The organism is Melghirimyces thermohalophilus, assembly GCF_900102685.1.
Classification (GTDB): domain Bacteria; phylum Bacillota; class Bacilli; order Thermoactinomycetales; family DSM-45169; genus Melghirimyces; species Melghirimyces thermohalophilus.
The window spans coordinates 114,805-171,932 of sequence record NZ_FMZA01000005.1 but is presented as its reverse complement, the minus strand read 5'-3'; the positions used below and the strand labels follow the sequence as shown (position 1 = coordinate 171,932).

General features: G+C 54.0%; 61 protein-coding genes and 1 pseudogene (2 of these 62 only partly in view). 16 read left to right on the top strand and 46 right to left on the bottom strand.

What is annotated here, in order from left to right; translation table 11 throughout:
* Positions 1–759, bottom strand: partial view of a peptide ABC transporter substrate-binding protein gene (locus tag BLP91_RS05265; protein WP_091567372.1) — the beginning only. The gene continues 876 nt to the left of window position 1, outside the view; 759 of the gene's 1,635 nt are visible here — the first part of the coding sequence; it begins with the start codon at positions 757–759; the stop codon falls past the left edge of the window.
* A 249-nt stretch (positions 760–1,008) separates the two neighbouring features.
* Between BLP91_RS05265 and dapD the strand changes: the two genes are divergently transcribed.
* From dapD to BLP91_RS05250, 3 genes are all read left to right on the top strand, one after another.
* A complete protein-coding gene (dapD, locus tag BLP91_RS05260; RefSeq protein ID WP_091567369.1) occupies positions 1,009–1,719 on the top strand; it encodes a 2,3,4,5-tetrahydropyridine-2,6-dicarboxylate N-acetyltransferase in 711 nt (236 codons plus the stop codon).
* Positions 1,720–1,785: 66 nt separating this feature from the next.
* Entirely contained in the window at positions 1,786–2,991 is a 1,206-nt protein-coding gene (locus BLP91_RS05255) for an aspartate aminotransferase family protein (protein WP_091567367.1), read from the top strand.
* 14 nt (positions 2,992–3,005) lie between these two features.
* The gene (locus BLP91_RS05250) at positions 3,006–4,139 is read left to right on the top strand and encodes an N-acetyldiaminopimelate deacetylase (protein WP_091567365.1); all 1,134 of its coding nucleotides are present in this window, start codon (positions 3,006–3,008) and stop codon (positions 4,137–4,139) included.
* Between the two features lie 218 nt (positions 4,140–4,357).
* Here the strand turns inward: BLP91_RS05250 and BLP91_RS05245 are convergent, their stop codons facing one another.
* The 10 genes from BLP91_RS05245 to sufC all read right to left on the bottom strand — a co-directional run bounded on the left by BLP91_RS05245 (position 4,358) and on the right by sufC (position 15,840).
* Positions 4,358–6,946 (bottom strand): penicillin acylase family protein, encoded by a 2,589-nt coding sequence (locus tag BLP91_RS05245; protein ID WP_176757828.1) that lies wholly within the window; start codon positions 6,944–6,946, stop codon positions 4,358–4,360.
* 659 nt (positions 6,947–7,605) lie between these two features.
* Positions 7,606–7,845, bottom strand: a complete 240-nt coding sequence (locus tag BLP91_RS05240; protein ID WP_091567361.1) for a hypothetical protein — start codon at positions 7,843–7,845, stop codon at positions 7,606–7,608.
* Positions 7,842–8,102, bottom strand: coding sequence for a hypothetical protein (locus tag BLP91_RS05235; RefSeq protein WP_091567359.1), 261 nt, complete (start codon positions 8,100–8,102; stop codon positions 7,842–7,844). Before BLP91_RS05235 ends, BLP91_RS05240 begins: the two co-directional genes overlap by 4 nt.
* Before the next feature lie 33 nt (positions 8,103–8,135).
* Positions 8,136–9,449 carry a Na+/H+ antiporter family protein gene (locus BLP91_RS05230; protein ID WP_091567357.1) on the bottom strand — a complete coding sequence of 438 codons (1,314 nt, stop codon included), beginning with the start codon at positions 9,447–9,449 and terminating at the stop codon, positions 8,136–8,138.
* A gap of 167 nt (positions 9,450–9,616) precedes the next feature.
* A complete protein-coding gene (locus tag BLP91_RS05225) occupies positions 9,617–10,465 on the bottom strand; it encodes a CPBP family intramembrane glutamic endopeptidase (RefSeq protein WP_091567355.1) in 849 nt (282 codons plus the stop codon).
* Positions 10,466–10,633: 168 nt separating this feature from the next.
* The gene (gene sufB / locus BLP91_RS05220; RefSeq protein ID WP_091567353.1) at positions 10,634–12,061 is read right to left on the bottom strand and encodes a Fe-S cluster assembly protein SufB; all 1,428 of its coding nucleotides are present in this window, start codon (positions 12,059–12,061) and stop codon (positions 10,634–10,636) included.
* Between the two features lie 25 nt (positions 12,062–12,086).
* Positions 12,087–12,524, bottom strand: coding sequence for a Fe-S cluster assembly sulfur transfer protein SufU (sufU, locus tag BLP91_RS05215; protein WP_091567351.1), 438 nt, complete (start codon positions 12,522–12,524; stop codon positions 12,087–12,089).
* Entirely contained in the window at positions 12,511–13,731 is a 1,221-nt protein-coding gene (locus BLP91_RS05210) for a cysteine desulfurase (RefSeq protein WP_091567349.1), read from the bottom strand. Before BLP91_RS05210 ends, sufU begins: the two co-directional genes overlap by 14 nt.
* Complete coding sequence (gene sufD / locus BLP91_RS05205) at positions 13,731–15,032, bottom strand: Fe-S cluster assembly protein SufD (protein ID WP_091567347.1); 1,302 nt, start codon at positions 15,030–15,032, stop codon at positions 13,731–13,733. Before sufD ends, BLP91_RS05210 begins: the two co-directional genes overlap by 1 nt.
* A gap of 19 nt (positions 15,033–15,051) precedes the next feature.
* Positions 15,052–15,840 (bottom strand): Fe-S cluster assembly ATPase SufC, encoded by a 789-nt coding sequence (gene sufC, locus BLP91_RS05200; protein ID WP_091567345.1) that lies wholly within the window; start codon positions 15,838–15,840, stop codon positions 15,052–15,054.
* Positions 15,841–16,097: 257 nt separating this feature from the next.
* Between sufC and BLP91_RS05195 the strand changes: the two genes are divergently transcribed.
* Positions 16,098–16,622: a type 1 glutamine amidotransferase domain-containing protein gene (locus BLP91_RS05195; protein WP_091567344.1), complete on the top strand. Its 525-nt coding sequence runs from the start codon at positions 16,098–16,100 to the stop codon at positions 16,620–16,622.
* A gap of 387 nt (positions 16,623–17,009) precedes the next feature.
* On the opposite strand, the gene BLP91_RS05185 is transcribed toward BLP91_RS05195, so the two are convergent.
* A complete protein-coding gene (locus tag BLP91_RS05185; protein ID WP_091567340.1) occupies positions 17,010–17,351 on the bottom strand; it encodes an Mpo1-like protein in 342 nt (113 codons plus the stop codon).
* A 165-nt stretch (positions 17,352–17,516) separates the two neighbouring features.
* Here BLP91_RS05185 and BLP91_RS05180 point away from each other — a divergent pair, with 165 nt between their 5' ends.
* Complete coding sequence (locus tag BLP91_RS05180) at positions 17,517–18,047, top strand: histidine phosphatase family protein (RefSeq protein WP_176757827.1); 531 nt, start codon at positions 17,517–17,519, stop codon at positions 18,045–18,047.
* A gap of 328 nt (positions 18,048–18,375) precedes the next feature.
* Here the strand turns inward: BLP91_RS05180 and BLP91_RS17355 are convergent, their stop codons facing one another.
* The 10 genes from BLP91_RS17355 to BLP91_RS05140 form a co-directional block, all read right to left on the bottom strand.
* Positions 18,376–18,621 (bottom strand): GNAT family N-acetyltransferase, encoded by a 246-nt coding sequence (locus tag BLP91_RS17355; RefSeq protein ID WP_342670272.1) that lies wholly within the window; start codon positions 18,619–18,621, stop codon positions 18,376–18,378.
* Between the two features lie 25 nt (positions 18,622–18,646).
* On the bottom strand, positions 18,647–18,811 hold the full coding sequence (locus tag BLP91_RS17350; protein WP_342670271.1) for a hypothetical protein: 165 nt from the start codon (positions 18,809–18,811) through the stop codon (positions 18,647–18,649).
* Entirely contained in the window at positions 18,760–18,990 is a 231-nt protein-coding gene (locus BLP91_RS17345; protein ID WP_342670270.1) for a hypothetical protein, read from the bottom strand. The genes BLP91_RS17350 and BLP91_RS17345 overlap by 52 nt, the downstream gene beginning before the upstream one ends.
* 102 nt (positions 18,991–19,092) lie before the next feature.
* Entirely contained in the window at positions 19,093–20,874 is a 1,782-nt protein-coding gene (locus tag BLP91_RS05170) for a M3 family oligoendopeptidase (RefSeq protein WP_091567452.1), read from the bottom strand.
* A gap of 116 nt (positions 20,875–20,990) precedes the next feature.
* A complete protein-coding gene (locus tag BLP91_RS05165; RefSeq protein ID WP_091567336.1) occupies positions 20,991–21,188 on the bottom strand; it encodes a YuzK family famiily protein in 198 nt (65 codons plus the stop codon).
* Positions 21,189–21,286: 98 nt separating this feature from the next.
* Entirely contained in the window at positions 21,287–21,937 is a 651-nt protein-coding gene (locus BLP91_RS05160) for a nitroreductase family protein (protein ID WP_091567334.1), read from the bottom strand.
* A 281-nt stretch (positions 21,938–22,218) separates the two neighbouring features.
* A complete protein-coding gene (locus BLP91_RS05155) occupies positions 22,219–22,605 on the bottom strand; it encodes a carboxymuconolactone decarboxylase family protein (RefSeq protein WP_091567332.1) in 387 nt (128 codons plus the stop codon).
* A gap of 128 nt (positions 22,606–22,733) precedes the next feature.
* Positions 22,734–23,717, bottom strand: a complete 984-nt coding sequence (locus tag BLP91_RS05150; protein ID WP_091567330.1) for an NAD(P)H-quinone oxidoreductase — start codon at positions 23,715–23,717, stop codon at positions 22,734–22,736.
* A 69-nt stretch (positions 23,718–23,786) separates the two neighbouring features.
* A complete protein-coding gene (locus tag BLP91_RS05145) occupies positions 23,787–24,479 on the bottom strand; it encodes a tetratricopeptide repeat protein (RefSeq protein WP_091567328.1) in 693 nt (230 codons plus the stop codon).
* A 109-nt stretch (positions 24,480–24,588) separates the two neighbouring features.
* A complete protein-coding gene (locus tag BLP91_RS05140) occupies positions 24,589–24,774 on the bottom strand; it encodes a hypothetical protein (RefSeq protein WP_091567326.1) in 186 nt (61 codons plus the stop codon).
* A 204-nt stretch (positions 24,775–24,978) separates the two neighbouring features.
* Here BLP91_RS05140 and BLP91_RS05135 point away from each other — a divergent pair, with 204 nt between their 5' ends.
* From BLP91_RS05135 to BLP91_RS05120, 4 genes are all read left to right on the top strand, one after another.
* Positions 24,979–25,827: a DMT family transporter gene (locus BLP91_RS05135; protein WP_091567324.1), complete on the top strand. Its 849-nt coding sequence runs from the start codon at positions 24,979–24,981 to the stop codon at positions 25,825–25,827.
* 30 nt (positions 25,828–25,857) lie between these two features.
* Positions 25,858–26,751: a phosphotransferase family protein gene (locus tag BLP91_RS05130; protein ID WP_091567322.1), complete on the top strand. Its 894-nt coding sequence runs from the start codon at positions 25,858–25,860 to the stop codon at positions 26,749–26,751.
* Between the two features lie 94 nt (positions 26,752–26,845).
* Positions 26,846–27,274, top strand: a complete 429-nt coding sequence (locus BLP91_RS05125) for a TlpA family protein disulfide reductase (protein WP_091567321.1) — start codon at positions 26,846–26,848, stop codon at positions 27,272–27,274.
* Between the two features lie 41 nt (positions 27,275–27,315).
* Positions 27,316–28,098: an undecaprenyl-diphosphate phosphatase gene (locus BLP91_RS05120; RefSeq protein ID WP_091567319.1), complete on the top strand. Its 783-nt coding sequence runs from the start codon at positions 27,316–27,318 to the stop codon at positions 28,096–28,098.
* A 52-nt stretch (positions 28,099–28,150) separates the two neighbouring features.
* On the opposite strand, the gene BLP91_RS05115 is transcribed toward BLP91_RS05120, so the two are convergent.
* The 9 genes from BLP91_RS05115 to BLP91_RS05075 form a co-directional block, all read right to left on the bottom strand.
* Complete coding sequence (locus BLP91_RS05115; protein WP_091567318.1) at positions 28,151–28,564, bottom strand: hypothetical protein; 414 nt, start codon at positions 28,562–28,564, stop codon at positions 28,151–28,153.
* Positions 28,565–28,685: 121 nt separating this feature from the next.
* Positions 28,686–29,003, bottom strand: a complete 318-nt coding sequence (locus BLP91_RS05110; RefSeq protein ID WP_091567316.1) for a cytochrome C oxidase subunit IV family protein — start codon at positions 29,001–29,003, stop codon at positions 28,686–28,688.
* A gap of 138 nt (positions 29,004–29,141) precedes the next feature.
* Complete coding sequence (locus tag BLP91_RS05105; RefSeq protein WP_091567315.1) at positions 29,142–30,734, bottom strand: DHA2 family efflux MFS transporter permease subunit; 1,593 nt, start codon at positions 30,732–30,734, stop codon at positions 29,142–29,144.
* Between the two features lie 39 nt (positions 30,735–30,773).
* Positions 30,774–31,412: a biotin/lipoyl-containing protein gene (locus BLP91_RS05100; protein WP_091567314.1), complete on the bottom strand. Its 639-nt coding sequence runs from the start codon at positions 31,410–31,412 to the stop codon at positions 30,774–30,776.
* Positions 31,413–31,445: 33 nt separating this feature from the next.
* Positions 31,446–32,066, bottom strand: coding sequence for an HlyD family efflux transporter periplasmic adaptor subunit (locus BLP91_RS05095; RefSeq protein ID WP_176757826.1), 621 nt, complete (start codon positions 32,064–32,066; stop codon positions 31,446–31,448).
* A complete protein-coding gene (locus tag BLP91_RS05090; RefSeq protein ID WP_091567312.1) occupies positions 32,063–32,518 on the bottom strand; it encodes a MarR family winged helix-turn-helix transcriptional regulator in 456 nt (151 codons plus the stop codon). The genes BLP91_RS05095 and BLP91_RS05090 overlap by 4 nt, the downstream gene beginning before the upstream one ends.
* A gap of 443 nt (positions 32,519–32,961) precedes the next feature.
* Positions 32,962–33,777: an MBL fold metallo-hydrolase gene (locus BLP91_RS05085; protein WP_176757825.1), complete on the bottom strand. Its 816-nt coding sequence runs from the start codon at positions 33,775–33,777 to the stop codon at positions 32,962–32,964.
* 118 nt (positions 33,778–33,895) lie between these two features.
* Positions 33,896–34,096 (bottom strand): hypothetical protein, encoded by a 201-nt coding sequence (locus tag BLP91_RS05080; RefSeq protein ID WP_091567309.1) that lies wholly within the window; start codon positions 34,094–34,096, stop codon positions 33,896–33,898.
* Positions 34,097–34,099: 3 nt separating this feature from the next.
* Complete coding sequence (locus tag BLP91_RS05075; protein ID WP_091567308.1) at positions 34,100–34,969, bottom strand: hypothetical protein; 870 nt, start codon at positions 34,967–34,969, stop codon at positions 34,100–34,102.
* A gap of 177 nt (positions 34,970–35,146) precedes the next feature.
* Between BLP91_RS05075 and BLP91_RS05070 the strand changes: the two genes are divergently transcribed.
* Positions 35,147–36,016, top strand: a complete 870-nt coding sequence (locus BLP91_RS05070; protein WP_176757824.1) for a sporulation protein — start codon at positions 35,147–35,149, stop codon at positions 36,014–36,016.
* A gap of 576 nt (positions 36,017–36,592) precedes the next feature.
* On the opposite strand, the gene BLP91_RS05065 is transcribed toward BLP91_RS05070, so the two are convergent.
* The 7 genes from BLP91_RS05065 to BLP91_RS05035 all read right to left on the bottom strand — a co-directional run bounded on the left by BLP91_RS05065 (position 36,593) and on the right by BLP91_RS05035 (position 43,810).
* Complete coding sequence (locus tag BLP91_RS05065) at positions 36,593–37,879, bottom strand: dihydrolipoamide acetyltransferase family protein (protein ID WP_091567305.1); 1,287 nt, start codon at positions 37,877–37,879, stop codon at positions 36,593–36,595.
* Positions 37,880–37,894: 15 nt separating this feature from the next.
* On the bottom strand, positions 37,895–38,872 hold the full coding sequence (locus BLP91_RS05060) for an alpha-ketoacid dehydrogenase subunit beta (protein ID WP_091567303.1): 978 nt from the start codon (positions 38,870–38,872) through the stop codon (positions 37,895–37,897).
* 15 nt (positions 38,873–38,887) lie between these two features.
* Positions 38,888–39,943, bottom strand: coding sequence for a pyruvate dehydrogenase (acetyl-transferring) E1 component subunit alpha (gene pdhA / locus BLP91_RS05055; RefSeq protein ID WP_245662121.1), 1,056 nt, complete (start codon positions 39,941–39,943; stop codon positions 38,888–38,890).
* Positions 39,944–39,959: 16 nt separating this feature from the next.
* Positions 39,960–41,126, bottom strand: a complete 1,167-nt coding sequence (locus tag BLP91_RS05050; RefSeq protein ID WP_091567302.1) for a Leu/Phe/Val dehydrogenase — start codon at positions 41,124–41,126, stop codon at positions 39,960–39,962.
* A gap of 339 nt (positions 41,127–41,465) precedes the next feature.
* Entirely contained in the window at positions 41,466–41,714 is a 249-nt protein-coding gene (locus BLP91_RS05045) for an AbrB/MazE/SpoVT family DNA-binding domain-containing protein (RefSeq protein WP_091567301.1), read from the bottom strand.
* 126 nt (positions 41,715–41,840) lie between these two features.
* Complete coding sequence (locus BLP91_RS05040) at positions 41,841–43,049, bottom strand: anti-sigma factor domain-containing protein (protein WP_091567299.1); 1,209 nt, start codon at positions 43,047–43,049, stop codon at positions 41,841–41,843.
* Positions 43,046–43,810, bottom strand: coding sequence for a sigma-70 family RNA polymerase sigma factor (locus BLP91_RS05035; protein WP_091567298.1), 765 nt, complete (start codon positions 43,808–43,810; stop codon positions 43,046–43,048). Before BLP91_RS05035 ends, BLP91_RS05040 begins: the two co-directional genes overlap by 4 nt.
* 491 nt (positions 43,811–44,301) lie before the next feature.
* Here BLP91_RS05035 and BLP91_RS05030 point away from each other — a divergent pair, with 491 nt between their 5' ends.
* Entirely contained in the window at positions 44,302–45,048 is a 747-nt protein-coding gene (locus BLP91_RS05030; RefSeq protein WP_245662120.1) for an alpha/beta hydrolase, read from the top strand.
* 59 nt (positions 45,049–45,107) lie between these two features.
* On the opposite strand, the gene BLP91_RS05025 is transcribed toward BLP91_RS05030, so the two are convergent.
* The 3 genes from BLP91_RS05025 to BLP91_RS05015 all read right to left on the bottom strand — a co-directional run bounded on the left by BLP91_RS05025 (position 45,108) and on the right by BLP91_RS05015 (position 46,962).
* Positions 45,108–45,758, bottom strand: coding sequence for an HAD family hydrolase (locus tag BLP91_RS05025; protein WP_091567297.1), 651 nt, complete (start codon positions 45,756–45,758; stop codon positions 45,108–45,110).
* Between the two features lie 5 nt (positions 45,759–45,763).
* Entirely contained in the window at positions 45,764–46,426 is a 663-nt protein-coding gene (locus tag BLP91_RS05020; protein ID WP_091567296.1) for an AIM24 family protein, read from the bottom strand.
* Positions 46,427–46,518: 92 nt separating this feature from the next.
* The gene (locus tag BLP91_RS05015) at positions 46,519–46,962 is read right to left on the bottom strand and encodes a BrxA/BrxB family bacilliredoxin (protein WP_091567294.1); all 444 of its coding nucleotides are present in this window, start codon (positions 46,960–46,962) and stop codon (positions 46,519–46,521) included.
* 108 nt (positions 46,963–47,070) lie between these two features.
* Here BLP91_RS05015 and BLP91_RS05010 point away from each other — a divergent pair, with 108 nt between their 5' ends.
* The 4 genes from BLP91_RS05010 (at position 47,071) to BLP91_RS16615 (ending at position 49,828) form a co-directional block, all read left to right on the top strand.
* Entirely contained in the window at positions 47,071–47,835 is a 765-nt protein-coding gene (locus BLP91_RS05010) for an arylamine N-acetyltransferase family protein (protein WP_091567293.1), read from the top strand.
* A 67-nt stretch (positions 47,836–47,902) separates the two neighbouring features.
* A complete protein-coding gene (locus BLP91_RS05005; RefSeq protein WP_091567292.1) occupies positions 47,903–48,202 on the top strand; it encodes a cytochrome C oxidase subunit IV family protein in 300 nt (99 codons plus the stop codon).
* Between the two features lie 155 nt (positions 48,203–48,357).
* Complete coding sequence (locus BLP91_RS05000) at positions 48,358–49,692, top strand: helix-turn-helix domain-containing protein (RefSeq protein ID WP_091567290.1); 1,335 nt, start codon at positions 48,358–48,360, stop codon at positions 49,690–49,692.
* Positions 49,673–49,828 (top strand): hypothetical protein, encoded by a 156-nt coding sequence (locus BLP91_RS16615; protein ID WP_176757823.1) that lies wholly within the window; start codon positions 49,673–49,675, stop codon positions 49,826–49,828. The genes BLP91_RS05000 and BLP91_RS16615 overlap by 20 nt, the downstream gene beginning before the upstream one ends.
* A 67-nt stretch (positions 49,829–49,895) precedes the next feature.
* On the opposite strand, the pseudogene BLP91_RS04995 reads toward BLP91_RS16615, so the two are convergent.
* A pseudogene (locus BLP91_RS04995) lies at positions 49,896–50,421 on the bottom strand (beta-class carbonic anhydrase).
* Between the two features lie 192 nt (positions 50,422–50,613).
* On the opposite strand from BLP91_RS04995, the gene ptsG reads away from it, so the two are divergent.
* Positions 50,614–52,557 carry a glucose-specific PTS transporter subunit IIBC gene (ptsG, locus tag BLP91_RS04990; RefSeq protein ID WP_091567289.1) on the top strand — a complete coding sequence of 648 codons (1,944 nt, stop codon included), beginning with the start codon at positions 50,614–50,616 and terminating at the stop codon, positions 52,555–52,557.
* Positions 52,558–53,189: 632 nt separating this feature from the next.
* On the opposite strand, the gene BLP91_RS04980 is transcribed toward ptsG, so the two are convergent.
* The 4 genes from BLP91_RS04980 to hutU form a co-directional block, all read right to left on the bottom strand.
* On the bottom strand, positions 53,190–54,503 hold the full coding sequence (locus BLP91_RS04980) for a YjiH family protein (protein WP_091567444.1): 1,314 nt from the start codon (positions 54,501–54,503) through the stop codon (positions 53,190–53,192).
* A gap of 69 nt (positions 54,504–54,572) precedes the next feature.
* A complete protein-coding gene (locus BLP91_RS04975; protein WP_091567286.1) occupies positions 54,573–55,577 on the bottom strand; it encodes an agmatinase family protein in 1,005 nt (334 codons plus the stop codon).
* Positions 55,578–55,609: 32 nt separating this feature from the next.
* A complete protein-coding gene (gene hutI / locus BLP91_RS04970) occupies positions 55,610–56,875 on the bottom strand; it encodes an imidazolonepropionase (RefSeq protein WP_091567284.1) in 1,266 nt (421 codons plus the stop codon).
* Positions 56,872–57,128, bottom strand: the final stretch of a protein-coding gene (gene hutU / locus BLP91_RS04965) for a urocanate hydratase (RefSeq protein WP_091567283.1). Its footprint extends 1,447 nt past the window's final position; 257 of the gene's 1,704 nt are visible here — the last part of the coding sequence; the start codon falls outside the window, past its right edge; the stop codon is at positions 56,872–56,874. The genes hutI and hutU overlap by 4 nt, the downstream gene beginning before the upstream one ends.

Below are 57,128 nucleotides of genomic sequence, written 5' to 3'. Positions count from 1 at the left end.
ATCTGTGACGATCCGCACCTGGACCTCATCCAACTTTACATTCTCCTCATCCCAGTATTCCGGGTTTTTGACAAAACGGTAACTTTGATCGTGTTTCCAATCTTTCAACACAAAGGGGCCGTTATAAAGCAACCGGTTATCATCTTTGGCATACATCCGGCCCTGTTTTTCAATAAAATCCTTCCGCTGAGGAAAATAGGCGGCGGATGCTGTCAGAGTCAGGAAATAAGGAACCGGCTCCTCCAACTTCACACGGAGCGTCCGTTCATCGATAGCCTTCACCCCGACGGTGTCTACCGTGGTTTTTCCGGCAAAATAAGCCCGTGCGTTTTTTAAAGGAAACAGTATATAGGCGGACTCTAACTGTTTTTTCGGATCCAGCGCCCGCTTCCAGGCATACTCGAAATCCTGGGCGGTGACGGGTTCACCGTCACTCCAACGAGCATTGTCCCTGATTTTAAAGATGTATGTCTTCCGGTCATCACTTACTTGAACATCCTCGGCCATCGCCGGCTGCGGCTGTTGGTCTTTATCCAGCCGCATCAGGCCTTCCATCACGTTGTTCAACACGGTGATCGATTGCGCGTCAATCGCTTCCGCGCTGTCCAGGTTGGGAGGCTCGGCTTCGGCCGTCAGGCGTAAAACCTCTCCTCCTTCAGCGGAACCTTCTCCCCCGAGTATCCAGGGCTGGCTGCATCCGGCCAAAAGGATACCGAACACGGTTAACCATATAACGGCCAATCGAGTTAGACGTCCCAACGGTCTACCTCCTAACAATCCGTATTTTAAAAATTAACTGGAATAGGAATTTTGATTATTGGGACGGACTTATTATAAAAGACTCTTTTCGGTTTGGGAAGCGTTTTTTGCCAGAGAGGAAAATCTCCGGGAGAAACTTCCCGTCGCCATCGCTTTCGGCACAGCGACGGCTTATGCTATACTCAATTTTAGATAAATGTCGACTCCCCCATGAGATTCGATTTTTCATATAGAAAGGGTGCACTTTCAATGGAAATGATGGACGCCAATCAAATCATTAACTTCATCCGAGACAGCGAAAAGAAAACCCCAGTCAAAGTACATATCAAAGGCGATCTGGAAGGGATCGATTTCGGAAAGGAAGTCCACTCCTTCATCACCGGGAACGTCGGCGTGTTGTTCGGGGATTGGAAAGAAGTGAAACCAGTCCTGGATGCGAACCGGGATAAAATCGAAGACCTGGTGGTGGAAAATGACCGCCGCAACTCCGCTATCCCTCTCCTCGACCTGAAGGAGACGGAAGCCCGAATCGAACCTGGGGCCATCATCCGCGACCAGGTGGAAATCGGAAAAGGCGCTGTCATCATGATGGGAGCCTCTATCAATATCGGCTCGGTGATCGGAGAAGGCACGATGATCGATATGAACGTCACCGTCGGCGGTCGTGGCACTATCGGCAAGAACTGCCACATCGGAGCTGGAGCCGTCATCGCCGGTGTGATTGAACCGCCGTCAGCTAATCCGGTCATCATCGAAGATGAAGTGGTCGTTGGCGCCAATGCCGTCATCCTGGAAGGCGTCCGCATCGGCAAAGGCTCCGTCGTCGCTGCAGGGGCTGTCGTCGTAGAAGATGTACCGGAAAACAGCGTCGTGGCAGGAACCCCTGCACGAGTGATCAAGAAAAACGACGAACAGACCCGCTCCAAAACAGAAATCAAACAGGAACTCCGCCAACTCTGAATTTCAAGGGGGCCGTCCTCAGGCGGCCCTCCTTTTCTATACAAGAACAAGTGTAAAGGGGGGAGCATGTTGACCCAATGGCATGCACGGGACCAACAATACCTGATGAATACCTACAATAGGCTACCCATCGCCATCTCCCACGCCCGGGGGAACACCCTGTATGATACCGAAGGGAATGAATATCTCGATCTGTTTACAGGACTGGCCGTCAATGTGCTGGGCCACACCCATCCGGCGGTAATGGAGGAGCTGAATCGACAGGGGGGCTCGTTTCTTCATATCTCCAACAAATTTCTCAACCCCCCCGCCATCCGGTTGGCGGAACGGTTAGTCAAGCACAGCATCGACGGCAAAGTCTTTTTCGGAAACTCCGGAGCCGAAGCGACAGAGTCGGCGATCAAACTGGTGCATAAGTGGACCCAGGAGCAGGGGGAAGGGAAACGCGGGTTTGTGGTGATGAAAAAAAGCTTTCACGGCCGTACGCTGGGAGCCGTCCGCCTCACCCGCCAGCCCGGCGTCTACCAGGATTATCCTCAACCCGATCTGCCGGTTTTTGAAGTGGAACCCAATCAGCCCGAGGAGCTTCGGCGGGTGTGTGAGCAGGAGAATCCGGCGGCTATACTGGCGGAACCGATCCTGGGTTCCGGCGGTGTCCAGCCCCTCGATACTTCTTATCTGCAGGAGATGGCCCGGCTGTGCCGGGAACAGGGGCGGCTCCTCCTGATGGACGAGATTCAGACGGGAATTGGCCGGACCGGTACCCTGTTCGCTTACCAGCACGCCGGTCTGCAGCCTGATCTGATTCTGTTCGCCAAGGGCGTCGGCGGCGGTCTCCCCTTAGGCGGCATCATCGCCGGTCGCAAATTGGCCGATCTGTTCCACCCCGGTGATCACGGAACCACTTTCGCTCCCTCCCCTCTGAGTGCCGCTCTGGGGAACGCGGTGTTGGATGTGTTGTTGGAACAGGGCGGACTGGAGGAAGGACAGAAAAACGCGGACTACCTGTGGAATCACCTGCGGCGGCTTCAGAAATACCTGCCCGATGCCATCGGGGAGATACGAGGACGAGGCATGATGATCGGCATCGATACCTTCCTCACACCCGCTCAGGCCAAACAGTTGCAGCTGGATCTCTTACAGGATGGCGTGCTGGTGGATATCGCCCAACAGACCGTGATCCGGCTGTTGCCACCGCTCACCCTCACCCCTGATGAATCGGACCGGTTTGCCGACCGGCTGGAGAGGCGTTTAAAGCAGACTTTTAGTTGAAGGAGCGTAGATCCATGGGCTCATCCCTCTCATCTTATGTGGACATCCGCCGGGACCTCCACCGGATCCCGGAGCTTGGCTTCGCCGAGTTTAAAACCCAGAAATACCTTTTGGACTACCTGTCCCGCCTGCCGCAGGATCGGTTGGAGATCAAAACGTGGCGAACCGGGGTGTTGGTGAAGGTGAAGGGAACCCAACCCACCCGGATCCTCGGCTACCGGACGGATATCGACGGCTTGCCCATTCATGAGGAGACGGAATACGAATTCCGCTCGGAGCACCCTGGACAGATGCACGCCTGCGGCCATGATTTCCATATGGCGATCGCCCTGGGCATCCTCACCCACTTTGTGAACCACCCCGTCCGGGATGATCTCCTCTTTATCTTTCAGCCGGCAGAGGAGGGGCCGGGAGGAGCCTTGCCGATGCTGAAGAGCGAGGAATTCCAACAGTGGCGGCCGGAGGTTTTGTTCGGTCTGCATATCGGGCCGGATTACCCGGTGGGGACGATCGCCACCCGTCCCGGCATCCTGTTCGCCAATACATCGGAGCTGTACATCGACCTGGTCGGCACCGACGGCCACGCCTCCTTACCCCACCGGGCCAACGACATGGTAATCGCTGCCTCCCAGCTGGCGATGCAGCTGCAGACAATTATCTCCCGCAACATCGATCCCTTGGACTCGGCCATCCTCACCTTGGGGAAAGTCACCATCGGAACGAAACAAAACATCATCCCCGGCAATGCCCGTCTGGAGGGGACGATCCGCACCCTGTCCATGGAATCGATGGAACGGATCAAAAAACGCATCCGCGCCCTCGTCCGAGGCATCGAAGAAGGGTTTGCCTGCGAAGCTCACATCGACTGGGGGGCCAACTACTGCCAGGTGGAAAACGAAAAGAACCTCACCCGGGAATTCATCGATTGGGCCCGCCGGGAAACCGACGTTCAGGTGGTGGAATGCCGGGAAGCGATGGCTGGAGAAGATTTCGGCTACTTCCTGCGGGAGATCCCCGGCTGGATGTTCTGGCTGGGCGTCGACTCTCCCCACGGCCTGCACCACCCCCAAATCGATCCCAAAGAAGAAGCGATCCCAGTGGCCATCGATCTGATGATCCGCTGGCTCACCTGGAAGGCGAATCCATAAGCAGACAGCAGCAGGGTAAAACCTGCTGCCTTTTCTTTTTCGCACCTTTCGCCACTTTCTGGATCTTCGGCCTATTGTAACTGTAGAATAGTCGTGCCATTTTTACTAGCTTGGACCGTTTTGATTTGGAGATGTGTTTGAGGGTTTACCAAGATTTTTTATTGGCAACCAAAAACCCAACCCCCCCGTTTCTGGGGGGTTGGGCCAATTGAATCTTTTTATTCTTTCAGGGGCACCCCTACCTGGACGACTTGCTGGAAGGTAGGGCGGTTGACCCAGTCCATGTCGGGGGTGGTCATCACCCCGAGGGATTGTGATTGGATGCGGTCCCGGGATTTGTCGTAGACCCAGTCCTTAACCTCCGCGGAACCATACTCCTCCTGTAAATCATCCGCCGCCTGATCCAGGGCGTGCCAGAGAGCGCTGCGGCACTTTTCCAGATCTCCCTTTCCGCAGTAGGTTTGGTGCCAAGGGTCCTGCACCGGTTCATCCAACACTTGTCGCAAATCCTTGTTCAGGTGAGAGTATGCGCCTCCGATAAAGGCGGACCCCACTTTCTGGCGCGGCGAATCTTCTAAGGAGAAGGGAAGTTTCGCACCCCCCAGGGCGTCACCGAAGGCAACATCCACCAGGTGAGGAAAGGCTGCGTCGGCGATGGCCACGGCGACGGCATGATCATACTGACCGTCCCGGGGCTTCCAATCTCGTCGATGACCACCGCTTTTCACCCATTCCGCCAACCGGTCACGCATCGCCTGCAGGGTGGGGTCGCCTTCAGGGGCTTTTTCTCCCAGCACCTGCAACACCCAAGGGTACACCTCCTGTCCCTTCAGATCGACGGTAGCCGCGTCCATCATCAAGTTGACCACATCGGCCCGGGTCAGCTTCTCTCCGGAAGTGATCGCCTGTTTCACCCTTTTTTCGAGCAAGTCCGAACGGTGGGCAGACCCATAGCTAAACTCCGCATCGTTGGCCCGAAATTCGGGAGCCTGTTTGTTGTTCCAGTTGACGAGATAGCCCTTCTCCGGGTTGATCACATGGGGCTGCTGACTCGGTTGCAAAAATTTCCCCGTCCAGTCGTATTCCCCTGTCCCCCAGGTGGGCAGGTCGGGGTGAGTGCGGGGATCCCGAATCGGGGCGAGACCGGAATGCTTGTAGGCGATGTCCTCATCATCCACGTAAAACCAGTTGAAGGTGTACTCCACCCCTCGGAAGGCTTTCATAAAGGAACGGGCCCCATCCTTCATAAACGTCGGATCGTTGATCCGTTTAAAGCCCAAGGCACTGTTCAGTTCCTGGCCATAGGTGGAGCGCTGGGTGGTGATAGCCACCGGCTCTCCGTCCACTGTTCCCCGGGCGTTGACTGGGCCGTAGATCGTCCGTTCCACTTTGGTATTAAAAAAGATGTTCTTCAAACCGGGTTTGGGAATGCCAGCTGCGGAAGGTTTGGCGATCTGACGATGGGTGTAGACATCCATCGATCGACACTCGCCTTTGTACCAATACCCTTGGGACTTCTCGGTGGGCTGGCCCCCGTCGGGCTCACACAGTTTTACCACCCACTGGTCCACGTTGTCCGCGCCGGAGGAGGTGGCGGACCAGGCGAAGTCCTGACCCCGGCCCATCTGGACATAGAGATTGACCCCGGCAAAGCCGACCCCCCGGGCCTTGATCCCCGGACCGCTGACATCCGTCTCCATCAGAAGCTGCGGGCTGAAGTAACCGGTTTGCGGGCCGAACACGGCGATGGGACGTCCGTCTTGGGTATGTTTTCCACTGATTAAAATGGCGTTGCTGGTCTCCTCCGGCAGCTTCAGCGGAATCTTGCCGAAGGGCCCGTCCGCCACCATTTCCGGCTTCTCCATCTGTTTGAGGGTCTGATCCACTGTCTTCAAATCCAACAGAGCCGTCGACTGCGAATCCACTTTTTTCGGCTGGTTGTAAGGGAAAGGCTTGTCCGTGGTCACCGGCGCTTCAGCATCTTCCCCGTTGCGGAAATCTTCCCAGATGGCCCGTCCCTTCTCCTTGCCGTGCTGTTGCTGGAGTTGGGAGAGCAGACGGCCACTGGCCACTTCGTTGCCGCCACCTTTACCGAAGATGCCTCCCACCAGGCTGGCGATGGCGACCGTATCTTCCGGTTTCCACTTCTTCGGCATCTGTTGCAGGGCCGGGTATTCTGCCGGCAACAGCTTTGGATGGAGGCTCGCTTTGCGGATGTAGGCGTTAACCCCTTTCGTATACGCCTTTAGATCTTCACAAGCCTCGGCTTCCTCCTCCCCCCGATCACAGACCGACTTCCATTGCCGGGTTAATTCCTCCTCTTTGTAGGGGGCTACTTTTAGCTGAGCCCGGTCCATCTCCTTATTGGCCTCACTGGCACCTAGAAACTGGCTCAGTCGGGCCCTGCCCAGATGGCGCAACACATCCATCAGAAACAGCCGATCTTCCGCCGTGACATAACCGATGGCAAACATCGTCGCTTCTCGGGTTTTTCCTTCAATATGGGGAACACCCAATCGGTCCCGATGCACGGCCACCCCCTCTGTCGGAGAATAGGAGCGCTCCGCCTCCCCCTTCAGTCCGAGGGAGGCTTCTTTGAAATACTGGGGCAGCTCTCCCTCCTTCACGCCAGGAGCAGCCTCAGCCAAAGAATCGTACATCTCGGTCTGGTCATTCACGTGTTTCGGATATTTCCCGGTCAGCTGAAACCGACCCCACTCCAGGGTATTGACTGTCCCATCCTGTCCAGGGGGCAAAATATTGAGAAAGCCTCCGGGATCAGCCGCTTGAGCTTGGGTCGATTCCATCGGACCCTCCAGCGGCAGCAGGAGCATCCCCACCCCTAGCAGCAGGCAGAGGGAAATCTTAAGGAGCGAACCGGATCTTCTCCCCCCATCACCTGAAGGGATGAACCGCTTGTAAAGGAACTCCCAACCTGTCATAGTCCTCTCCCTTTCCAGCTGAATATTTTATATTTTCAGATATAATACCATAACGAGACTTAATTGCCAATTAAAAGGAATCCCCTTTTTAACAGACCGATCGTCACCGGAAAGAGAGACAAATAGACATGTTTAAGATTAATAAAATCCAGGGGTGGGAGTGATTCAGTCCGGCTTTCGTTTTTTCGTTTAAATCTGTCAAGCCGTTCCCTTATCCCGCATCAACCTCTTCGGCTCCCGTTCCAACAGCCTGCAAATATAAAATGTTGACCACGAACAGTAACAGCTTACCGATGGCTAGGATTGTATACCGATTGAGAGCAACAAAACCCGCAGACGACTTCGATGATCTTCTCAGTCAAGAGGATATACTGGAACTGAAACAAAGCAAACGCTTTCGGACTCGTCAACCGAAACAGACGATCAACCCGTCACCTCAATACCCGCGACTCACAGCCAGCAATGGTAGCACCCCTTCCATTGATAAATCCCCGTGCGAATCACACACGGGGTCCATTGCTCTCTTAATTGGAGAAAGCCTCCCCATTTTTGTAGGTCATCTGTTCCGGATACCGAAGATCAGTGACATCATCCTGGATCTCTTGAGAAGGGGCAGACGTTGCTTTGGAGACGAAATAAACCACCAGGGCGTTGACGATGACACCAAAGATACCAACCCCGATATTGATGATCCCGAACAGGGTCCAGCCGGTGGCTTTGGAGATCAGGATGTAACCGAGGGTGACGGCCAATCCCGATATCATGCCGGCAATAGCCCCAGCGGCATTGACCCGTTTCCACCAGACCCGAGGACCAGCACGGGAAAAAAGCTGGCCGCAGCCAGGGAAAAAGCCCAGGGTACGATTTGGGTGATCACTCCAGGAGGATCCAAGGCCACCAGACCGGCGGCAATGGTGGCGACAGCGATGGAGATCCGAGCCACCTTCAACCGCTTCTGATCATCCGCTTTCTTATTGATCAATCGGAAAGTGACACACAGACAGGCGATAGTGATCGCCAAAAATCGGCCGCAAATAGCCGAGGTTTGCTTTGATTAAAGGACCACCGCTGCGAGGACACCAAAGATAAACAAGGGGATGTTGTAATGAAGGAAAGTCGGTACACAGGTGTCCCAAATGTGATGGTGCTTTCCATCTGCATTGAGTCCGGAAGTGGGACCGAGGGTGCTGTCGGAAGCGGGGGAGCCCGCATCTCCCAGTGCTCCTGCAGTGCCGATCAAGGCTGCAGTAGCCAAAGGCGAAAAACCGACCTCGGCACAGAGAGGAACATAGAGTGCGGCGATAATCGGAATGGTTCCAAAGGAAGAGCCGATACCTATGGTAACCAACAGGCCGACAAGCAGCATGACCGCAGCGATGACCAGATGACTCTCACCCAACATATTGGATGCGGAAGTAACCAGCGCCTTCACCGAGCCCGTCTCCGTCAATACATGGGCATAACCGGAAGCGATCAGCATGACAAAGGCGATCATGCCCATCATGGTAATCCCTTTGTTTACGAAATGATCACCACTTTGAAAGGGGACCACCTGGAACAAGAACATACAAATAATTCCCGTAAGAGCTCCTAATACCAAAGAGTCGGTACCCAACTGAACACCAAGAGCCGCGAGGATCGATACCAGGGTAAAAAAATGTCCTTTTGAAAAGACCAGCTGTTCATGACCATCGACTGCGTCAATCTCTGTCGCCGCCCCATCCTTCACCTGTTTCGGTTGCCTGTCTTTGCGGTAACTGATCAGTACAGCGACAAGCAATCCAAAAACCATGCCGATTCCCGGCAAGATCATCGCCTGGGTGACCGTAGAAAGGGAGACATCCATCCCGTTGGCCGTCATCTCACCTGCGATAATCTCTTGAAAAATCAAGCCAAACCCGACTGGAATCGTCATATAGGGAGCTTTCAAGCCGAAGGTTAAGGCGCTCGCCACCCCGCGTCGATCCACTTTCATCTGGTCAAACCAACGCAACAGCGGGGGAATCAGAATGGGAATAAAGGCGATATGGACCGGAATCACGTTTTGGGAGAGACAGGCCACCCCTGCAATCACAAACAGCAGTACCGATCGCTTTCCTTTCATCCGCTTTTCCAGACTGTTAACCAGGAAGCCCACAATCCCGGAATAGCCGATCATGACGGCAAAGATCCCCAACAAGATATAACTTAACGCGGTGTTGGCTTGGCCGCCCATTCCGGAAATCAACAGTTCAGTAGTTTCCGATAAGGAGCGACCCGACATCACTCCTGCCGCTTCGGCGGCGACAATCATCGCCAACAACACATGAACCCGCGATAAACTTAAACATACAAGAATCAGGACTGACACAACGACGACCCAGTCCATCAAAATCCCCCTTCGCTTGACCTACTCGATCTTAAATATATAACCACTCTATACACTTTACTATGATAAAGAACAAAAGAAAAGGGGGGATCAGCAGAAAAATGATGGAATCTGCGCACCAAAAAACCGCTGAGCCAAGATCAGCGGTTTTCATTCACCGATAAATCTTACGGTCTTTTCCGTATAACCCGCTTCGCACCTAATATAAGGAGTGACACAATGATGCCACCAATCACAATCATACTGAAAGAGATAAACATTTCACCGAGTCCAGGCACTGTTTCGTTATAGGCTATGATGGAGGGTCCATTATGTTGCATGACTACAAACCTGGTGATTTCTAAATAGGCCAAATGGAAACCAATAGCAGCCCAAAGGCTCCGCGTCCATAGACGAACCAATTGCAAGCATATCCCAAAGCATAAAATCAAAATGATATAAGGGATATTCATAATGTTTCCGGGTGCAAGTCCAACGAGCACTTGAAGCTGAGTGGCTACCAAAGGAACACATAAAAATAACAGTGTTTGAAACAGTATAGCTAACCAAGCGGAGAAACGATAACGCAAGACATCATAAAGCATTCCACGCAAAGCCAGTTCTTCCGGCAAGGCTTCATACAAAAAGGCTATTAAAACGTTTATAAGTAACGCAACAAACCAATGATCAGGGTGATACCACTGTTCAATGACGATCCAACCTTGAGAAATGGCTATGATGAAACCCAACGAAGCCAGTATAATTGCTAGAAGGAACCCAGTGATAAAGTGATATGCCCCTTTCCACAAATACACCGACTTTTTCGGTTTCATCCCAGCCATTCGATCAACATGCCTGTACAAATACAAAATTATAGGAACAACCAGTCCACTCATCACAAGACCCTGAATCAATAATTGAGGATTTCTGGATAAGCCAAACTGTTCAGCAACCGTACCAGAAAGAGAACTCAGGAACAAACTTCCGGTTATGGTTATCCAACCGGCGAAAATAAGAAGTATCCATATCCGCTTCATGTATGATTTTCCTCCTGTGAAACATTCTCGGTCTTTAGTTACCAGAATGATGTTTATATGGCTATATAAAATCCCTTTAGATGATACATCCAAAGGGGGAGGACAAACACATCAAACAAAAATCAAACCCTTGTCACAAGGAGTATTTGTGACAAGGGTTTTGAGGTTTTAACCGATTGAACCTTCCATTTCTAACTTGATCAGACGGTTCATCTCCACGGCATATTCCATCGGCAACTCTTTGGTGAAGGGTTCGATAAAGCCCATCACGATCATCTGAGTTGCTTCCTCTTCGCTAAGGCCGCGGCTCATCAGATAGAAGAGCTGCTCTTCACTCACCTTGGAAACCGTCGCTTCATGTTCCAGAGTGACATCATCGGTCTTGATTTCGTTATAAGGAATGGTGTCGGAGGTGGAGATGTCATCCAGAATCAAGGTGTCACATTCCACCTTAGCTTTAGCACCATGAGCTTTTTTACCGAAGCTGGACAATCCCCGGTAGGTAACCTTGCCGCCATGTTTACTGATCGACTTGGAAACAATCGTCGATGTGCAGTTGGGTGCGAGCGCCGTCACCTTGGCACCGGCGTCCTGGTGCTGACCCTTGCCGGCTACTGCGATGGAGAGGACATCCGCTTTGGCGCCTTCTCCTTTCATAATCACAGCGGGATACTTCATGGTCAGTTTGGAACCGATGTTGCCGTCCACCCATTCCATATGGGCGCCTTTTTCGGCGACAGCCCGCTTGGTCACCAAGTTATAAACGTTAGGCGCCCAGTTTTGGATGGTGGTATAGCGGGTACGGGCGTGATCCTTGACGATAATTTCCACCACGGCACTGTGCAGGGAGTCCGTGCTGTAAATCGGCGCCGTGCAGCCTTCGACGTAGTGAACGAAGGATTCCTCATCAGCGATGATCAGGGTCCGCTCAAACTGCCCCATATTTTGGGAGTTGATGCGGAAGTAGGCCTGCAGCGGTACTTCGCACTTGACGCCTTTAGGCACGTAGATGAAGCTGCCTCCGCTCCAGACCGCGCTGTTGAGGGCGGCGAACTTGTTATCGCTAGGCGGCACCACCGTGCCGAAGTATTCTTTCACCAGCTCGGGGTACTCTCTCACTGCCGTATCGGTATCGCAGAAGATGACCCCTTGGTCTTCCAACTCTTTCTGCATGTTTTGATAAACCACTTCTGACTCATACTGGGCAGACACACCAGCGAGAAATTTCTGCTCCGCCTCGGGAATCCCCAACCGGTCAAAGGTGCGTTTGATCTCCTCGGGTACCTCTTCCCAAGTGCGCCCTTGCCGTTCCGACGGTTTGACGTAATAGGTAATATCGTCGAAGTCCAAGTCATCCAGCTTTCCAGGAAGGATAGAGAACCACTTGGAGTTTTTGGAGCTGGGCATCGGCATCTTGAAAAACTGCTCCAGGGATTTCAACCGGAAATCCAGCATCCATTGGGGCTCATCTTTCATCCGGGAGATCTCTTCGACGACTTCCCGACTCAACCCCCGCTTCGAGCGAAAAACCGAGACGTCTTTATCATGAAATCCGTACTGATATTCCGTAGAAATATCCGGTATTTCTTTTGCCATTTGAATCCCCTCCTTTGAGGTAGGATCAGTCTTGATCCGCTGACTCCTTCGCCCCTTGTTCAAGGGCTTTCCAAGCCAAGGTGGCGCATTTGATACGGGCTGGGAACTTGGCGACACCCTGCAGGGCTTCTATATCTTCTAAGGGGAATTCCTCCGGATCGATCTCTTCCCCTTGCACCATCTCAGAAAAACGGTCCACCAGCTGCAGAGCTTTCTCGACGCTCAATCCTTTAACAGCTTCCGTCATCATCGAAGCGGAGGCCAAGCTAATCGAGCAGCCCTCACCGATAAACTTGGCTTCTTCGATCTTTCCGTCTTCGATGCGCATCTGAACAGAAATTTTATCTCCGCAGGTGGGATTGTTTAAATCGACGGTGACCGCTCCATCCTCGATCCGGCCCCGGTTTCTCGGCTTCTGATAGTGATCCATAATCACTCGTCGATACAGATCATCCAAGGACATTGCCAAAATACTCCTTCGTCTTTTGTAACCCCTGCACCAGACGGTCAATGTCCGCTTCATCATTGTAGAGGTAGAAGCTGGCCCGGGCTGTAGCCGACACATCCAACCAGCGCATCAGCGGTTGACAACAGTGATGACCGGCTCGAATCGCGATCCCTTCCGCGTCTAAGACCGTTGCCACATCGTGGGGATGCACACCATCCACGTTAAAGGTGATCAGTCCGGTCCGGTTTGTGCTCGGTCCGTAGATGGTGACACCTTCCACTTCACCCATCTTCTCCAAAGCGTAAGCGGCCAAGTGACGGTCATGGGCATCCACCTCATCCATACCGACGGTCTCCAAATAGTCGATCGCAGCTCCGAGACCGACAGCGCCGGCAATATTGGGTGTTCCTCCTTCAAATTTCCACGGGAGCTCTTTCCACGTCGATTCGTACAGATCGACGGTATCGATCATCTCGCCGCCATATTCAAAGGGTTCCATCTCGTCGAGGAGGGACTCTTTTCCATAGAGGACCCCGATTCCCGTCGGTCCTGCCATCTTGTGACCGGAAAAGGCCAAGAAGTCGCAGTCCAACTCCTGGACGTCCACTTTCATGTGGGGAACGCTCTGTGCACCATCCACCACCAGGACGCCGTTGTAGCGGTGAACCATCTCAGCCAATTCCTTCACGGGAAAGATGGTACCCAATACATTGGAGACCTGGGCGACGGACACCAGCTTTGTTCGCTCGTTGATCATCGCTTTTGCCTTATCCAGATCCAGAGTACCGTCCGGTTCCAGGGTGAAATATTTTAACTCCGCACCGGTCGCCCGAGCCGCCTGTTGCCAGGGGATCAGATTGCTGTGGTGCTCCGAGGGAGAGATCAGGATTTCGTCTCCCTCCTGCAAACGGGCCCGAGCGTAACAGGCAGCCACAATATTAAGCGCAGTGGTCGTTCCACGGGTGTAGATGATTTCCTTCACCGAACCCGCGTTGATAAAGCGGCGAATCTTTTCCCGCGCTCCTTCATAACCGTCGGTCGCCCGTGTGCCAAGGGTATGCACTCCCCGATGCACGTTGGAGTTGTTTTCTTTGTAGTATTGTTCCACCGCTTCGATCACCTGAAACGGTTTTTGCGACGTAGCGGAGCTGTCAAGATATACTAACGGGTTTCCGTTTACTTCTTGTTTCAAAATTGGAAAGTCCTTGGCGTAGCGGTTCATCAGCCCAATTTCCTTTCAATGACGTGAGTGATCTGCTCACGCAAAGATTCAAAGGGAATCGTGTCCAGCACCGGGCTGACAAAGCCGAAGATCACCAGTCGCTCCGCTTCCCGCAGGGAGAGTCCTCGGGACATCAGATAAAAGATCTGAATCGGATCGACCCGACCGACGCTGGCGGCGTGACCTGCCTGAACGTCATTTTCATCGATCAGCAAAATCGGGTTGGCATCGCCACGAGCTTCTTTGCTCAGCATCAAAACCTTTTCAGCCTGAACGCCATTGGCCTGACTGGCGCCTTTTTCGATCTTGGTAATTCCGTTCAGGATCGTCTGCGCCTGATCCTTCATCACCCCGCGGATCACCAAGTCGCTCTCTGTCGCCTTACCGTGGTGGTGAACGGCGGAGGTGATATTGGACCGTTCTTCACCGGAGCCGACAGTAATCCCTTTGATCCGGGCATTACTGCCGCTCCCCTTCATGTGCGTGGTGTTATCGGAAATGGTTCGCCCAAAGTTGAGATCGCCTACGATCCATTCCAGATCCGCATCCCGGCCAACCACCGTCCGGCGGTAAGCCACTTCCGTCGTCTGTTCTCCATGGGTGTGCAGAGAGGCGATGCGGACCCGTGCCTGATCTCCGACAAAGACTTCCACTGCCCCGTTAATCACCGCATCACTTTCTGAGTCGGAGACAAAGTTGGCAACCACGTTGAGTTCGCTCTCGTTATCCGCCACGATCAACAGGTACGGGAAGGTGCCAATTCCCTTTCCGCTGGCCCAAAACAGCGCCTGGAAGGGAAGGTCGACGGTCACATTTCGGGGAACATACAGGAATGCCCCACCGCTGACTAGCGCCGTGTGAAGCGCCGCCAGCTTATGCTCATCTGCTTTACCGCCCGCTGTCATCCAATATTTTTTCACCAGATCCTCATGTTCACGGACAGCCGTAGAGATATCGGTGAAAATAACCCCTTGAGATGCGAGGGTATCAGGTAAGGACTGGAACACCGGGCTGGCGTTTTTTTGCACGAAGACGGCGTCTCCCGCATCTGTGGAGATCAACCGACTGATTTCTTCCGGCAACTCCCTAGAGGAAGAGATTGCCGGTTCCTTCCGGATCGGATCAAATTGAGTGAAGTTCCAATGATCGATCCGCGTTTTTTGCAATTTGGGAAGGCTGAGCTGACTGGCTGCTTCCAAAGCTTTCAACCGGTGCTCCAACATCCATTTCGGTTCTTGCTGAGACTGGGAGAGTTTGGTGACGGCCTGGCGATCAAACAATTGTTCCATATCGATGCTCATCAGGACACCCCCCCTCTCGTTAAGCCTGACTCTCGACAGTTTCGTCTTCGATTCCCAGCTCTTCTTTTACCCAGTCGTAACCTTCTGCTTCCAGCCGTTCCGCCAGCTCGGGGCCGCCAGATTTGACAACCCGTCCCTGCATCACCACATGTACATAGTCCGGTTTGATATAGTTGAGCAAGCGCTGATAGTGCGTGATGATCAAAAACCCGGTGTCGGGGTTGCGCATGGAGTTGACACCGTTAGCCACCACTTTGAGCGCATCAATATCCAGCCCGGAGTCGACTTCGTCCAGGATGGCGATCCGCGGTTCCAACATCAAGAGTTGCAAGATCTCGTTCCGCTTCTTCTCCCCTCCGGAGAAGCCCTCGTTCAGATAACGGTTGGCAAAGGATTCATCCATCCCCAACTGATCCATCTTTTTATCCAGCTGTTTCATAAACTTCATGATAGAGACTTCGTTGCCCTCTCCCCGCTTAGCGTTGATCGCACTGCGCAGGAAATCGGAGTTGGTCACCCCGTTGATCTCGCTGGGATACTGCATCGCGAGGAAGAGCCCCTTCCGGGCTCGCTCATCCACTTCCATCTCCAACACATCTTCTCCATCCAGGTGGACCTGGCCTCCGGTCACCTCATACCGGGGGTGCCCCATCAACGCTTGGGCCAGGGTGCTTTTCCCGGTCCCGTTGGGACCCATGATGGCGTGGATTTCCCCGCCATTAATCTCCAAATCGATTCCTTTGAGGATTTCCTTCTCCTCAATGGATACGTGCAGATCGTTTATCGTCAGTTTGGGTGATGTCGCCATTCTGCATTCCTCCATCATCTTCAATTCACCATATATCATAAACAAACCGGGCCGAGAAGCCCCGTTTGCAGGTGGCAATAGATATGGTACGATAGGAGCGTTGAGAACCATTAGTGTTTAAACTCATTCTCAACTAATGATTATTCTATATTAGATACTTGAGGGATTCAAGGCTTGCATTCCTTTCTACATTATATGCTAAAAAGACAAATCCGTCTCGCCACCACGGGAGGATCCCGCTTTAGGAGGTTGATTGGATGCGATTGAAAGGAAAGAAGGTTGTCTGCTTTGTCGATCGGGAATTTGAAGACTTGGAACTCTGGTATCCGGTCATCCGACTCCGAGAGGAAGGGGCGAAGGTCGATCTCGCCGGCGATGAAGCCGGCAAAGTATACAATGGTAAATACGGCGTTCCAGCCACTTCCGACAAAGCTTATGCGGAACTGGACCCGAGAGACTATGACGGTGTTCTGGTCCCTGGGGGATGGGCTCCGGACAAAATCCGCCGTTTCCCCGAGGTACACTCCTTCATTCAGGAGATGGACCGGGCCGGAAAACCGATCGGTCAGATTTGCCACGCCGGCTGGGTACTGATTTCCGCGGGGATTTTGCAGAATCGAACAGTCACCTCCACACCGGGGATCAAAGATGATATGATCAACGCCGGCGCCACCTGGGTGGATGAACCGGTTGTGGTCGACGGAAACCTGGTATCCAGCCGCCGCCCACCGGACCTGGCGCCCTACGCCAAGGCCTACTGTGATCTATTAGCCAAAAAATGAACGGAAAACCGATCCGCTGTATCCGTTGCTATCGACACCGTCCCGGCGGAAGGTGTGATTTTTGTCCTCTTCACCAAGACAACCGCCACCTATACCGCCCGGTGGGAAACGGATGGTATCTCAAGCGGGAATCCGACGATTCCACTCGCCCTCCGACATCACTGGACAAAGAAAAAGGGGACTAACCGTTTGCCGCCTCCGAAGGAGGGGGCTTTTTTATTTCTTTCACAAGATCGAAGATGAGATTTCTTCTCAGTTTGAGCCGGAACTCCTCCTTCCATGCGTTTTTTCACAGCAAAAAAATAGACTTCCTTTATAGGAAGTCCGACATCTTTGCTTTCCCCGGAAAAAAGACGTATGATTCTTGTTGAGATCAAAGGTCTTTGCTTATGCCTGCAGCTGTTCCGAATCCTTTCCTCGGGCTTTTTTGATTTCCTCATCGATCTGTCCGGTCAGGATCAAAAAGAACATCCGGAAATCAGCGCGCAAGGACCAGAATGGATGACCGAAGGTGGCGGGTTTATTGCCTTCTACATAGAAATGACTGTACCAGGCCAATCCGTAGGCGAGCACCGGTGCCAGCAGGACAAACCACCATTTTACCACCAAAGCCAGCACCAAACAGACGAACACCAGTGACGTACCGACAAAATGCCAGCGACGTGTTTCCGGCTTGCTGTGCTGGGAAAGATAAAAGGGCCAAAACTCCTCATAACTTTTAAATTCCATTTCCTCTCCCCCTGGCAAAAGAATTGGATGAATACGAACCGATCTCTACCTTATTTATAATTACTGATCCGAAGGTGACTTTCTGTCCGTCACTTCGGTAAGCGTCTCCCTCAAGTCGAATGGCCAGCCTCTCATCATTGTTTCATCCTGAAGGAGGGACTGCTCTTGACACGATTTTACCTAGTGAGACACGGTGAACCCGATTGGAAAATCACAGAAGAACGGGTTATGGTCGGGGTGCAGCGCGATCTCGTTCCCTTATCGACACGGGGTATCCGACAGGCGGAAGCCACTGCCGCAGATCCGCGGCTCGCCGCCGGCGAATTTATTCTGTCTTCTCCCTATACCCGAGCCATGCAGACGGCAGCTATCCTCAGCCGCGTTCAGGATTTGCCGCTCTTTGTGGAGTATGATCTGCATGAGTGGCTGCCGGACAAATCCCTTTCCTATGACACCTATGAACAGTTAAAGACGCTCCGGGCCGACTTCCGCCGCCACAGAGGCCGTTACCCCGACGGGGAAGAGCGGCCCTGGGAGACGATGGAGAGCGTACGAAACCGGAGCCAGGGGGTGTTGTCCCGCTACCGGAATCACCACTGTGTCATTGTCGTCTGCCACGAAACGGTTATCCAAGCGGTGACGGGATACGAAAATGCTATCGACCCGGCGGGGCTGGTGGAATGGGAGTTGTCTTAGAAGAGCGTTGTGAAAGCCAGTGGCGGGATATACCCGAAGCTGCACCGCCGGAACCATAAGGCTCGCCGACTCACTCCGTTTCCGGTCGGTCTCGGTATAAAGTTTTGCAGATCCTCATGAGGCAGAGGCAAAGCTGTCTTGAATTGCCCCTAAGAGACCTTGCTTCCTTTATGCTCCACCGCCATTTTTTCCTGTGGTGCAACCTCTATTTTAAAGGGCGCCAGCCCTCCTACTTTGTATTGCCCGTGGGTGCAACCTCGATTAAAGGGCGCCAGCCCTTTTGTTCCGGGGTCCTTTTCCAAATCAACCGCCATGAATCACAACGCTTCTAGCCCTCGGCACTAGGCTTCAGCATAGGAATCGAAGAACGGCTTCCCTGTTCCCACTCCTCCCGCAGGATCCCCAGCTTGACCGAATCGTAGGGCTTCCCCTCGACAATGCGGGCTTGGCGGATCCGGCCTTCCTCCACCATCCCGCAGCGGGGGTCAGGCGGGTCATCCGTCGGTTGCCTGACCAGGTGGAGATGCCGAGGCGACGGATCGCTTTCATCTGAGTGAAGAGGTAGTCGATCCACATCTGATAGGCTTCGGTCCCATACCTCACGACCAGCAGCGGGAGTCGTAGATCACCAGCCCGATCTCCAGCCCGTCGGTCACCCGATCCACCCAGTACCGGCTAACCGTCCCCTTCACTTTGCCATCGATTTCGATGATCAGCCGGCGGCGAACCGCCGCTGTACCGACTCTCTTGAGCTCCCTTCCCACGAACGGTCAAAATCTTCCCGGGATGGAACCTCCACAGGGGCGTAAGGCCCATTCCAACGCTGGTGTTCCCGGTCTTCCGCCTCCACTTGCCAATACCAGAAATCCTCCAAATCATCCGCCCGCACATCCCGCAGGATCACCCGAGGGCCTTGGAGTTGAATCAGCTCTCCCTCTTTCATATCGATCACCTCCCATCACTGATTATTTCGTCAAAAACTTTATCCCCCCTTCACGAAAAAAGCCCTCCCAGTAAGGAGGACTATGGTCTGCTGTTGATTGGATTAGCTTTCGTCTGTCAACTCCAGGAACCGGTGGATGTCTGCCTGAACCAGGTCGACGGCTTCCTGCCAGAAATCCGGTTGGGTCAGGTCGACCCCCAAATGTTTCTGGGCCAGCTCTTCCACGGTCATACGGCCGGTATCCCGCAACAGGGCCACATATTTGTCGGCAAAAGCGGACCCTTCCTTGAGAGCACGGCTGTACAAGCCGGTGCTGAACAGATAACCGAAGGTATAGGGGAAATTGTAAAAGGGCACTTCCGTGATATAAAAATGAAGTTTGGAGGCCCAGAAATAGGGATGATACTCCTCCAACGCTCCGCAGAAGGCTTCCTTTTCCGCCTCCAGGATGAGTTCCTTCATCCGATCCGCGCTGACCAACCCTTTTTTCCGTTCTTCGTAAAAGCGGGTTTCAAAGAGGAAACGGGCGTGGATATCCATAAAAAAGGCGGCGGCACGCTGAATTTTTCCCTCGAGGAGGGCGATCTCCTGTTCTTTGCTCGGGGCGTTCCGAATCGACGCATCGGCGACGATGGATTCGGCAAAAGTGGAGGCCGTCTCCGCCACATTCATGGCGTAATCCTGCACCATCAGCGGCAGATCTTCCATCACATGCTGATGGTAGGCATGCCCCAGTTCGTGGGCCAAGGTGGCCACATTGTCCGCCGAACCGGAGAAGGTCATAAAAATGCGGGATTGTTTGCTCAGCGGAAAACTGGTGCAAAATCCCCCTGGCCGTTTTCCAGGACGGTCCTCTGCCTCGATCCAGCGCTCGCTAAAGGCGCGTTGGGCAAAATCGGCCATGGCCGGATGGAAGCGACGGAAATGGTCCATGATAAATTGGGCGGCTTCATCGTAGGAAACATGGGATTCCTCTCTCGACAGCGGTGCGTACACATCATACCAGCTCAGCTTATGTAAACCGAGCAGGGAGGCTTTCCGCTCAAAGAAGCGAAGGAGAAGATCTTTGTTGCGACGGATCACTTCCCACATCGTGGTCAGCGTTTCTTCAGTCATCCGGTTGATTTCCAGGGGTTCTTTTAATACGGACTCCCAACCCCTGTGACGGTAGAGATTGAGCCGGTAGCCGGAAAGGTGGTTCAACGTGGAGACCAAAAGGTCTTCCTCCCGCGCCCAGGCTTTATTCAGTTCATGGAAGACCTTCCGCCGGATCTCCCGGTCGCTGCTGGACAATTTGTTGGCCGCCTGTCCAACAGAGAGTTCTTCACCCTCGAAGGGAATCGTCATCCGGCCAACCACCGTGTTATAAAGCTCCCCCCAGGCATGGTAACCGTCCACCGCAAGATCCCCCGCCAGGCTTTCCATATCCGCAGGCAGCTTCTCCGCGGCACGCTGACGTCGTTCAGCCAAGGGAAAGGCGATCGGCTGGATCTCCGGGTGCTGCAACAAGGCCTCCCATTGGGAGTTAGGCATCTCCAAAAAAAGGCGATCCAACTGTGTCATCGTCGAGCGGAAGGCAGCGCCGGTTTGGGACAACCGCCCTTGAAGGATTTTCGCCTGTTCGTCTTTCACATTTTGTGAGGCGAGGCAGACGGTAAAGGCACCCGCTTCACCGAGACGAGCGCTCAAATCTTGGACAGTTTCCAAGACCTGACGCCAAGGTTCCAAATCTTGCGATCCCTCTCGGGACAAGCGATCGATCCACTCGTCAAAGGCCTTCATGTCTGTCTCCAACTGATCGAGAAAATCTTGAAAGGAGGAAGAAGCGCTCCCGCCGGGGAAAAACGTCTCCATATCCCAGGTCAAACGGTATGTTGCTGTCATCGACTCACCCTTTTTTCCTTTTTGATCCACAGCCATTATATCACTTCCGAAAAGTGCGCAGACAAAAGCCGGCGGTTTTCACCGCCGGCTTCTTGCACGCTCAAACTCTTATGGGGTCATGCCGTTTCCGCCACCAGTCGTTTGGCTTTTTTGTATTCCCGCTCCCGCTTCTGCTCCACCTCCAGCCGTTTTTCCAGATTGTTGGCATATTCGGCATAGGTGATGTGGTGGGAGGAGAACATGGCTTTTCGGATACTGGCGGAAACTTTTTGGTTTAAGATAAGAACCTCTCCCTTCTCGAAGTACGGTGCCATGATATCACGTCTCCAAATCCTTACCAAATCGGCTATCACCAGATTTGAGGACCTGAACCGTCCTTGACGGGGCACGCTAAAAGGGAGAACCCAATCTTTTACGATTGAGGGGAGAATGCTTTCCCATACCCGTCGATATGCACCACTTCCTCGAGAGGAAGGCGAGCACACCGGGACAGGTTGAAATTTCCTTTATAACCGACGGCGATCAACATCACCGGGAACAGATGGTCGGGCAAGTGGACCGCTTCCCGCACCTGATCGGGAGAAAAGCCGCTCATCGGACAGGTGGCCAGTCCCATGTCCTCGGCTGCCACCATCAGGCTCATTGCGGCGAGGGAGGCGGCACGCATCGCTTCATCCCGGGCCTTTTCCGGGTTATTGGCGTAAGCGTCACGCATCATATCGGCCTGCTTCTCCACCTTCTCCTGTCCATCGGGACCGTAAAATCCCTTGTCGGCAAATTCCTCCGCCACCCGGCGAGCCCGCTTATATGCATGGAGATCACCGCAGACCACCACGGTCCCTGAAGCCTGTTCCACCTTTTCCTGACCCATAGCCGCTTGTCTGAGTCGTTTCTTCGCCTCGGGTCCTTGGACCAAGATCAACTGGTAATGTTGAAAGTTCCAGGCGGAAGGTGCCAGGGTGGTCAATTCAAACAGCTCAGTCCACTGTTCGTCGGTCACCCGGCGATCCGGGTCAAAATCTTTGACCGAACGTCGTTGGCGCAGTACATCTTTGGTTTCCATGGAGGACCTCCTAAAAAATGTTGTTGGTCGGTTCCCAACAACATCGTAACACGATTTCCAGCCCTCGGTGCACTACGGGGACAACCAAACTGCACCTATAGACACAACTCCCTCTTCCCGCAGAGGCATCCGGCGACGGCAGGGGCACCAATCATCTAAACACCCTTGTCCGCAGCAGGACAGCCCCTTCGCTTCGGCTGGAGGCTCATCAGTTCGTGGTATCTGTAGCTGATATTTCTATCTTACGGGAAACTTAAGCAGGTACAGCCATTCATCTAATTCTAGTGTTTCATCGACTGGCCGGGGTCGGTTCCGTGTCCGTTTTGAAACTCTTTTAAGGCCTCCTGCAGCATCGTCACCGCCTGGGACATAGCCATTCCACCCCCGAAAGCTCCGGCGACGGCCGCCGCTTCTAACACCTCTTTTTCTGTAGCCCCATGGTCGACGGATCCTTTGGTGTGATAAATGATGCAGTACTCATCGTTGGTCATCACTCCCAGGGCAACTCCAATCAGATGCTTATTTTTGACGGAAAGATCCCCTTCGGCAAAGCATGCTTCCGTAAACCGCCGGTACTGCCGGGCCACTTCAGGCAGGTGACGCTCAAAGATGCCGATACCTTCTTTGTATTGTTGCAGGGCTTCCTGCATCACTGATTCTTGTTCCATATGGTAAAACCTCCATTTCCTGGGTTCGCTTTGTATCATGCGTCAACCCGTTCACAAACATGCAACAGCCGCCTCCGCCATATAAAAAACCTGGAACCGATGGGACCTTCGGTTCCAGGAAAAGGGGGTTAATCTACGGTCAGGACGATCTTGCCGATGTTTCGGTTGTCTTCCATCCAACGGTGGGCATCGGCCACCTCGGTCCAGGGAAAGACTCGGTCGATCACCGGCCGCAGTCGCCCGTCGGCAAACAGGGGAAGCGCATCGCGGACGAAATCCTGAGTCAGCTCCTTTTTATAAGAGAGACTGCGGCTGCGCAGGGTGGTTCCCTTTACTTGCAACCGCTTGGCCAATATCATGCCCAGATTCAGTTTGTCCACTTTGGTGCCGCCGAGGGCGCTGATCAGAATCAGTTTGCCGTCCAACCCCAGGACGTTCAGGTTCTGCTCCCAGTAGGGCGCGCCCACGAAATCCAGAACCAACTGAACGCCTTGCCTGCCCGCAGCTTCTTTGATGTGGGGTTCAAAGGGGCCTTCTTTGTAATTGACCGCCACCTCGGCTCCCATGGCACGGCAGGCTTCCAGCTTTTCCGGGGAACCGGCGGTGGTATAGACCTGGGCTCCGGAAGCTTTGGCCAACTGGGTAGCCGCCGTTCCTACGCCGCTAGCGCCAGCATGGATCAAAACCCGATCCCCTGCGGCCAGTTCACCGAGCCAGTACAAGGCTTGGTAGGCGGTGAGAAACACCTCGGGAATCGCCGCCGCCTCTTCAAACCCGAGTCTGTCGGGAATGGGCAGGGCGAGAGCTGCCGGTATAACGGCGTATTCGGCATAGCCGCCTCCGGGAAGCAGTCCGAAAACTCGATCCCCGGGCGTCCACCCCTCGCACGCCACTCCCACTTCTTCCACCACACCGGCCATCTCCAGTCCTAAAATCGGGCTGGCCCCTTCCGGCGGCGGATAATGTCCTTTCCGTTGCAGAATATCGGCCCGGTTGAGGGCTGTCGCCTTCACCCGGACCAACAGTTCATCCGCCCCGGGACGGGGGGTGGGATGTTCCCCCAATTCCAGCTGCTCCGGACCGCCCGCTTCGTTCACAATCACTGCCCGCATCCTGTCCGCCTCCTTTTTTACTCCCAGCGTGGCCTTTCCCTCTACTTGGCCCCTATAAAGATGAAGGAATTATCCCGCATGATAGGTAACCGATTCTTCCATCTGGTGAAAAGCTTCTTCAAACTGTCCTTCTTCCGCCAGTTTCAAGGCTTGATCCCACTGTGAGCGGTCGACGGACATGGCGTAGGTTTCCATCGGGCGGAAGGTATCCACCGCTTTCTCCCACTCTCCTTCTTCGGCGTGAAACAGGGCGAGCTGGTGCACGGCATAGCAGAGACCGGGGCCCACCAGGTTACGCCCGTGCTCCAGTTCATGGCTTTGGAATCGATCCGCCTCCCGCTGGACAATCGCCTCCAGCTCCCGGTACGCCTGTTCTCTTTTGCCTAAGCGGAACCGGTAATAGCAGAGATATACCTCTTGGTGGGTACGGCTCATCATGTATTCCATCGATGAAGGAAATTGGGCCAGGGCGGTCGCCATCTTTTCCTCCGCTTCGGCGAAGTCTCCCTGTTCTGCATCCATCTCCGCCATTTCTGCCAAACTGCGCACATAGGCGAAATGGCGGTTTTCATTTTCGTCCGGGCCGTTTGCGGCAATGGTCTCAAAGAGCTGGTAAGCCAGCTCCTTCATCCCCCGCTGCAACAGGGTGACTGCAATCAGCAAGCGGGAGTTCAACTGGTCAAACTCAGCAAAGATATCATTGGGTAACAGGTGGGCCACCTGCTCCCGGGCCGCCTCCTTCAATTGATCCAGGTGTTCCATTCCTCTTCCCTCCACAGCAAAACCCCTATAAGGGGGATTCTATGGTTTATTCTATCAAATAGAAAAGGAACCAAACAGGAGGAGAAGTGTCGGTCCAAAGAACCTTGGATTACAGGCGCTTTAACTGGTCGCTGTAGGAGAGGGACTCAGGATCCCGGACCTCTGGCTCATGGTCCAGTCTCGTTTGATCCTCCGAATCTTCTTTAATGTGTTTCGGTGCCGGAGGCCGAGATTCGGTTGCCTGTTCCAGGGGATCCAAATGCCCGCGCCCTCGCTGTCTGTCTTTCCGTTCCATCGTCGACTCCCTCCGATACAGTGATTTCGTCGCCATCTTAGTGTTTATCAGGAGGCGGACTTTATGCGGAGTCATGTTTGTCCCTCATCGGCAATAAGATGGAGCAAGGAGGTTACTTCCTCCCTTTCGTGGACGGAGTCAGCCGCTTATGATACGGTGTTTTTCGGGACTCTATGAATGCAGAGAAAGGAACGAAAAACACCTATGTGGTTTCTTTGGGCCCTACTCAGCCCCCTCACCTTCGGGGTGTCGGGCTTTCTGATGAAGGCCAGCAGCGCCCGTCTGGGGTCCGTTCCCCACACCCTGTGGGGACTCTACCTGTCGGGAACCCTGGGATTTGCGGTCTGGCTCGCCTTCAGCGGGGCATTTCGGCTGGACGCCGCTGTCCTCCTCGGAGGGGTGGCTGTCAGTCTCGGTTCGGCCGCCGGAAACTGGCTGTTTATGCTGGCGCTGCAACGGGGGCCGGCCAGCCTTACATCGCCCCTGGTCAATACCAATATCCTACTGGTTATCGCAATTTCGGTCGCTTTTTACGGGGAAAGGCTGTCCGCGATGGAATGGACCGGTGTGGCTCTGCTGGTGCTGGCCGTGTTCCTGATCCCGATCGATCCAGACGAGAACCTGTCGATCCGGGACCGGACCTGGTACGGATTGGTGGTGACGGCCACTATATTGTTCACCTTCCGCAACGGCGGGCTGAAAGTGACCGATGAATGGGGATTGGCCGGGGAGTCCGTTCTCTTTTACGGGTATCTGTTCAGCCTGGGATGGATGACGGTGGAACTGGTGCGAAAACATCCCCGTACACCGGCCGCCTCGGCTCGCAACGGCTTGCAATGGGGACTGGCTGCCGGCATCTTCTCCTTTGCCGGCATGCAACTGTACGCCATCGCCTTGATCGAAGGGCCGGCCAGCATTGTGGCTCCCCTGTTCGCCACCAACAGCCTGGTGGTGGCGCTCTTATCCATCCACTTCTTCCGTGAGCGGCTGTCCAAGTTGCAAGCAGCTTCCCTCGCCCTGCTCATCGTGGGGCTGGCCCTCAGCCGGATGTAAAAACCACGAGGTTCACAGGGAGATGAGAGAATGTATCCACCTCTTAAAAGAGAGCGATTGGAACGGTGGATTCAGCAAATCCATCCAAACAGCCGCTTATTGCGCACATGGCGGTTACGAGGTGGTGTCTCCGCGCGGGTGATCGCGTTGGAGATACGACTCGCCGACGGCCGTACGACAAAGATGGTCCTACGCCAACACGGGGAAGCGGATCGTAACCGAAACCCGCAAATCGCCGCAGATGAGTATCAACTCCTGCGACTCTTGCGTGAAGCAGAAATCCCCATTCCATCTCCTTTCGATGTCGATCCGTCGACCTCTTCCATCCTGATGGAATTTGTGGAGGGGGAATCGGGAAAGGCTTCCACTCATCCGGCTGATTTTTTATGGCAGCTAGCCAACCACCTGGCCCGCATTCATCGTGTGGATATCGCCAAATGGGGACTATCCTTTTTACCGGCGCAAGAAAAGCGAGTGGCCAACACGCAACCAAAGGAGGCGGGCACCAGCGAGGAGGAACGTATTCGAAGGCGGCTAGAGAAAATAGGCCCCCTGCCTTCACGAAACCCACCTCGATTGCTGCACGGGGATTATTGGCCCGGCAATACCCTGTGGAAAGACGGACGGCTCATCGCCATCATCGATTGGGAGGATGCGGCGCAGGGAGACCCTCTCGCCGATGTGGCCAATTGCCGGTTGGAGCTCTTGTGGGCCTTGGGAACCGATGCGATGGTGGCGTTCACCCATCATTATCGATCGATCATGGCGGAGATCGATTTCACACACCTCCCGTATTGGGAGCTGTGCGCCGCTTTGCCACCAATCTCCAAGATCTCCACGTGGAAGCTCGATCCCGCCACCGAACAAACCATGCGCAAACGGCTCAAGCAGTTTGTCGACCGAGCCCTTATCAAAACCATCTGAAATTTGATGTCGTCTGAGGATAGGGAAATGAGTTGAAAGGGAAAATGGGAATGATCATCCCCAGAAGGATCTGAGTTGGAAGGAGGTTGAAGCCATGTCGCGGGAACAAGCGCCCGATTTTTGCCTGCCGACATTGAACAAAGATCAGACGGTCTGCCTTCACGACCTGCGGGGAAAAGCAGTCCTGCTCTCCTTTTGGGTCACCTGGTGTCCCTCCTGTCAGGCGGACCTGCCGAAAAAAGAAGTGTTTGCCCGCTCCCTGGACGCTTCCCGCTTCGCCTTTTACACGATTAATGTGACCGGACGGGAGGCTGATCCCGACCGGGTGGAACCCTTTATCCGGGAACACGGCTACCGGTTCCCCGTACTTCTTGACCATGGACGATCCACCTATGACGCCTACGAGATCTCCTCCGTCCCCACCTCCGTCCTGATCAACCCCGAGGGGCGGATCGTCGGCCGTTACGGAGAGGAGACCCCCTTCACTGACGTGATTCAAGACCTCGGCCGCTTGCTCGGTTAACACCAACTCGCCTATCCCGGGATGGGCAAGGGGGGATGGTATTGGACTGGTTGGAAGCGATGGTGCTGGGTATCATTCAGGGATTGACGGAATTTCTCCCCATCAGCAGCACCGGCCACCTCTACCTGGGGCGCCATCTGTTTGGATTGGACGATGGCGGACTCTTCCTGGACACCGTCCTCCATCTGGGCACCCTGATCGCCGTACTGATGGTTTACCGGCGGGAAGTGGCAGCGGTGATCCGGGAACCCTTCAGTCGGATGGCCAAACTGTTGGTGGTGGGCACCATTCCGACGGTGATCATCGGCCTCAGCTTCAAAGACGTCTTTGAAGAGATTTCCGAAACCGGTGTTACCATCGGCTGGGAGTTTCTCGTCACCGGAGCCGTGCTGTGGATGGCCGATCGTTGGAAGCAGCGTGGTCACAAAAGCTTGGAGAAGATCTCCTATACCGATGCTATTGTTGTCGGCACTTTTCAGGGAACGGCCATTTTGCCCGCCGTCTCCCGTTCAGGCATGACCATCGCCGCCGCCCTCTACCGCCGCATTGATAAGGAGACTGCCGCCTATTTTTCCTTTTTCCTATCCATTCCCGCGATTGCCGGGGCTCTCCTGTTTCAATTGGTCGACCTGGCCACCGGTCGCACCTATACCTTGCCCCTGTCTTCCCTGATGATGGCCACCGTGATGTCCACCCTCTTTGGCTACTTGGCGGTGCGCTGGATGATCCGACTGCTGCAGCGGGGCTCCTTGAGACCTTTTGCCGTCTATGTGTGGGGACTGGGCCTGCTCGTCCTCCTGTTCCAATGGAGCGGCCAATTTTAAAGCCCTCTTCCGCATAGAGGAAGAGGGTAAACGTTTTGACAGCGAAAGAATATCAGGCCACCAATACTCCCAGGATGAAGAGAACCAACAACATCGCGTAGGCCGAAATCCCGATCAAGAGCGGAACTCCCACACCTGCTTTGTCTCCTCCCCGGCCCACATGCAAATCGTATAATTTTTTCTGATCCTGTCGAAAGTAGAGAATCATGGCCAGGTTAAATACAGTAAACAAAGGGCTCAACCCATCGGGCGTAACCATGGCCAGAAACAAAAAAGCGATAAATCCGGGAATGACGATCAGTAACCGCTTGTTTCTCTTATTCGCGAATCCAACCCGTCCATAACTGATGGCGTTCATTAACCCCGCAGCTAAAAAGGTGAAAAAGAAACAAAAAAGTGCAACCGCTGTTGGACTCCAAATGGCTTGTGATCGGACAGACTGTGCCGTTTTTTGACTGACTTCCATCATTCTCCTCCTTCCTTTCGATAAATTTATAACTTTTTCACGACCATTGTCAACTGATGCGGTCATCACACAAACAAGCCCCCTTCCACGTGGGGGAAGAGGGCATTTTCCATTTTCCGTTTTACACCCAGTACAACATGGCGATGATCGCGGTGGCAGCCACGATGCAACCGCTGCACATAAAGATGGTAACGATCCGATACCATCCGAAGTCGAGGTGCATAAAGGTGAACAGCTGCAACAACACCTGCAGGGCCGCCAAACCCAAAATAACGAGAATCAGGAGATTTTCCGGCAACAATTGAAGTCCCACCAACACGAATGCGATCACCGTCACCAAGAGCATCCAAGCAAAGGACATCAGATATTTTCCCGTGGTTTCCTCCCGCGTCTGCGGAGATGTCTGACCTTTCCCCGACGTTTGCTCAGGTTGTGCCATGGTGACCCTCCTGTCGCTTGTTCACAGAATTGTAACATTATTATGACCGACTTTTCCCGGTTTTGTCAATCCTGTGAACAGAAACCGGTGACAAAACAAGATCAAAAAAAGCCCGCCTGAAAGGCGGGACCTAATCGGTCAGGAAGCGACAACTTCCTTCGTTGGTTCTTCCATGTCTGGTTTCTTGTCTTTGCGCACGTCCCGAAGGAACAGGCACAAAAAGAGACTGATGACGGTAAAGGCGGTCGCCCAGAAAAAGGCGTCATTGATGCCCATCACCGCCGCTTGTGTTGCCATATCGCCGATCAATTGAGAAGTGAAAAGTTCCCGAGCCTGTTCCACGGGAAGGCCGACGGATTGGGCGAAATTGCGAACACCTTCCGAGAAAGACTGGTAGAAGCCGGTGTCAAAGGGGTTCATCCCCTCCGAGAGTTTCTCCGTATGCAGGCTCATCCGATTGGTATACACGGTGGTCAACAGTGCCGTCCCGATAGAACCGGCAACCTGACGCATGGTGTTGGCCATGGCGTTTCCGTAGCTGTTGGCCTCCTCCGGCAGCTGGTTCAACCCGGCGGTCATGATCGGCATCATCAGCAGGGACATGCCGAAGGCGCGTATCGTATAGATCAGGATCACGGTCCAATAGCTGGTTTCCAGCGTGATCTCTGTAAACTCCCAAGTACAGACCGTCGTCACTATCAACCCGACGATGGCCAGAGGACGGGGGCCAAATCGGTCAAACAACGCACCGGAGATTGGGGACATCAGCCCCATCACAATCGCCCCTGGAAGCAGGAGCAACCCTGATTCCAAAGGAGTGAAGCCCCGCAGATTTTGCAGGTAGATGGGAAGCAGAAACATCCCTGCGTAGAGGGCCATGGTGACGATCCCGTTGATCACCGTGGACAGGGTGAACATATCATATTTGAACACCCGAAAATCCAACAGAGGGGTTTCCACACTCAGTTGGCGAAGGATGAACAACACCAATGTAAAACCGCCAACGACCAGAGCGATGACCACTTCCAGACTGCTCCAGCCGCTGTTTCCAGCTTCGCTGAAAGCGTATAGCAATCCGCCAAATCCCACTATACTCAGGATCATGCCCCAGAGGTCGAAGGGAATTTCCCGGCGGGTACCGACATCTTTCATAAAGAGCCAACCAAACCCGATGGCCAACAGGGCCAATACTACCATCCCGTCAAACATCAAGCGCCAGGAAAACTCCTCGATCACCCAGCCGGAGAGCGTCGGGCCGATGGCGGGAGCAAACACCATCCCGATACCCATCAACCCCATCCCCTTGCCCCGTATATGCGGCGGGAAGATGAACAGAATCACATTTAATACCAGAGGCATCATCACTCCGGCACCAACCGCTTGCACCAGACGTCCGATAAGAATGGTGGCGAAATTGGGTGCGATCCCGCACAAGAGGGAGCCTACCATAAAACAGATCAATGCACTCATAAACAGCTTGCGAGTACCAAAGGTTTCAATCAGGTAGGCGGAAATGGGAATGAGCACCCCGTTTACCAGCATGTATCCGGTCATCAACCATTGGGCTGTATTGGCGGAAACACTGAAATCGTTCATCAACTGTGGAATCGCCACATTGAGCACGGTCTGGTTGAGAATGGCCAAAAACATCCCCAACATACAAACCAACAACAGGGGAACGTAGGAAGCAGCTCCCTGTTGTTCGGTTCGGGTATCAGCCGTATCCGACATCTCAACGCCTCCTTTCTGACGAAGTTAAAAAATCTCCCGTTACTTGGAGATGCGTACTGTGGCGTTCAGACCGGGGATCAGTTCCGGGGCATCGGAATCGATCTTGATCTTCACTGGAATCCGTTGCACCGTCTTGGTGTAATCCCCGCTAGCGTTTTGTTCCGGCATGAGGGAGAAGGTGGATGCCGTCGCCAGTCCGATTTGCTCCACTTCACCGTCAAAAGTGGTATCCGACTGGGCATCGACGGTCACTTCCACACTGGCCCCTTCCTTCACATCCTTCAGGTCGGTCTCCTCAATGTTGGCTTCAATATACAGTTGATCCATATCTACCAGGTTGACCAGGGGTTGACCCGGCGTGATCGTCTGCCCCTCATGGACCTGGTTTTGGAGCAAAGTTCCATCCATCGGTGCCTGGATCTCCACCTTTTTCCCTTTGGCTCCAGTCACCACGCCTAGCACGTCCCCTTTTTGAACGGTTTCCCCTTCTTGTTCATCCCACTTGGACAGTTTTCCTGAGGCCGTGGCATGAACCGGCATTATGTCGCCCTTCACCTTGGCATCATCCGTAATGACATAATGGCTCTGTTGAAAGTAGTAGTAGTAACCACCTACTCCAGCCGCCATAATCACCAGGAAAATCAGGGCATTTAACAAAATGAGTCTGGATGTTTTCATCTCAATCTCCTCTCTCTCTGTGTTTCAGATGATTTATTTGTGTAAGATAGCCTGGGCATTCAGCCCGATCACCGGCGGGACCTGATCGGGGTCGTCCAATGTGATCTGAACCGGAACCCGTTGCACTTCCCGGGATTCACCCTGGGCCCCCGATGACGACTGTTCGCTGCCCGCTTCGCTTCCGATCCGGGAAACTTCCCCGTGGATCCTCCGGTCCGGATCGGCATCCAAAATCACCTCCGCCTCCTGTCCAACCTGCACATCATCCATCTCCGTCTCATCGATGTACGCGCGGATATAGCGATGCTCCAGATCAGCCACCATCGCCAGCGGCCGGCCCGAGGTCACTGATTCACCCGAGTCAACCCCTGACGCTACTACCTGGCCGGTGATCGGGGCACGGATCACCTGTTGACCCTCGGACCCGGTTTGCCAGCCTAATTGCTGGCCACCCCGGACCCGGTCCCCGACTGCTATATTCCAATCGCCGATCCGGCCTGCCCCCTTCGAATGGAGAGTAGCCGTCTCGGCAGCAACTTGGGCATTATCGGTGATCAGATATTTTTGCTGCTGCTGAAAATAATAAAACCCAGATCCGCCCACCCCCAGCAAAAACAGGATGACGACCAGGATCGTCCATGTCTTGATTTTCAACGGTCTCCCCCTTTCGTCAACTCCTTTTCCAATCCTTGATGCAGTTTCCGAAGCTGGATCACCAACAGCTCGACATCTTCTTCGGAAAGGCATTTGCGGAGCATATTTTTAAAATGGTCCGGCCGAAGGACGGGCACCTCCAACATCCGCTTGCGTCCATCATCGGTCAGATCGATCCAAACCACCCGCCGGTCCTCTTTATCCCGCGTGCGCTGCACCCATCCTTGCTTCTCCAAGCGATCGATGATACCGCTGACGGAGCTGGTGGTCATTCCCACCGACTCACTCAACTTAGCCAAAGAGTGGCGTCCCTCCAGGGACAGCGTCCGGAGTACCGAATTCTGCGGCACCGTGAGGTTATATTCCTTCAGCTCCTGAAACAAGCGCTGACGAAAAGCCCGGGCATTCCGGCGCATCAATATCTCCAATTCATCCAGCAACTCATCCTTCACAACCAACCCCTCCCCCAACTATTTCGTATACGAATTAATCGGATAAAAACATTTCCATTATAAAAATTTTGCACGGAACATGTCAATGGTGATGTTTGAATGTCTTCCCCTCCTCGATGGTGCCGTGGAAGGTGCCCGGGCTCTGGTAGAGGAACGAGATCTGTTGTGCCCGTAGAAAGGCGGTGGTCTGTACTGGGCACTTGCAGGACCAGGTGGTTGAGCCCCGGTTGTTTTTGAGGGAATTTCTTCGATATGCGGAGGTCCGTTCACATACTGAACCAGACACCGCTTCATGTTGTCGTGGCCGTACAAAACCCAACCCCTATCCACCTCTCCTTGTCAAAGCCGAGAAATCCATGAGGGGTCATAAAAACGAAGAGCTTTTTGCAAAACTTCCCATCAAAAACCGGCCTCTCCCATAGCAGAAGGCCGGTGTTTAGGTCTTATGCCTTTTTTCGGTGTTCCCGCAGGATGGAGCGGATCAGGTGTACTGGGGAGAGTTCGCCGTTGGAGAAGCAGACAAGGGCGGGCCGTCTTTTGAGCAGGCGGGCGGCGATCTCCCGGGAGCAGGCTCCTTCCTTGTAGAGGCGCAGGGTTTCCGCCTGGAGCCACTCCAGGAAGTCCAGTTTTTTCCTCAGGGCCGTGACGCCGTCGGGAATCACTCCGGCATGGGAGCAGAATACCGTTTGGATCGGGTAGCGGAGCACCCGGCGAATGGATGCGGCCAGTTGGGAGATGGATTCGTCCCGCAACCCGTAGGTGTGTCGGTTGGCGATAAACAGGTCCCCGGTAAAGGCCCAGCCCTGCTCTTCCTCCACCCAGGCGACGTGATCCCGGGCATGCCCTGGGGTGGGAACAGCCTGAAAACAATAGCGGTCCGTCTCGATCCGATCCTGCACCTCCCCCCGAACCGGGTCGAGGGGGCCCCAGACCACTCGGCGGTACAAGGGGATGCGGGGAGAGCCGGATAAGATCCGTGCCGTCTGTGCACTCATGTAGACCGGAATCCGGTAACGGGTGGCCAGGTCTGCAGCATTGCCAGTGTGATCTTCGTGAAAATGAGTGACAGCGATCGCTTGGGGGTGGAAACGTTGCGCAAAGCGACGTACTTCTGACCGCGCCCGACGCGGCCCCGTCTCCACCATCAACCCATCCACATGAAAAGTCCATGCGCGAAATCCGTTTCCCAGGAAATAATAGGAACAATGGAGTGCAGTTACATCTTCATGCTGTACTTGTTTTACCCGCTTTTTCACCATGATGTACCGACCGCCTGATGTGATTGAATATTCATTCATGATTATATCACAAGGGGATCAAAAAAGAAAAAACCCTCCCAAACAAGGATCCAAAAAGGAAGAGAAGAAGAGGGACTGATCACCACTCCAGCATTCGCCGGAACAAATTTTTTCGTTTTTCGGCGTGGGGAATCAACCGACCGCGCATTCGAAACAGGTGATCAGTCGCTTCTTTGGCGGTCCATTCCCCTTTTTGATACCGTTGGATCGCCTGATCATATTGGCGAAAGCGCTCTTCCTGTCGTCGCTGCAGCGGTTGGCGCAGAAGAGGAGCATTCATGATTTATCGACCAGCCTTTCGGGACTCCAGTTTCGGGAGAACCCCGTGATAGAAATAGAGAAGCGGGGCGATCGCCTGGGCAAACAGCCGGATCCGCTCCTGATCCACTTCTCTGTGGTACGCGTTTTTTTCTTTTCCGGTCACACTCAGCACCCCCAGGGGTTGATGCCCCACCTGGATCAGCACCGCGGCGATGGACCGATACTCTTCCTTTCGTTTTAATCGCTTGGAAGGCTTCTCCCACGGCTCCCCTTTTTTCCAGACGTCATCGATAAACAGATCTACTCTATCGAGCCAAGCTTTGACCGCAGTAAAATCACTCTTGTCATCGATTTCCGGCAGAGGCATCTCTTCTATGTTTTTGTGACCGGCGTGACTGAAGGGCGTAAGCACCCGGGGCTTGTCCAAATCATCTGGGATAAACAGAACCACCCGCGGATCTTTGGAAGTCCTTCCCGCCTCCTCTCCGACGGATGATGGATTGGTCCGTTCGATGCCCAACCGGATAGAGGAGAGGATGCGATCAAAGGTGGATCGGATCTCCAACCTCCCTTCCTGCACCGTCTGCGAGGGATCCTCCGCTGCGCGACACATCGACTTCGTGGTGATCACCGCAATATATTCGAGGGCGTCCACAATCGTATTGGAATGATCGATCGTCTCCCGTGTCGTCACCGATTTCACCATTTGCTGGTGAAAAAACCATCCCAACACAGCGATCAATACTCCCAACACAAGGAGCATCCAGCTGGCAACCTGGTATTTCAACCCGATCAACCCTACTGGACTGCCGGTGAGGGTTAAGGTAAGGGCCAAGGCAAAGGGGGCGGCTTTTGGATACCGCTCGTAAAATCGGGTGATCGATTCCGTCATCCCCACCTCCTCGTTTCATGGGAGATATTCGCGGTTTGGAAAACGAATCCTGCCGCAGATATGCAGTGAGAGAATTGCAGCTCCTTGTCAAGATTAAAACCAAAGGCGGATCGAATCCCTATCAGTTTTTCGGTATATTGAACAAAAGAAAAGATTTTGTCCATGGGAGGAAGAGATTTGTTCAAAAACTTACTGGTCAAGATGGGCAAAGGCGGAACGACAGCCAACTTGAAGCTGGACCGATCGGAGTACCTTCCTGGCGAAACGGTACGGGGCGAATTAAAAGTTGATGGAGGACTGGTGACCCAACAGATCAACGAAATCGAGGTGGAGCTCCTCCTAGTGATTCGGGCTAATGAGAAACCTTTCCGCCATACGCTTCACAAAAGTCCGATCGGCGAACCCTTTTCCCTCCCGCCGGATACTTGGCGCACGTTCCCTTTTTCCTGCCGTCTGCCGGAAGATCTGCCCGTTTCCGGAAAAACGGTTACCTATAGCCTGGTTACTCGCCTGGACATCGAGGGGGGGATGGATCACACGAATCAAAACTACATCCGAATTCAACCCCCACCTCGGCTGCAACCTGTGCTCCGCGCTTTCTCCCAGCTCGGCTTCCGGGAAAAATACGGTTCCCGCACCTTTAACGGATATACCCAGGAATTTATGCTCTTCCCCACCCGACTGCTTCAGAGCCAGGTGAAGGAAATCCGATTTGCGGCCACAATGGAAGAGAAAGGAGTCCGACTGCTACTGGAGGTGGATGCCATCTCCTCGGCAGCAGAGAAAGAGATCCTGCGAGAGCTATATCTGGAGAATCAGCTCCTGGATCAGGAAGAGACACTAAAGAAGCACTTAGCCGATAGACTTACGGAAACAGTGGAACATCCCACTGACTGGCAACAGACGCGCCCCAGCAGACACAAACACCAATCCCTCAGCCGTGCCGGTCTCGTTGGTGGTTTTGCCGCCGGTGTCCTCGGTCCAGGGGTGTTGTCGGAGTTGGGCGAGGAAGAAAAGGCACATCCAGAAGAAGGTAGGGAGCTTTGAAAATGACCAAAAAAGGGCAAGCCGAACCGGGACCCATCCACCCCTCCGGCTCGGCTTGCTCTTTTTGATCGAGGAAAAGCCTCCCTATAGGACGATTGGATCAGACGGTATTTCAGATGGGGTACCTCCATGGACTCGATCACTCGGATATTCGCCCATTCCATAGGCTTCAAACCGGTCTGGTCAAACCATCGGGTACCCTTACGACAAGCACCAGGTGAATCTGGATTTCGTCTTTTGCAGTCATCCCGATTGGTTTTGCCGCCGGCTAGACCATGGCGATTACGTCAACTGTCCGGGCTGTTCACCCACTGATGCAGCCGTTCGCCCCCTGCCCCAGAGTAGCCCCTTCAGATCCTTCCCCGCGATAAAATCGTCTTAAGATTTAGACATATATGTCGCAATTCTCCTTACGCTCAATGTGAGCCTCATCCCGTCGATCACCCCCTGGTGCACCCCTTCGTGCCAAAGGTTGAATTGAAACAAATCTCCCAGCATGTCCAACCGGGACAGGAGAAGCAGTTCCCCCAGGTGCTGATGAATAAAGGCATTTTCGCATCTATCCCCCACTCTCTTTTAACTTAATTCCAAGAAAAGATTCCCCGGGTCAGTCAGGAAGGTGGCCAGGGTCTGGGTAAAACGAATCGCGTCGGCACCATCCAAGACCCGATGATCAAAGGAAAGGGAAACATTCATTCGCCATCCCGCTGTCAGCTGTCCATCCTCCACCACCGGCCGCTGTTCCACGGGATGGAGGGCCAGAATGGCCACTTCCGGTGGATGGATAATAGGGGTGGCAAAACGGCCGCCCAGGGAACCGGTGTTGCTGACGGTAAATGTGCTGCCCTTCATCTGCTCCGGGGCAAGGCGCCCCTCCCGAGCTAAATGGGTCAGCTCTTTCAGTTCGGCAGCAATCTGCCGGATGCTCTTCTGATCCGCTTCCCGCAACACCGGAACCAAAAGCCCCTCTGCTGTATCCACTGCCACCCCTAAGGAGACAGGGTTGAAACGACGCACTTGCTGCTTTTCTTCGTCAAAGTGGGCATTCAACTTGGGATGCCATTTTAAGGAGGCGGCGATCGCCTTGAGCAGAATGGGCAGATAGCCGATCCGAGGTTCTCTCTTGGATGCCTGAGCCTTCAGTCGGGCTTGCCACCGGGCCAACCCCTCGACATTCAACTCATCAAAGTGGGTGGCATGGGGTTTGCGCGTGACGGAAAAGAGAAGCCGTTCAGCGATTACCCGCCGGGTCCGGCTCAAGGGCTCATCTGAAAAAGCCTCTGCCTGCCCCCCGCTCTTCTCCTCGGTGCCGGAACCTGTCAGCGGCGGGGGAGACGGAACCGGCGGTTTTACCGGTTTCGGAATCAAATGGGAAGCCGAGGAGACCTCGCCTCGAGATTCGGCCAAGGCGGCAGCCACCCGCCGCACATCCTCCTTCGTCACCTGTCCCTTCGCCCCTGTTCCGGTCACCTGATGGAGATCCACCGCCAGATTTCGAGCTAACCGGCGGGTGGAAGGAGCCGCCAACACCCGTCGGCGTCGTTTCCTCTTCGCCTCCGAAAGGTTGTTCGATGGGGGACGGTCGACAGCCTCCGCCGTCGCGGCCGCTTCTGTCTTTCCGTCCTCTGATTGTCGGATTTCCAACAGCACTTCGCCCACGGGAACCGTATCCCCTTCCCGCCAACGGATCATCTCCACTTCCCCCGCCGTGGGGGAAGGAAGTTCCACCACGGCCTTATCGGTTTGAACCTCAACGACAGGTTGGTCCGCACTCACCTTTTCCCCTTCTTTCACCAGCCAGCGGATCACCTCCGCTTCCGCCACACCTTCCCCGACATCCGGCAGTTTGAATGGGATGCCCATGATGCGCCCCTCCCTTTAAAAGTTCATCACTTTTTGTACCGCCGCTCCGACTCGTTCCACACTAGGACGAAAAGCATCTTCCAATGCAAACATCGGAACAGGCACATCGTATCCGGTTACCCGTTCCACCGGCGACTCCATCCACAAAAATGCCTCTTCGTGAATGCGGGAGGCCAACTCCGCCCCCAGTCCAGCCGTCTTAGGAGCTTCATGGATGATGACGGCCCGACCGGTCTTTTTCACCGAGTCGATCACCGCCTCCATATCCAGGGGATAAAGGCTCCGGAGGTCGATCACTTCACAGGAGACGCCTTCATCAGAAGCCGCCCGTGCCGCCTGCTCCGCCACCGGGACCATCGCCCCCCAACTGATCAGGGTAACATCTTCTCCCGTACATACCTTCCGCGCCTGCCCGAAGGATACCTCATACCAACCATCGGGAACCTCCTGTCGCATCGAGCGATAGATCTTCATCGGTTCCAGGAAAATGACCGGATCGGGATCTCGGATGGCCGCCAGCAGCAGCCCCTTGGCATCATAGGGGGTGGACGGCACGACCACCTTGAGGCCCGGCGTGTGGACAAAGAGAGATTCGGTGGAATCTGAATGAAGCTCCGGAGCGCGGATCCCGCCCCCGTAAGGGGCACGTATGACGAGGGAAGCGGGGTGCTGCCCCTGGGTCCGCTGTCGCAAACGAGCCGCATGGCTGATGATTTGTTCGAAGGCGGGGTAGATAAATCCCATAAACTGAATTTCCGCCACCGGCAGCAGTCCGTTGACAGCCATCCCGATCGCCGCCCCCACAATTCCCGACTCCGCTAGAGGCGTATCGATCACCCGTTCCTCTCCAAATTTCTCCCACAGCCCTTCCGTCGCCCGGAACACTCCTCCGTTCTTACCAACATCCTCCCCCAGCACCACCACCCGGGGATCCTCCCGCAAGGCGGTATCTAAACCCGCACAAACCCCTTGGACCAATGTGATCTCAGACATATTCCCCCTCCTTTCCTAAACATCCCTTTTTTGTTTGATAAGATCCAGGGGCATTTTTTCGTACACATGGGCAAACAGGTGATCTGCGGCGGGAGCAGGAACGCTCTCGGCCTCTTTCACCGCATGTTCTACGACTTGACGGGACGCTTCTTCCCAGTCGCGGATGTCGGCATCGGTTAGTAACCCTTCCGCTTTTAACAGTACCTCCAGCCGGTGGATCGGATCCCGGTTTCGCACCCACTCTTCCACTTCTTCCGCTTCCCGGTAACGGGTGGCATCATCAGCGGTGGTGTGGGCCCCGTGCCGATAAGTGACCGCCTCGATCAAGGTGGCGCCTTCCCCCTGTTTCCCTCGGGAAACCGCCTGCTCCATCGCAATATGGACCGCCACCACATCGTTCCCATCCACTCGGATCCCCGGTATATGATATGCAGCCGCCCGTTCCGCTACCGTTGGCACGGCCGATTGACGACGAAAGGGGGTGCTGATGGCATACTGGTTGTTTTGGCAGAAAAAGATCACCGGCAACCGAAACACCCCGGCAAAATTTAACGCCTCATGGAAATCTCCCTCCGAAGTTGCCCCGTCACCAAAGTAAGCGACAGCGACAGAGGGTTCCTTTTTCATCTTGGCGGCCCAAGCCGCCCCCATCGCCTGGGGCAGTTGAGTGGCGATGGGGACATAGGGGGGCAGCACGCGGCTTCCTTCAGGGAACCGGTTGCCTTCCACCCGTCCCATCCAGTGGAGAAGGATCTGTTTCAGCGGAATACCGGCAACCATGTTTACCCCCACTTCACGATAGCTGGGAAAAATCCAGTCTTCCTTTGACAGGGCCAAGGCGCTTCCTACCTGGGCCGCCTCCTGCCCCGCCATCGGTGCATAGGTTCCAATCCGTCCCTGACGCTGCAAGAGGATAGAACGGCGGTCAAACTGACGAACCTGTACCATCCACCGATAAAAATCAAGCTTTTTCTCCCGGCTGAGCTCCTTCCACACGCATCGCCCTTCGTCGGTCAACCTCCCCTCTGGAAGTACGACCTTGAAGTCCATCTTGTCCATCGATTTGAGCAAGCTTGAACTCCCTCCTTCAGCCTCGGCGGTCCAAACCGAGGAAGATCCTTTTCAGGTCAGCGACGTGATGAAGACGTTCCAACACCAGTTGGTCTGCAGCCTGACTCGTCGGCAAACGTTGCTCCTGGGACCGCTCATAGATCCGCAGCAACATATCATAGATGCCCCGGGTTTTTTCCATCACTCGATCGGGCTGATACCCCTCAAGCTCGTCAGCCACCTGGATCAAGCCCCCGGCATTCACCAGATAATCGGGGGCATACAAGATCCCCCGTTCATGGAGGCCATCCCCGTGTCGCTCCTCCGCCAATTGATTGTTGGCCGAGCCGACGACGGCCTGACATTGTAGTTGATCGATCGTCTCATCATTGATCACTCCACCGATGGCACAGGGGGCAAAAATGTCACAAGGCACATGGTGGATGGTATCCACTTCGGCGACCTGGAGTTCGGGATAACGGGAGCGGAGATTTTCCACCCGGCTTGGGGAGACATCGGCGATGATGGGGTGTGCCCCTTCTTCCACCAGTCGTTCCACCACACGAGCCCCCACTTTTCCTATCCCTTGGATAGCGACTTTTCGTCCTTGAAGACTGTCACTTCCCCACAGATGACGGGCGGTCGCATGGAAGCCCTGCATCACGCCGAAGGCGGTGGGGATGGAGGTGTCCCCGCTCCCTCCGTGGCTTTTCGGCAATCCGACGAAGGAATTAGATTCTCGGGCCGCATGAACAAAATCCTCGGGCATCGTCCCCATATCCGTTCCGGTGAAAAAGCGACCGTTTAAACCCCCGACAAACCGCCCCAAGGCGCGAAACATCTCCGGCGCTTTTTCCTTTTCCGGGTCTCCGATCAGGACCGCTTTCCCCCCGCCATAATCGACATCAGCCAATCCGCACTTATATGTCATCCCCTTGGAAAGGCGGAGCACATCCTTCAATGCTTCATCGGTGGATGGGTATGGAACCATACGGCATCCCCCCAGCGCCGGGCCCATAGTGGTGTCGTGAATGGCAATAATCGCCTTCAACCCGGTTCCAGGGTGACGGCAGAAGATGACCTCCTCGTGACCGCCTTCTTCCATCAGTTCAAAGATGTCATCCATCCGGGAATGTCTCTCGTCATCCGACCCGGACATCACTGTCTCGGGATTCTGATGTTGGTTGCTTCCCAGTATTTTCATTGATCATCCCCGCCTTCGTAAAAGTTGAAATCCTAACAAGCGCCCGCTCGACAAATCGACGGAAAGTAGCGTAAGGGTGAGAGGGACCAAAAGCCCGACCGTGTTCCGTATCTCCATATCGCGGGAGTGGGACACCGATGTTTCCCCAGGGACCATGGTCATGATATGCGCCTGGTACACGTGGGGTTCAGAGCCTTTCCTCTTCATTAAAACGCTTACATCTTTATGTTGTTAGAAAAGTTGGTCGATTCCGCATTTTATTGTAACAAATAGCCGTTTCGATTGTCAGTAATTTGCATTACAGGGGTAAAGCAAAAAAAAAGCCCCTACGGGCCTGAATTAAACCACATGACTGCGTGTTTCCTCGAGACAACCACGGCAAACGATCTTGCCCTTAAAATAGAAGAGTTCTGCAGTGGAGTCGCAAAAGACACAGGAAGGATTAACCTTTTGCAACACAATCTGATCATCCTTGACGAAAATCTCCACTCCATCATCGGGGCTGATATTCATCGTTTCACGTAATTCCTTCGGCAACACAATCCGACCCAGGTGGTCCACTTTTCGGACAATCCCGATTCCTCTCATGGGCGGTCCCCCTCCTCAAAGACTCTTCTTCGCAAGCCTGGGGAGATGTCGGCTTGCACGACCCGGGAGGAATGACAGCAGGCTTGTCCTGAACGGGCAAACCTTTAGGGAGTCAAGGAGTTCTCGTCACCGGGGATCTGGATGCCTATTTTCAGGGGACTCTTCCTGTTCTGAAGAGTCCTCTCCGGTTTCTCCAGCTTCATCTCCGGGTTCAGAAGGCGGTTCCTCCTCCGGAGGCTGTTCCGTCTCCCCAGGTGTATCTGTTGGATCGTCGCCCCCAGCTTCTCCATCGGTGTTTTCCCCGTCATTTGGGGGGGATTCCGAATCCCCCGGGCTTGAATCCTCCGAATCGGCCGGTGGTTGTTCGTCTCCCTCCTCATCAGCAGGCGGCTGTGATGGGTTTTCCGGCTTGGCGTCGTAATCTTCCATCCACTTTGACCACTGGCCATCTGCCGGCGGGTTTTTGGGATCAAAAGAGCCTTTCAATATATCCAACAGTTGGTTGACGCTCTTCTGGTTCAGATCATCGATACTGACAGAATGTCCCTCGTGGCGGGAATACAGCCATAATGCATATTTCGTGGGGGACACCATGTGATGTTCTGCTCGTTTTTTGACTGGATCAGGCAGCGTCAGACTGACCATCTCCAGTTCCGCACCCTTCAGCTGCGGCTCTTCCGCCACATTTTCCTTGATTTTATTCAGTCTGCTTTTCATCTCTTTTTCAACTTCGGGTGTCTCTACTCCCTTGCCCGATACCTGGGAAACGATGACCCCATCTTTGGGATTGACAAGCTCCTTCTCCGTTGCGGTAATAAGCATATGGGTCACAAATTCCCCCACGTTTGCTCCTTCATAATCCAGATCATTACCCAGTTTATCAATCAGCTTTCGCCCCGCATGGTTGACGCCTCGTACGGAGATCACATCTCCGTTCCGATCGACACCCACTTCCAGACTCGAATTGATGTCCGCCCGACTGGAAGGATCAGACAAAGGTTTCCCTTCTGCTACACTTACTGCAGGGTGGGCACTGGTATTCACATCGATATAGATATAGGATTGGGCATTCAATTCTGTCGGATGCAACAGGGGGATCAGGAGCGTAAGGATCAGCATCACCATGACCACCCCCCCGGATAACCATGCATACCGCCTAGCAAATGGGAAAAAGTTTTGGAAGAAGCTGGGCTTTTTATTCTCCTCCAGCTTGAAGTGGACCTCCTCACCCAACCGGGCTTCCCTTTCCTGAGGGGAGATTTTTATAAATTCCCCGTCTGAGGTCATCACAATCCAGTGGTGCTTCCCCACTTCCATCAAAATCCCCTTGTTCACGAATCGCCACCTCCTTTCGGTTCACTCGACACACCCAGATATCCCCGAATCGTGGGTAAATCTTCCACCAGCACCACCACCAGCGCGATCAGATAATGCCGGTGACGCTTCAATGTCCGGCGATGGCAGCCGAGGCGTTCCGCAACCTCCCTTTTGATTCGCTGTTGTTTATAAAACGAATCGAACAGGTCTTTTTCCGAAACAATCTTCTGGGCGATCTTGAGCAAGTTTTCCCGGGTATCCCGGTGCTTGGGAGAAACGTTGACCAGCTTTTCCATCGTGATGCCGAACCGAGACAGATGTTCCCGGAATTCAGCCACGTCCGAGCGACGATGTTCCTCCAGTTCCCTGTCTTCATATTGTTCAAAGGATTTTTTCACCACTTCCGGGTAAGTGGATTCGTTATCCTTTGCATCGGGGTGGACCAAGGGCATCTGGTTTAAATGCCGCTTCTCGCTGCGGAAGTAATCCGTCAACCTTCTTTTCATCACCGTATACGCAAAGGAAGGGAAGGTGGATGACTGATCCCGCCGATAATTATTGATCGCCTCGTTAAAGCCCATCAATGCCACCGAAAATTCATCATCCTGGGCGGTGATATTCCGTTTGCAGATCTTGGAGGCTATTTTTTTGACGTACAGTTGATTTTCGGCGATCAGCTCATCCCGGATCCGGGACGAGGGTTCTTGTTGAGCGATCCAAACGCGTTGTTCCACGTCCATTTCTTGCAGATTGCGGTCACCATCCCCCGGACCATGCAATGCCGACACCTCTCCCTACTCTATATATTCGGAGCTTCGCACGTTTTTCTGTCCGTTTTTAGACGGTGGTTCAATTTTTCTCTTTTTTAATAAAGCCGCACTCGGCTTTAAGCCTTATGTCAAAGGTTCCACCGGGAAAATCCCGTCCAAACCTGCAGATGATGGACGGGGGTTTAGCAGAAAGGAAAAAGTCCATGTTGAAATACTCCCCTCAATAGAGAGGAGGTACAAGCCGACAGATGCGTCAATCACACCTACGCCCATATTATAAACGCCATCTTCCCATATCTAAAGATAATATCCAAAAAAGAGCCCCGTTTTTACAGGACCCTCCTTGTAGATTTATACTGATATTGGATCGGTTCAACCCTGCAACGCTCCCGGGGATACACTCGGTAAAAAAACCGCGATCACCCTTCCCTCGCAGCCGGCTCTTGATTTCCCGCAAGACAGCCGGTAAAGTTGGAGTACAAGAAAAAGGCTGGAAAGAAATGAGTGGTGTTCTTTTGGACAAGCGATACCTGAAACGAACCATCAAAAAAGCGGATGTTTCTAGCGCACATCTCAAGGAAACGCGCCCCATCCAAGTATACCTGCCCCCTGACCACGATGAAAATCGCCGCTATCCGGTGATCTACCTACAGGACGGAGACGATTATTTCAACCTGGGCCGATTGGCTACCCAGGCCAACCGACTGATCCTGGACGGCGATATCCGCCCCTTCGCGGCTGTGGCCATACCGGTGGACAAGGAGAAGCGAAACGCGGAATATGCCCCCCAGGGGGATCGTCACCAAGCGTATCTCCGCTTCTTCACTGAGGAACTGGTCCCCTTTGTGGAAGCGGAGTTTCCAGTAACCAGCAACCCAGACGACCGCGTATTGGGGGGTTCCTCCCTGGGGGGGACGGTTTCCCTGCATCTGGCCCTGGAGTATCCCGACTCATTCCGGCGCGTCCTTTCACAATCCGGTGCTTTTTTAGAACCGACCCTGGAGGCGATCGGCCGGGCGGAGCAGCTCTCCCACTTGGAGGTTTATCAGACCATCGGCAAGTCGGAAACCGCTGTGTCCACCCACATGGGCACCCTGGACCTGTTGGCGCGCAACCGGGAAGTGTATCGGGCGTTGCGGGAAAAAGAAGCTCAGGTCGACTATTCGGAACAGGAAGGCGACCATACCTGGGGCTTTTGGCAAAAAGATCTGCCCCGTGCGCTTAAAACCTTTTTCCAGGAAAAGTGATCCACGTGCGGCCTTGCCAGGCCGCACTTTTTATTGGACTTCTCTGATGGATCGAACCTTTATCCCCCTGTCTTCCTTTCCAGCCAACTCATAAGTTCTTCCGGTGACGCCACCACCTGATCCGGCATCGGATCAAAGGGGCGCGGATCTGCTCCGGGAAACCACCGGACGCCGATGGTTGCCAGTCCTCCCGCTTTGCCGGCGCGGACATCGGCGGAAGAATCACCGATGAAAACCGCTTCCTCGGGAGAGTGCCCCAGATGCTCCAGAGCCGTTTTAATTCCTTCCGGGTGCGGTTTATACCGGTTCACTTCCGAACCGGTGACCAGGGTATCGACCATCTCTTCCATACCCAAGTGAGAAAGAGAGATCTCCGCGCTTCTTCGCCCTTTCCCGGTCACCACACCCACTTGGTACCCATGAGTTTTCAGATGGCGCAACAACCGGTGGATGGCTGTCTCTAGCCGGACTTCCTCAGGGTGCAGCTCAGCGTACAAGGTATAAAACCGATGAAGGGTATACTCCAGCTGTTCAGCAGGCACCTCTCGCCGGATGATTTCCTCTTCCGGGGGACCAAAATGGTTCATAATCTCCTGGTCACTTCGCTCGCGTCCGTCTATCTCCACCCACATCTCCCGGAAGCAACGATAGATTAAGGGAAGAGTATCCGCCAAGGTCCCGTCGAAGTCAAACAGCAGCGCCCGGATCATCCCGCTTATTCCACCTTTCCGAAGGAGTGCAATTCCGCCGGTTGGATCAGCACCCGACCCTCCCCTGTAAAATGAAGCTGAAAGGTTTCTCCCGAGGATTTCCCCAACAAGGTTTTTAAGTTGATATCCGTCTTCACCTTGGGAGATACCCCAGCGGTCCAGCCGATCACCGCATTGGGATCCACCACCACCGGTGCCTCCAAGGCGATGGGTTCCCCGTGGGAACTGATCGCCACATAACCATGACCGGACAATTTACAGGTAAACATGCCTCCGGATGCGACCCCGGCCCCTCGGATCACGGAAATATCCCAATCGATGGAATCCTCAAAGGCCAACAGGTGACGCCCTTCCACCAAGAGGGTTTCCCCTTCCAGTTTTAGAATCGTCACCTCGGCTGCATCGTCGGCCAGGAATAATTCTCCTCTCCCCGTCGCTTTCATCAAGGGAAAACCTTCCCCAGTCAGCTTTTTCTTGATCCATTTCCCGACCCCGCCGGAGGTGCTTTCAAATTTGATCTGTCCTTGGTAAGCGATCATACTGCCGGCTCGACAATAGATCGTATCGGACACACGCACTTTGACCGCTTTGCCGTTCTGTTTGACAAAGGCCTCCCGGGACTGTACCTCCTCCCCTTGTTCGAGCAGACGATCCAGTGTTTCCGCCATATTTTCTCCTCCTTTAAAAAGTGCCGCCTGTGTTGTTATGTTTTCCCTACCGGGTACAACATCGGCGGCACCTACATGATAAGTGGGTCCGGTTATCCGCAATACTTGTCATAGGCTCCGGTCAGGTTGGCCGAGATTTCCTCCAAGCTGCGGTCTTCAATTTCGTGGCGAGGAATCATATGGACGACCTTTCCGTCTTTCATCAAAGCGAAGGACGGTGAAGAAGGCGGATATCCTTCAAAGTACTCTCGCGCTTTGGCCGTCGCTTCTTTATCCTGACCGGCAAAGACGGTGAATAGGTGATCGGGCTTGGTATCGTGCTCCAGCGAGTGGACAACTGCGGGACGGGCCAACCCTGCCGCACATCCGCAGACCGAATTGACAACCACCAGGGCGGTTCCTTTAGCACCTTTTCCCTCCAGAGCCTCCACCACTTCTTCCGGTGTGGTCAGCTCTTCAAAGCCGACCCGGGTCAGTTCGTCCCGCATCGGCTGAACCATCGCTTGCATTTGTTGAATATAAAAATCTTGCGCCATTGGAATCCCTCCTTTATCAATATTGTATCCCAACCAAAGATGTGAGTCCATAAACCGCTGGTGACTGGCACCCACCTTTAGTATGATAAATGGGTAGGAGGTGTTCCCATGGATGTGAAGGCGTATCTGTCACGCATCGGGTTGGGATTCGTCGGAGAACCCGACCTGGATACCCTCAGCCTCCTCATGGAACAGCATCTAATTCATGTCCCTTTTGAAAACCTGGATATTCATTGTAACCGACCTATCCGCCTGCATCCTGGGACCATATTTGACAAAATTGTTAACCAACGACGAGGCGGTTTTTGTTACGAATTGAACAGCGCCTTTGCGGCCTTACTGCGCCATCTGGGATTCACCGTCTCCCTGGTCTCTGGACGGGTTCGTTCCGCCTCGGGCGGTTTTGGTCCAGAATACGACCACATGGCGCTGATCGTTCATCTCGATGAGTCCTGGCTGGTCGATGTAGGATTTGGGGACTTTGCCCGACAGCCCCTGCCCCTCAACGGGGAACGGCGAAAAGACATCAGCGGATGGTACCGGATTCATCCTCTCCCCGATATTGAGAACGGTTACATCGTCAAAAAGAAGGGAGAATGGCGGTGGGTTCCGGAGTATCGATTCTCCACCATTCCCCGGCGACTTCGGGATTTTTCCGTCATGTGTCAACACCAGCAAACATCGCCCACCTCTGTGTTCCGGCAAAAATGGATCGTCACCCGGGCCACTCCCAGCGGGCGCATTTCCCTGTCCGAGGATCACCTGACGCTGACGGCTCACGGGAAAAAGGAAAAGATTCCGATCCACAGTACTGAGGAGAGAAACCGTCTTCTGCTAGAGCATTTTGGAATCGACCCTGGCAAAGTGTTTTAAGAATAAACCCGGACTTTTCGACACATCCTCTTATAATGAACAACTTGAACCAAAGGCGGGAATCCTCATGGTACAAACCGATCAACCGGACAATACACGCCCTCGTGAAACCCCTGCCAAGCACCTCAAGTCCTTTGGCTGGATGCTTCTGATCACCGCGATCGCCTTCGCCCTCGTCGGCACTGGCATTTTCCCGCCGTGGATCACTTTTTCCATCATAGTCTTACTGGCTTTTATCCAATTGGTGCTTCAGCTGACCACCTTCATGCACTTGGATCGGCGCAGCCAGCTCCCGATCGTTTTTATGACGGCAGGCATCGGTTTTAGCGTGATTATCGCCGTCGCCATGTTCCTGATGAGAAATTAAATTTTACCATCTTTTTACATCGCCTGTTTCTTCGGAAACAGGTTGTTTTTGGTTCAAATTTCCTGATCAGAAATTTAATATATCCAGTCACTTTATTTTATAATAGACTGATGAAAAGACCAAAATTCTATGGAATTTTACGAGAGGTGATCCCTTTGGCTCTATTAGAGATACACGAAATCGGCGAAGTAATCCGCAAAGTCAGAAAGCAGCGCGGTCTTCGATTAGAGGATCTGGCCGATGAAAACATCTCCCCTGCAACCATCAGCAACATCGAACGGGGCGTCCCTCATGTCAACATGGAAAAGACCAAATATTTGCTCGGAAAATTGGATTTAGACTTGGACAACCTTCCCCATCTGATGGTGAATGAGCGGCAGGAGTTGGAAGAGATCCAGTTTGAATTATTTAAAGTGGAGGCTCTGTTGGATATTGGCAATACGGAAGAGGCTCTAAACAAACTGGACCACCTCAACCTGGATGATAGCCATGCATTTGCCGCTGTCGCCCATTACTTGAAAGGAAAATCATTTCGGGCGAAGAAAAATTGGAAAAGGGCGGAACGCCATCTCTTTAACGCAATCCGCCTAGCCAATCTGAGCAACCAGAGCAAAGAGAATAACATTGAAGCCGCCTCTTTCAATGAGTTGAGCCTGGTCAGCTTCTCTCAGAACAACCTGATCCAGTCGTTGAAATATACGGAAAACGGGTTGGAGGCTTTTATCGACAACGGGGAGAGACCCCAATACAAACATCTTCTCAAACGGAATAAAGCGATCTGCCTGGAACGATTGGGCCGTCTGGGTGAAGCGATGCAAATCGTGCAGGAAGAATGGGACTCCCTGCACCAAATCGACCAAGTGGAGACGATTCTCAGCTTTTACTGGTTGCGCTCCGACTTGCTGCGGCGGACCGGCATGTTGGAAAACGCGATTCAATATGCCAAAGAAGGGCTGGAATTGGCCCGGCTCAACCGGAAATATCATTCCATGTTCGATCTGTGGACCGTTCTCGGCAGCGTATATATGAAATTGGAACACTGGGACCAGGCGGAGTCCAGCTTTGACATGGCTCTGAAATTGACCGGTAAATTTTCCGCCGAAGAAAAGTTTTCTACCACCTATGCCCGCCTGGGAATCTTGTATATGAAAAGAGAGCGATGGGAAAAAGCCTATGAGGTGTTGCAAAAAGCCATCGAAATCGGAGAGCGTGAAAATGCTGCTCCTCGTCTGGTTTACGCTTATCAAGCGATGGGAGACTACTATCGTAAACAATCGTTGCTTTCTGAAGCGATCCCCTATTATCAAAAAATGTTGCAAATCGCGGACAAACACGATTACCCCAAAAGCAAATACCAGGCGTTGTTCCGTCTATCCCAGTGCTATGAAAAAATCGATGAGCAGGAATTTCAGCAGTGTCTCCGAAATATGTATACAGTACAAAAAAGGGTTCAAGGGGAGGAGGAGTTGATTGAGGAAGAATTGGACTAAAGGGTTTATTTCCATTTGCCTGTTTTCCATCCTCGCGATCGGATGGCTTCTGATCCATCCATCCACCCAAGGGAATCCAACGGAAGTGACAGCGGCACAACATATACTGGAGGATGACTTGCCCGGTTCCGGTTAAAAAACATACCTTACCCACTTTTAAAATGAGACCGGCTCCCCTTTTTATAGGAAACCGGTCTCTTTTTTTATGGAATAGGGGCTTTTCCGTCGGTCCCTTTTGTGGCAACATCCAGTTTGCCGGTCTCAGGATCCATCACCAATCCGTGTACCGGAACACCAGCCGGTAACAGCGGATGCGGATGATGCCCACGCTCTGTTCCACACTTTCCTCCAGGGGGATGCCCCCTGCTTCAGAGGGTCGATAACAAAAAGGGAGCCCCCCGCTTCACCATTTTTCCACCGTCTTTTCCGGTTGGATGCTGCTCATCCCGCAGCGGTGATGACCCACCACACAGACTTCCTCCGTACCCAGTTCATAGATAGCGTCACCCGATCAAAGGGGGCTCGGACGATCGCTCCCGCATTTTTGATGATTTTAGCGTCTCCGTTCTTCAGATTTATCACCTTGGGTAACCATTCCACCAGATGGGTATCCATACAAGAGAGGACAACCTATTTTTTGTCCGGATGTTTGGAGGTTCGATAAGGTTCATAAGCTCCTGTTTCCACAAATCTGCGGTTGTGTTCCAACATCCCTTGTAACCGATTCATCGTATTCCCCCTGCGCAAAAAAAACGGCCGACCGACTAGACGAGCCCCGGAACAGGCAGACTAAAAATTATTCATTTCCACGAACCAACCTCTATCCGCAGGCTATCCCTTTTGCTATGATTAATGGTTGCAAAGAATACATGAAAGCACGGAGAAAACTCCGTACTTGATTTTATTAAGGGAGGGAATCCTTTGTTTAAACGAGCATTCGGTGTTTTGCAGCGGATCGGCCGATCGTTGATGCTACCGGTGGCCATCCTGCCAGCGGCGGGTCTGCTGCTCGGGATCGGCAATGCGATGGATATTTCGCTGATGGAGCAGGCAGGCCAGATTATCTTCAGCAACCTGGCCCTGATTTTCGCCATCGGAGTAGCGATCGGCCTCGCCGACAATGAAGGCACCGCCGGCCTGGCCGCTGTCGTCGGTTATTTGATCATGAACGCCACCATGGGGATTTTGGCGGAAGGATCCGGCGTCAAGACCGATGAAGTGCTGGGAATTAAAACCGTCGATATGGGCGTCTTCGGCGGGATCATCATCGGTCTGGTCGCCGCCCAGTTATACAATCGATTTCACGATATCAACCTGCCCCAGGTGCTGGGCTTTTTCGGCGGACGGCGCTTTATCCCGATTATCACCGCCGTCACCGCCTTCCTGTTGGGAATCGCCTTTTTCTTTATCTGGCCCCCGATCCAGTCGGGAATCGACCGCTTCTCCATTTTGATGACCCAGCAAAACACGACATTGGCCGCCTTTGTATTCGGAGTGATTGAACGTTCCCTGATCCCCTTCGGCCTCCACCATATTTTTTATGCCCCCTTCTGGTTCGAATTCGGTACCTTTGAGAACGCGGCCGGGGAGATCGTCAAAGGCGACCAGACCCGCTTCTTTGCCGGAGACCCCACCGCCGGCACCTTTTTGGGCGGGAAGTTTCCCTTCATGATGTTCGGCCTGCCCGCGGCGGCGTTAGCCATCTACCACGAAGCTCGTCCGGAGCGGAAAAAAGTGGTGGGGGGCATCATGCTCTCCGCCGCTTTGACCTCCTTTTTGACCGGGATCACGGAGCCGATCGAATTCTCTTTCCTGTTTGTAGCGCCGCTGTTGTTCGTCATTCACGCTATCTTTGCCGGCATCTCCTTTATGACGCTGGATTTGCTCAACGTGAAAGCTGGGCTCACCTTCTCCGGCGGCGTGATCGACTACATCCTCTTCTTTAAACAGGACACCAACCCGCTGTTGATCATCCCTGTCGGCCTCGCCTTCGCGGTGATCTACTACTTCGGATTCCGATTCGCCATCCGCAAATGGGACCTGAAAACTCCCGGTCGGGAAGAGGAAGAGAAGGAGGACACGTCGGAAGGCAGTTCCGCCGAGGGCGATGATCTCGCTTACGACGTCCTCGACGCCTTTGGAGGCGGCGACAACATCGAACACTTGGACGCCTGCATTTCCCGCCTGCGCATCTCGGTCAAAGATGCCGGAGAAGTGGATAAAAACCGGCTGAAGAAGCTGGGCGCCTCCGGTGTGCTGGTTTACGGCAACAACGTGCAGGCCATCTTCGGTACTCAGTCGGATACCTTGAAGGGACAAATGCGGGATATCATCCGCGGCGAAAAGCCTCGTGGATCCAAGGTAAAAACCACTGAGGGAGAACAGGCGGTCCAAACCACCGATGGCCGGGAAGAGATAGCCGCTCCTCTCTCCGGAACCATCCTTCCCCTCAGCGAAGTACCGGACCAAGTCTTCTCCGAGAAGATGATGGGGGACGGCTTCGCGATCGAGCCCAGTGATGGCACCGTCGTCTCCCCAGTGGACGGTAAGGTCGTCAACATCTTCCCCACCAAGCACGCTATCGGCCTCAAAGGGGACAACGGGATGGAGGTGCTCGTCCACATCGGCATCGACACCGTCAAGCTGGATGGAGACGGGTTTGAACTGCTGACGGAGGAGAACGCCGAAGTCAAGAAAGGACAAGCGCTCCTGAACGTGGACCTGGACAAAATAAAAGCAGCCGCTCCCTCCACCATCACCCCGGTCGTGATCACCAACCTGGCCGAGGGAGAACAAGTAACCCTGCTTAAAGAGGGTAAAGTGAAATTCGGAGAAACCGGCATCCTCTCCGTCACCACCAAATAACCATAAAGAACACCCCTTTGCTTTGAAGGGGTGTCTTTTTTATCACTGGGCACCTGTCTAAATTGATCTGGACAACTGTCCACAGGCAACCGTTTACATACATTATGATTGCAGTTTAAAAAGGGGGTGGATTCCATGTCGCCAAACCGCGACCTGTCACAACAAACGCCCGCTCTACAACAAACTTCCTTCGAAGCACCCGATCCCATTAACGATGGGATGGAGTATCAAGGATGGGAGGACTGGGATGATGCCGATGCCTCGCAATGGAGGCGTTGGGGTCGTTGGGGACGCTGGCGCCCTCGTCCCTGGTACCCCGCACCCTATCCGCCGTACCCGTGGTGGTCCTATCAACCTTATCCTCCGTGGGGGTATCCCTTTCCCTATCCGAGACCTTGGTAACACCGATGAAACTAAACCTTGTACCTATATCGATGACTGGTTTTGGGCGCTCAAAACCTGAAAAAAGGACCACCTGTTAACAGGCGGTTCTTTTTCTTGTCGTTTATCATCACCCTTCGTGCGCGCCAAATCATTGCCCTTCCCTCATTCCATCCGATTTCCGCCCCCACCGTTCACCTCCATTTCCCATAGAAGAAAGCGGACAGAAACCGGTCGCTTCGATTGATAAATTATAAAATCAGGTGGGCAAGCGGGGCGGCGATCAGCAAGGTGAGGATGGTCCGTTCCATCCAGATGATCAACAACTCACCCATGTGAACGGGAATCTCCGTAGATAGGATACAGGGAATAGAGGCGGAAAAAAATAGAATTGAAGAGACGGAGACGATACCGATCACAAATCGTGTCACTAAGGGAGCATCGGCAGTGAGCAGCGCTGGTAGAAACATTTCGGCGATCTCCACCGCCGCCGCTTTGGCCGCCAAAAGCGGTTCCGGAAGCTGCAGCAGCCAAGTAAAAGGGAAAAACAGATAGCCGATCCAATCGAAAAGCGGGGTGTACTTAGCCAGTAACAACCCGATCAGACCGACAGAAAGGATCGATGGCAGAATCTCCATCGTCATCACAAGCCCGTCTTTCAGATGGTCCCAGACATTTCGGCCGAGGGAGGGCGACTTGCCGGCCGCTGTCACCGCTTCTCGCCAGGCGGTTCTCATGAGCGAAGTGGCGGGTGCCGATTCCGGATGTCCCGCATCGCCTCCATGATAAGCATCGCTTTTTCTGCTGATCGGCGGGATTCGTACGGTAATAGCCGTCACCAGGAAGGTAATCACCAGGGTAAGCCAAAAATAGAGGTTCCAATAAGGCATCAGCCCCAGAGTTTTGGCCACCACCACCATAAAGGTAGCGGAGACGGTAGAGAATCCGGTGGCGATAATGGTGGCCTCTTTTACGGTGTATCGCCTCTCCCGGTACAGGCGGTTGGTGATCAACAACCCAATGGAGTAGCTGCCGACGAAAGAGGCGACGGCATCGATGGCGGAACGGCCGGGGGTGTGCCAGATCCGGCGCATCACGGGACGGAGAAACACCCCCACGAATTCTAACAACCCGTACCCCACCAACAAGGTGAGGAAGACGGAGCCGATAGGAACCAGTAACCCCACGGGAATCACCAGCTTGTCAAAAAGAAACGGGCCGATATCAGGAGCGAACAGCCAGCTGGGGCCCACTCCGCTAACGAGAAGAAGAGCGATGAACAAGCCGAATCCCTTGAAAACGGCAAACACCCGATCCATCCGACTCCGATTCCAACTACCGACGATCCAAGGTCGGAGTGCTCCCCCCAAAATCACGATCAGCGCATAAACAGGAAGCAGGGAAGGAAACGTCTCCCGGATCCATGTCACCATATGGTCTAAAGAAATACTGGATGTCCCTCCCACCGTCATCGGTACAAAGAACAGAAAGATACCGAGGGAACTGAATAAAACCAATTTTGCGACTTCTTTAGATAAAAATTGGGGACCGCCGCCGGTTCCCATCTGGGTGTTTGGCTTTTCCATGGTTTTGCACCTCCTGCTGAGAGCAAGGGAAAGGGGCTGGCCCTTCCCTCACCCTTTTCTCTGAACGAGACCCGTCAGAAAGGAGAGCATCACATGCACCCCCGCCTTTACGCTGGCCTCCCGCACATCCCGCAAGGGGTCGAGACAGACCAGATCCATCGCCTGGACCTTAGGATAAGTCCCCGCGATCCGGACCGCTTCAAATAGCTCTTCTGTCCTCATGCCGCCGGGAGTGGCGGCAGGGGCACCAGGGGCCAGCCCCATATCCAACACATCCATGTCCACTGTCAGATAGATGGTATCCACTTGCTGCGACAGCGCGGCGATCGCTTCCCGTATCGTAGCATCTACACCCTGTTTGCGGGCCTTTTTCAAGGTGACATACCGAATGCCGGCTTGGTCCGCGTATGTTTTGAGGGAACGAGCGTTAAAAAAGCCGTGGAGACCGATATTCCAGACATCTTCCCCGCGAAGGGTTCCGCTTTCGATCAAATTGCGAACAGGTGTTCCGTTGGTGGGGCCGTCGGCCTCCAAACTGCGCAGATCAAAGTGGGTGTCCAGCTGCAACAAGCCGATACGCTCCTCCGGATGGGCCTTTTTCCAGCCTTTGATCAACATCGCCGTGATGGAATGATCGCCCCCCATGGTAAAAGGGAGGGTATGGGGATGGTGGGTGCGCATCGCCACCATCGCTTCGGTGATGTTGCGGTGACAGACAGCGATATCGGTGACGTGCTGTTTCACATCCCCCAGATCGACCACCCTTAAAGCGTTGAGATCCACTTCTTCCTCCAGGTTGTATGTGGCAAACCCCTTCCACGCCCGCCGCAGAGCATCCGGGGTTTCACTGGCACCAGAGGCGCTGATGGAAGAACGGGACAGGGGCACGCCCAGCAGAGTGACATCCACCTCTGACCAGTCGACCGGCTCACGATCCGCCTCGGACAGCGTCTCGATCCAGTGATGGACAGAAAGATCCTCCGGCAACGGATCCGGCCGGTTCCAACGGAAGCGGGGCGGGTTCAGAAGGGGATAGGGATAACGATGTTCCACAGGGTCTCCTCCTTTCCCGGGAAATAATCGGTTTAATCGCGACGATAGACCACTCTTCCTCCTTTTACCACCACCGCCGCATGGTTGGACCCGTAGTGGTATTGGAGTCCCATGTAGTTGGGAACATCAAAGAGGACTAGGTCGGCTTGCTTCCCTTCTTCGATGCTGCCCAGCTCATCTCCCCGGTTAATGGCATAGGCGGCATTGATGGTGGCGGCTGTCAGCACTTCCGCAGGGGTCATCCCCATATGGAGGCAAGCCAAATTCATGATCAGCGGAAGCGAGACCGTCGGGGAGGAGCCGGGGTTGCAGTCGGTGGAAAGGGCCACCGGGACACCAGCGTCCACCATGTTGCGACCGTTGGCCATCTCCGCCATCAGGAAAAAGGCGGTTCCCGGAAGCAGGACGGCGACTACACCTTTTTTCGCCATCGCCTGAATCCCTTCCGCGGAGGCTTTCAACAGATGGTCGGCAGAGACAGCTCCTACTTCGGCGGCCAGTTCGGCACCACCGTAGGGCTCAATTTCGTCGGCGTGGATTTTTGGTGCAAGGCCGTGCTCTTTCCCCGCCTCCAAAATGCGCCGGGACTGATCCGGGGTAAAGACGCCCCGCTCACAGAAGACATCGTTAAACTCTGCCAGCTTCCGGCGTGCCACCTCCGGGATCATTTCCCGGATCACCTGGTCTACAAAATCGTCGGAACGGTCCCGATAAGCGGCGGGCACAGCGTGTGCCCCCATAAAGGTGGAAACCACCTCCACCGGGTGATCCTGATTTAAGTCCCGAGCAACCTCCAGCTGCTTCAGCTCCTGTTCCAAGGACAAACCATAGCCGCTTTTCGCTTCCAGAGTGGTGACACCATGGCGGAGAAATTGGTCCAAGCGGCACTGGCTCTCCTCATAGATTTGTTCCCGGCTTGCCTGGCGGGTGGCGGTGGTGGTGGCGTGAATACCGCCGCCAGCCTTCATAATCTCCATGTAGGTGGCCCCTTTGAGACGCATCTCAAACTCCCCCTCCCGGCTGCCGGCGAAAACCAGGTGGGTGTGGGGATCGACCAGACCGGGGGTGACCAGCCGGCCGGTGGCATCGATCTCATCAGCCTCCTCGATCCGGGAGCGCAAGCGGCGTCTCACCTCCTCGTCCGTCCCCACAAAGCGGATCCGGCCGGCTTCCACCCAGACACTTCCCCCTTGGATAATGCTCAGTTGTTCCATCTCACCTCGGGTCCGGGGACCGGTGGGGCCCTTTAAGGTTACCAATTGGGCGGCGTTTCGAATATACAGGGGTTTTCCGCTCATGTGGATCCTCCTTGTGACTCCTTCGTTTTCCCGCTATCCACCATCGGAAGGCGAACGCCTTTTTCCCGGGCCGTCTGAATCGCCTTCTCGTATCCAGCATCGGCGTGGCGGATAACACCCATCCCCGGATCGGTGGTAAGCACCCGTTCCAGCCGCTTTTCCGCCGCATCGGTCCCGTCGGCGACAATCACCATGCCGGCGTGGATGGAGTAACCCATGCCCACGCCACCGCCGTGGTGGACCGACACCCAGC

Coding starts and splice junctions, on each gene's coding strand:
- BLP91_RS05210 (WP_091567349.1), bottom strand. CDS start 13,731: ATGAACCGCTACGCCAAGGACTTTCCAATTTTGAAACAAGAAGTAAAC.
- BLP91_RS05160 (WP_091567334.1), bottom strand. CDS start 21,937: ATGGAAACCAAAGATGTACTGCGCCAACGACGTTCGGTCAAAGATTTT.
- sufU (WP_091567351.1), bottom strand. CDS start 12,524: ATGTCCTTGGATGATCTGTATCGACGAGTGATTATGGATCACTATCAG.
- BLP91_RS05110 (WP_091567316.1), bottom strand. CDS start 29,003: ATGGCACAACCTGAGCAAACGTCGGGGAAAGGTCAGACATCTCCGCAG.
- BLP91_RS05015 (WP_091567294.1), bottom strand. CDS start 46,962: ATGGCGCAAGATTTTTATATTCAACAAATGCAAGCGATGGTTCAGCCG.
- BLP91_RS05250 (WP_091567365.1), top strand. CDS start 3,006: ATGGGCTCATCCCTCTCATCTTATGTGGACATCCGCCGGGACCTCCAC.
- BLP91_RS05005 (WP_091567292.1), top strand. CDS start 47,903: ATGGTACAAACCGATCAACCGGACAATACACGCCCTCGTGAAACCCCT.
- BLP91_RS05135 (WP_091567324.1), top strand. CDS start 24,979: ATGTGGTTTCTTTGGGCCCTACTCAGCCCCCTCACCTTCGGGGTGTCG.
- BLP91_RS05075 (WP_091567308.1), bottom strand. CDS start 34,969: ATGACGGAATCGATCACCCGATTTTACGAGCGGTATCCAAAAGCCGCC.
- dapD (WP_091567369.1), top strand. CDS start 1,009: ATGGAAATGATGGACGCCAATCAAATCATTAACTTCATCCGAGACAGC.
- BLP91_RS05010 (WP_091567293.1), top strand. CDS start 47,071: ATGGATGTGAAGGCGTATCTGTCACGCATCGGGTTGGGATTCGTCGGA.
- BLP91_RS05230 (WP_091567357.1), bottom strand. CDS start 9,449: ATGGACTGGGTCGTCGTTGTGTCAGTCCTGATTCTTGTATGTTTAAGT.
- BLP91_RS05195 (WP_091567344.1), top strand. CDS start 16,098: ATGCGATTGAAAGGAAAGAAGGTTGTCTGCTTTGTCGATCGGGAATTT.
- BLP91_RS05170 (WP_091567452.1), bottom strand. CDS start 20,874: ATGACAGCAACATACCGTTTGACCTGGGATATGGAGACGTTTTTCCCC.
- BLP91_RS05155 (WP_091567332.1), bottom strand. CDS start 22,605: ATGGAACAAGAATCAGTGATGCAGGAAGCCCTGCAACAATACAAAGAA.
- BLP91_RS05050 (WP_091567302.1), bottom strand. CDS start 41,126: ATGAAAATACTGGGAAGCAACCAACATCAGAATCCCGAGACAGTGATG.
- BLP91_RS05125 (WP_091567321.1), top strand. CDS start 26,846: ATGTCGCGGGAACAAGCGCCCGATTTTTGCCTGCCGACATTGAACAAA.
- hutI (WP_091567284.1), bottom strand. CDS start 56,875: ATGAGCGGAAAACCCCTGTATATTCGAAACGCCGCCCAATTGGTAACC.
- sufD (WP_091567347.1), bottom strand. CDS start 15,032: ATGAGCATCGATATGGAACAATTGTTTGATCGCCAGGCCGTCACCAAA.
- BLP91_RS05080 (WP_091567309.1), bottom strand. CDS start 34,096: ATGAATGCTCCTCTTCTGCGCCAACCGCTGCAGCGACGACAGGAAGAG.
- BLP91_RS05065 (WP_091567305.1), bottom strand. CDS start 37,879: ATGGGCATCCCATTCAAACTGCCGGATGTCGGGGAAGGTGTGGCGGAA.
- BLP91_RS05130 (WP_091567322.1), top strand. CDS start 25,858: ATGTATCCACCTCTTAAAAGAGAGCGATTGGAACGGTGGATTCAGCAA.
- BLP91_RS05240 (WP_091567361.1), bottom strand. CDS start 7,845: ATGATATCGGGATTGGCCGTCACCCTCGGTTACATCCTGATCTCCAAA.
- sufB (WP_091567353.1), bottom strand. CDS start 12,061: ATGGCAAAAGAAATACCGGATATTTCTACGGAATATCAGTACGGATTT.
- BLP91_RS05045 (WP_091567301.1), bottom strand. CDS start 41,714: ATGAGAGGAATCGGGATTGTCCGAAAAGTGGACCACCTGGGTCGGATT.
- BLP91_RS05225 (WP_091567355.1), bottom strand. CDS start 10,465: ATGAAGCGGATATGGATACTTCTTATTTTCGCCGGTTGGATAACCATA.
- BLP91_RS05145 (WP_091567328.1), bottom strand. CDS start 24,479: ATGGAACACCTGGATCAATTGAAGGAGGCGGCCCGGGAGCAGGTGGCC.
- BLP91_RS05185 (WP_091567340.1), bottom strand. CDS start 17,351: ATGGAATTTAAAAGTTATGAGGAGTTTTGGCCCTTTTATCTTTCCCAG.
- BLP91_RS05060 (WP_091567303.1), bottom strand. CDS start 38,872: ATGTCTGAGATCACATTGGTCCAAGGGGTTTGTGCGGGTTTAGATACC.
- BLP91_RS05245 (WP_176757828.1), bottom strand. CDS start 6,946: ATGGAATCGACCCAAGCTCAAGCGGCTGATCCCGGAGGCTTTCTCAAT.
- BLP91_RS05085 (WP_176757825.1), bottom strand. CDS start 33,777: ATGGTGAAAAAGCGGGTAAAACAAGTACAGCATGAAGATGTAACTGCA.
- BLP91_RS05165 (WP_091567336.1), bottom strand. CDS start 21,188: ATGGCACCGTACTTCGAGAAGGGAGAGGTTCTTATCTTAAACCAAAAA.
- BLP91_RS05025 (WP_091567297.1), bottom strand. CDS start 45,758: ATGATCCGGGCGCTGCTGTTTGACTTCGACGGGACCTTGGCGGATACT.
- BLP91_RS05255 (WP_091567367.1), top strand. CDS start 1,786: ATGTTGACCCAATGGCATGCACGGGACCAACAATACCTGATGAATACC.
- sufC (WP_091567345.1), bottom strand. CDS start 15,840: ATGGCGACATCACCCAAACTGACGATAAACGATCTGCACGTATCCATT.
- BLP91_RS05030 (WP_245662120.1), top strand. CDS start 44,302: ATGAGTGGTGTTCTTTTGGACAAGCGATACCTGAAACGAACCATCAAA.
- BLP91_RS05020 (WP_091567296.1), bottom strand. CDS start 46,426: ATGGCGGAAACACTGGATCGTCTGCTCGAACAAGGGGAGGAGGTACAG.
- BLP91_RS05100 (WP_091567314.1), bottom strand. CDS start 31,412: ATGAAAACATCCAGACTCATTTTGTTAAATGCCCTGATTTTCCTGGTG.
- BLP91_RS05115 (WP_091567318.1), bottom strand. CDS start 28,564: ATGGAAGTCAGTCAAAAAACGGCACAGTCTGTCCGATCACAAGCCATT.
- BLP91_RS17345 (WP_342670270.1), bottom strand. CDS start 18,990: ATGAAAGAGGGAGAGCTGATTCAACTCCAAGGCCCTCGGGTGATCCTG.
- BLP91_RS05140 (WP_091567326.1), bottom strand. CDS start 24,774: ATGGAACGGAAAGACAGACAGCGAGGGCGCGGGCATTTGGATCCCCTG.
- BLP91_RS05105 (WP_091567315.1), bottom strand. CDS start 30,734: ATGTCGGATACGGCTGATACCCGAACCGAACAACAGGGAGCTGCTTCC.
- BLP91_RS05150 (WP_091567330.1), bottom strand. CDS start 23,717: ATGCGGGCAGTGATTGTGAACGAAGCGGGCGGTCCGGAGCAGCTGGAA.
- BLP91_RS04980 (WP_091567444.1), bottom strand. CDS start 54,503: ATGGGAACCGGCGGCGGTCCCCAATTTTTATCTAAAGAAGTCGCAAAA.